Source organism: Halalkalibacter okhensis (assembly GCF_000787375.1).
Lineage (GTDB): Bacteria > Bacillota > Bacilli > Bacillales > Bacillaceae_D > Halalkalibacter > Halalkalibacter okhensis.
Genome location: NZ_JRJU01000015.1, coordinates 1 through 57671, shown reverse-complemented (window position 1 = coordinate 57671; position 57671 = coordinate 1). Strand labels below are relative to the sequence as shown.

The window sequence follows — 57671 nt, the reverse complement described above, 5'->3', positions numbered from 1 at the left end:
AAAGAAATGGTTGTTTTTCCGGAAACAACCGTAATCGGAAGTATGGCGAATTATATTACGACTGCTAATAAGAAGAACTTTCAACCGATGAATGCAAACTTCGGACTGCTTCCACCATTAGATGAACGTATTCGTGATAAAAAAGAAAGATATGAGCAGCTTGCTAACCGAGCAATCGGCGCAATTCAGAATTTTGTGAAAAAAGTGTAAATATCGTTGTCAGAGCTACTAATTCATGATAGAATTTAGTAGCTCTGCGAGTGTTAGGTGGTGTCCCTTAATTGGAAGAACAGTCCTGGCTAGATTTGTTTATTACATATTTGCAACTAGAGAAGAATAGATCTGTACATACGATGAAGAATTATAAGAATGATATAACAGATTTTATGAGGTTTATGGAAGACTTACACATCCCTTCATTTACCGTTGTGACTGTTACTGATATTCACAAATATATAGCGAAATTGTATGAAAATGAATATTCGGGGAAAACCGTTGCTAGAAAGGTATCTGCATTAAGAAGCTTTTATAGTTTCATATGAAAGAGGGACGGGTAAAAGAGAATGTATTCGCTTCAGTTGCTCTCCCAAAAACTACTTTACGAATACCGATATTCCTAAATGATAAAGAAATGAGTAAGCTTTTTCATGAAATGATGGGAAATGAGCCACTCGATCAACGAGATCGTGCACTATTGGAATTGCTTTATGCTACTGGAATGAAAGTGAGTGAGTGTAGTAAGGTCCAAATACACGATATCGATTTTTTCATTGGTACGGTTTACATTCAAGGTCGAAAGGAACGGTATATCCCTCTGAGTACATTTGCAATCGAAGCATTGCAAACGTATATTAAAGATGGAAGAAAGGTTCTCATGCAAAAAGCCAAACATCAACATTCATCACTTTTTCTGAATTATCGTGGTGGAGAGCTTTCAGACAGAAGTGTCCGAACGATTATTCATAAACGGATAGAGAGTGAAGCTATTTGCAAAGGGTTTCGTCCTCAAGATATTAGGTATTCTTTTGCTGCAAACTTATTAAATAATGGAGCTGATATAGGAGTTGTTCAAGAACTATTAGGCCACAAGCATTTTTCGGCGACTCAATTTTTCGCGCATGTTACAAAAGACCGATTGAAAGATGTATACAAACATTCTCATCCTAGAGCATAAGTAGGGTGTAAGGAGGATAAATAGATGGATCAAACTTTTCACGCAACGACCATTTTTGCTGTCCAACATAATGGGGAGTGTGCAATGGCTGGTGATGGCCAAGTCACTTTTGGAAATGCTGTTGTGATGAAGCATACCGCAAAAAAAGTCCGTAAAATTTATCAAGGAAAAGTGATCGCAGGGTTTGCAGGGTCCGTTGCAGACGCCTTTACACTATTTGAAAAGTTCGAAGGGCGATTAGAGGAGTATAATGGCAACCTTCAGCGTGCTGCTGTTGAACTTGCAAAAGAGTGGAGAAGTGATAAAGTTCTTAGAAGGCTTGAGGCTATGCTGATTGTTATGAATAAAGAGCATTTATTACTTGTTTCAGGAACTGGCGAAGTGATCGAACCAGATGACGGAATATTAGCTATTGGTTCAGGTGGTAACTATGCGTTGTCTGCTGGTAGAGCGTTAAAAAAACATGCTCCAGATCTTTCTGCTAAAGACATTGCACGGGCTTCCTTAGAAACAGCAGGTGAAATTTGTGTTTACACGAACCTCAATATTATCGTTGAAGAACTAAAATAGTGAATCGATACAGGATTGGAGAGTGGTATTGTGAAATCGAACTTAACTCCTAGAGAAATTGTTAGCCGTTTGAATCAGTTTATTGTAGGACAACAAGAAGCAAAAAAGTCAGTCGCGATTGCATTGCGTAATCGTTATCGACGAAGTTTACTTGATAACAAGATGAAAGACGAGATTACTCCAAAAAACATTTTAATGATTGGTCCAACAGGTGTTGGTAAAACAGAAATAGCTAGAAGATTAGCGAAACTAGTTGGGGCCCCTTTTGTAAAAGTAGAGGCAACAAAGTTTACTGAGGTTGGATACGTTGGACGTGATGTTGAATCAATGATTAGGGATCTTGTTGAAACAAGCGTAAGGATTGTCAAAGAAGAAAAAACGCAACAAGTACGTGGGCAAGCAGAAACAAATGCAAATGAACGAATTGTAGAATTGCTTGTTCCGAAAGCGAAAAAGCAATCATCTTACAAAAATCCATTTGAAATGATTTTTGGTGGTCAACAAGGGGCTCAAGAAGTTGAGCCAGACCAAACAGAGGAAACCAATATAGCAGAGCGTCGTAAGAAAATGGCACATAAGCTTGCCTTAGGAGAATTAGAAGACCATATGGTGACAGTTGAGGTCGATGAACAATCCCAAGGGTTTATGGATATGTTCCAGGGCCAAGGCATGGAACAGATGGGTATGAACATGCAAGAGATGCTTGGTGGTATGCTTCCAAAGAAGAAGAAGAAAAGACGTTTACCAGTATCTGATGCAAGGAAAGTCTTGATAGAAGAAGAGGCTCAGAAATTAATTGATATGGATGAAGTCACCCAAGAAGCTGTTTTAAGAGCAGAACAACTTGGAATTATCTTTATTGATGAGATTGATAAAGTAGCTAGCAAAGGACAGCAGTCGGCTGACGTCTCGCGTGAAGGCGTACAACGTGATATTTTACCAATTGTAGAAGGGTCTACCGTTGTGACAAAACATGGTTCAGTGAAAACCGATCATATTCTATTTATCGGTGCAGGTGCATTTCATATGGCTAAACCTTCAGACTTAATCCCTGAATTACAGGGGAGATTTCCAATTCGAGTAGAACTGGCTAATTTAACCGTTGAGGACTTTGTACGAATTCTAATTGAACCAAATAATGCGTTGATCAAACAATATATAGCACTTCTTGAAACAGAAGGTATAAAAGTGTCGTTTTCGGACGAAGCTGTTCATAAGATTGCGACAATTGCAACGGAAGTCAATCAAGAAACGGAGAACATTGGTGCTAGACGATTACATACCATTCTTGAACGGTTATTAGAGGATCTTTCATTCGAAGCGCCAGATATTACTTTAGAAGAAATAGTCATTACGCCAGAGTATGTAGAAGAGAAGTTAGCTTCTATTGCAAAGAATCGAGATCTTAGCCAATTTATTTTGTAAAATTGCAGGAGGAGAAGTTATGGATTTATTAACAAGAACAAGAAAAATCAATGAAATGTTACAAAAAACAGGGGTACAACATGTCAATTTTAAAGATATGGCAGAAACATTGCGTGATACAATCAGCGCGAATATTTTTGTAGTTAGTCGTAGAGGAAAATTATTAGGTTTTGCGATTAAGCAAGAGATTGAAAACGAACGAATGAAGAAAATGTTAGAGGATCGTCGTTTTCCGGAAGAGTATACAGATGGACTGTTTAAAATCGAAGAAACTTCGGCGAATTTAGATATTGAAAGTGACTATACAGCGTTTCCAGTTGAGAATAAAGATTTATTTAAGAGTGGTCTTACTACGATTGTTCCTATTCAAGGTGGGGGACAGCGTCTTGGAACATTGATTTTAGCTCGTTTAAATGATTCATTTAAAGACGATGACTTAATTCTAGCTGAATATGGTGCTACTGTTGTTGGAATGGAAATCCTTCATGAAAAAACACAGGAAATTGAAGAGGAAGCTAGAAGCAAAGCGGTTGTACAAATGGCTATTAGTTCTCTTTCTTATAGTGAATTAGAAGCTGTTGAGCATATCTTCCATGAATTAGATGGAAAAGAAGGGCTTCTTGTAGCTAGTAAAATTGCTGATCGAGTTGGAATTACGCGTTCTGTTATTGTTAATGCTCTTCGTAAGCTTGAAAGTGCGGGTGTCATTGAATCTCGCTCTTTAGGAATGAAGGGAACATATATAAAAGTGTTGAATGATAAATTCCTCGTTGAATTAGATAAATTAAAAGCTAAATAAGTTTAATGGTAAAGAGCAAATGTTATGCAAAGGGCATTGAAAGGGAAACTTTCAGTGCCCTTTCCTTATGTATGCTCTTTTTTATGTTTTTTTGGAAACTTTTACTGTTTTTTCAGGAAGTATGATACAATTCTAAAGGATTATGTCGAATTATGTTGGTATTTACACTGTGAGCATAGGTTTATACGACAAAAGTCATCATTTTTCTCTAGTTCTTTTATCTTGATTCGGAAGATGGATAAAAACGGTGTTAGACTTTCTTTACAGGATTTAATACAATTCTCATAGAGACTGTGTGAAAAAATGTGAAGTTAACGGAAAATGACGAGAAAAGTCGAATTGTATAATTATGTCGGAAGGCGGTTTTTGTTTTGGATCTTTTTGGAAGTGCGAGTTTCAAATCATTAGAAAGAGGATTAGCGGGTGCACAAGTTAGACACAATGCAATCTCTCAAAACATAGCTAATGTTAACACTCCTAACTACAAGGCGAAGCAAGTTAGTTTTAAACATACATTGGATGATGCAATGAATCAGACTAATTTCAATGCAAATCGAACAAATGCCAAGCATCTTGAATTTAGTCGAACAAACAACCCGATCATGGTTGAAGAGGATCGTTCAACGATGTATAACCACAATGGAAATAATGTAGATATAGACTTAGAAATGGCTGAATTGGCGAAAAACCAAATTTATTATAACGCATTAATAGATCGCCTCAATGGTAGGTTTACTAGTTTACAATCCGTTATACGTGGAGGGAAATAATCATGACTATTTTTCATGGATTTAATACAAGTGCTTCTGCCTTAACTACTCAACGCCTGCGTATGGATGTGGTTTCGTCTAATATGGCCAATGCTGATACGACTAGAGCAGCATTGGTTGATGGCGAGTGGCAGCCTTATAGGCGTAAGATGGTAGTCACTCAACCGAATGACAAGTCTTCGTTTGCACACTTTTTAAATCAAGCTAAAACAGGTAAGGGTACCGACGTTGGTCATGGGGTTAAAGTCTCGCAAATCGTGGGAGACCAATCTCCGTTTAGGCAAGTTTATAACCCTGAACATCCTGATGCGAATGAACAGGGCTATGTCCAAATGCCTAATGTAGATCCGTTAAGAGAGATGGTCGATTTAATGAGTGCGACGCGTTCCTATGAAGCGAACGTGACAACGTTAAATGCATCAAAAAACATGTTGTTAAAAGCCTTAGAGATTGGAAGGTAGGGGAATAGGAAATGGATATGCGAATACAATCGCCTTTTTTACAAATAAATCCAGATGTAATGAAAACAAAACATTCACCAGCGACTGCGCAGGCGTCATTTAAAGATGCTTTAAGTCAAGCAATCAAAGATGTGAATGAACTTCAAAATGAATCTGCTAAGAAAACAGAACTATTAGCAAAAGGTGAGATAGACAACCTTCATGATGTGATGATCACGGGGCAAAAAGCTAGTATATCGCTCCAGGCAACGGTGGAAGTGCGTAATAAAGTGGTTGAAGCCTATCAAGAGATTATGAGAATGCAAGTATAAAAGTTGTAGTATTGAAGGAGAGGCCGCATGAACGAGAAATTACTTATGTACAAAGAGCGGATAACAGAATTTTGGAGCGGTCAGTCAAAGAAGCAAAAAATGATTCTTCTAAGTTCTGTAATTGCAATTATATTATTGCTCGCTCTTTTATTGTTTTTTGCAAACAGATCTAATTATGTTGCTCTTTATAGCAATTTAACATTACAAGAAACGGGACAGATTAAAGAAACTCTTGATGCTCGTGGAATCTCATCAACTATTTCTGATAATGGAACAGCGATCATGGTGCCTGAGCCTTTAGTTGATTCATTAAAAGTTGAATTAGCAGCAGAAGGACTCCCAAGAAGCGGAAGTATTGATTATAGCTTCTTCCAAGATCAAATGGGATTTGGAATGACTGATAATGAATTTTCTGTCATGGAGCGTGCTGCCATGCAGACGGAACTTGGTAGCTTAATTAGAAATATTAATGGTGTTAATCATGCTAATGTCATGATTACATTGCCAGAAGAAAGCGTTTGGTTGAACTCCTCAAATGAAACATCAACAGCCGCTGTTGTTCTCGATTTGGCAGCTGGCTATCAGCTTGAGCCTAGTCAAGTACAGGCTCTTTATCATTTAGTATCAAAGAGTGTACCAAACCTTCCTATTGAAAATATCGTCATTTCTGATCAGATGTTTAATGACTATTTATACGATAACGGAAATCATGCGAATTCAGCATTGTCAGCATACGAGCAACAACGATCCATTCAGAGAGAAATTGAACGAGATCTAACTCGTAATCTACAACAAATGCTAGGGACAGTTGTTGGCAGAGATAAAGTATTGGTTTCCGTTTCAACAGATATCGATTTTACCCAAGAAAACCGAACAGAAGCTTTAATTGAACCAGTCGACCCTGAAAATATGGAAGGCATTGCTGTTAGTATTGAGCGCATTGCTGAAACGTATAGCGGCGAAGGTACTGTAGAAGGCGGGGTTGAAGGGACTGGTGAGGGAATTGTCAACTATCCTGGTGCGATGGGACAAGGACCCTCTGAGTGGGAACGTACCGAGGATCGAATCAATAATGAAGTTAACCGAATCAATCGAGATATTGTAGAAAGTCCCTATAAAATCCGTGATATTGGAATTCAAGTGATGGTTGAGCCACCGGAAGGTCTTGATGCTCTGCCTCAAGATCGAATGAATGATATACAACAAATTTTAGGAACGATCGTACGAACAAGTATCTCTGGTGTATATGCAGAGGAACTGACACAAGATGCGATTAATGAAAAGATTTATGTTTCCTCTCAGCCATTTGATGGGAAGTTAGAATTTGAACAACAGCCTATTCAAGCCATACCAACATGGATGTATATTGTTGGTGGAATACTTGTTGCTGTAATTCTCCTTCTATTATTCTTACTTGTTAAAAAGAGAAAAGAAGTAGAAGAAGAGGTTGTCGAGCAAGAAGAGATTCGTTATGAAGTACCAGATTTACCAAACGAAGACCAGAGCTTAAGTGCTACCAAAAGAAAACAGTTAGAAAAAATGGCAAAAGATAAACCTGAAGAGTTCTCAAAATTACTACGTACATGGTTGTCAGAAGATTAGGAGGGATGATTGGTGGTTGGTTCATCTAATAAAGGAATTACAGGTAAGCAAAAGGCAGCTATCCTTCTCATATCTCTTGGACCTGATGTATCTGCGCAAGTATATAAGCATTTGTCGGAAGAAGAAATTGAACAATTAACACTTGAAATTGCAAATGTTCGAAAAGTCGACAGTGGCATGAAAGAGGAGATTCTCGAGCAATTTCATTCACTAGTATTAGCACAAGACTACATTGCTCAAGGCGGAATTGGATATGCAAAAAGCATCCTAGAAAAAGCGTTAGGTGAAGATAGCGCAATGGACATTATTAATCGATTAACTTCGACATTGCAAGTACGTCCATTTGATTTTGCTCGTAAAGCAGATTCTTCACAAATATTGAATTTTATTCAAAATGAACACCCTCAGACAATTGCATTAATTTTGTCTTATTTAGAGTCGGTACAAGCCGGGCAGATCCTGTCCGAATTACCACAAGAGGTTCAAGCGGATGTGGCAAAACGAATTGCTTTAATGGATAGCACGTCCCCTGAAATAGTTAACGAAGTGGAATCAATTCTTGAACAAAAGCTATCGTCTACGGTTACACAAGATTATACAGACGCTGGTGGAATAGAAGCTGTAGTTGAAGTATTGAATAGCGTTGATCGAAGTACAGAACGGACAATCCTTGATGCTTTAGAAATTCAAGATCCAGAGCTAGCTGAAGAAATTAAGAAACGAATGTTTGTCTTTGAAGACATTGTTACCCTTGATAATCGTTCCATTCAACGAGTCATTCGAGATGTTGAAAATGAAGATTTACAATTGTCATTAAAAGTAGCTAGCGAAGAAGTAAAAGACATTGTCTTTAGCAATATGTCACAAAGGATGGCAGAAACGTTTAAAGATGAAATGGAATTTATGGGGCCAGTTCGATTACGTGATGTGGAAGAAGCGCAATCACGTATCGTGGCAATCATCCGACGTTTAGAAGAAGCTGGTGAGATTGTGATTGCTCGTGGTGGAGGAGACGATATTATTGTCTAAAATCATTAAGTCACACTATAGCTCTAATGATCGTGAATCGAAGAAGATTACAATACGTAACTTATTTGAGGAAGGACAGTTTCAAAAAAATGACATGTTGAGCAGCTCTGACCAGGTGAATAAAGTTGAAACAGCAAAAGAGACACTCAAACAACTGCAATTAGATATACAAATAGCTGAAGAAAAAGCTACTCAACTTATCATGCAAGCTGAAGATCAAGTGAAAAAGATTCAAGAAAATATTCAAAATGAGCAAGAGCAAGCAGCTAATGAAATAGAGCTGCTAAAACAGTCTGCCCATGAACAAGGGTATCAAGACGGTTATGCGCAGGGACAGGCTGAGGGTTTTTCCTCCTATTCTAGTTTAATTGAACAAGCTCATCAATTAATCAATCAATCTGAACTAGAGTATGAAAAAACAATCGAATCAGCTCAGCCTGTGATTGTTGAACTGGCTTCGGCATTAGCTCAGAAAATGGTGAATCAACAGTTAGCGGATGATCCCGGCATGTGGTCTAGTCTCCTTATGCAAGTGATGACAGAAGTAAGAGAACACGAAAATGTTAGAATTTATGTTCATCCAGACTGGTATGAGAGAACGAATCAACAAAAAGAAGAACTTGAGCAACTGCTTAGCCATACTGAAAAGTTATTTATATATCCCGATGCAGGACTAATGAAGAATGGTTGTGTGATTGAATCGAAATATGGACGAATTGATGCAACGGTGGATGAGCAACTTAGTGAACTGAAAGTACAGTTACTTGAAAAGCTTAAGGAGGCAGGCGATGAACGCGCAGGAACTAATTAACATTGTCCCATCTCTTACTCCTTATAAATGGTACGGGAAAGTTACAAGAGTTGTTGGATTAACGATTGAATCCAAAGGTCCGCAAGCTTCGATTGGCGATCTATGTTACATAGTCGTCGGTAAATCACAAACGAAAGTGAAAGCGGAGGTTGTCGGTTTTCGAGATGAGAACGTATTGCTCATGCCGTTAAATGGAACAACAGATATCTCACCAGGTAGCTTAGTGGAAGCTACCGGAAAACCTTTAGAGATAAAAGTCGGTGCTGGTCTAATTGGGAATGTTATTGATGGATGCGGTGAGTTAATGTCAAAAGCTCCATTGCCAAAAGGCCTTACGTCGTTTCCTACCGATAATGCGCCACCTAATCCTTTATCAAGGCCAAGAATTCATGAAAAGATGTCACTTGGTGTCCGGGCAATTGACTCGTTGTTCACGGTCGGGAAAGGACAGAGAATAGGAATTTTTGCTGGAAGTGGTGTAGGGAAAAGTACACTATTATCGATGCTTGCAAAAAATTCAGCAGCAGATGTAAATGTCATTGCATTAATAGGAGAGCGTGGAAGAGAAGTAAAAGATTTTATTGAGCGAGACCTTGGTGAAGAAGGTTTGCGCAAATCAGTATTGGTTGTAGCTACATCAGACCAGCCGGCTTTAATGCGAATAAAAGGGGCGATGACAGCTACTGCTGTGGCTGAGTATTTCCGTAATCAGGGGCTACACGTAAATTTAATGATGGACTCTGTGACAAGGTTTGCCATGGCTCAACGTGAAATTGGCTTAGCTATTGGGGAGCCCCCTACTTCAAAAGGGTATACTCCATCAGTATTTGCGATGTTACCTAAATTATTAGAGCGTTCGGGTACAGATGTTAAAGGAAGCATTACAGCATTTTACACTGTATTAGTGGATGGGGATGATATGAATGAACCAATTGCTGATGCGGTGAGGGGTATATTGGATGGTCACCTCGTTCTTGATAGGAAATTAGCAAATAAAGGACAATTTCCAGCAATAAATGTGTTAAGAAGTGTGAGTCGAGTTATGGCGGATATCGTAGATGATGTTCATAAAACCAGTGCGGATCAAGTTCGTTCGTATTTATCTATATATAATGATAATGAAGATTTAATTAACATCGGAGCGTACAAAAGAGGTGCATCAAAAGACATTGACGAAGCGATTTTGATGTATCCGAAAGTGATAAATTTTTTAAAGCAGTCTACAACTGAAGTGACAACCATTGACCAATCTGTTGAAAGGTTGATCAACGAATTTGCGAAAGGCGGACGTACCTAATGTCATTCCAATTCACTCTTCAAAAAGTTATGCAAGTTAGGGAAAGAGAAAAAAATAAAGTACAAGCTGAATACCAAGAAGCGATTGGGCATTTCGAAAAGGTTGCTACACAGTTGTACGAATTACTTAAAAGTAAGGAAGACTTGGAAGAACTCTCAAGAAACCAAATCGCCACAGGGACGTCTATTTATAAATTGCAACAAAATCAAACAAAAATTATGCGATTGCAACAAGAAATTTTGGAAAAACAGCGTGCAACTCAATTAGCTAGAGAAAAAATGACTGTTAAAGAGCAGCACCTTGTTACAAAGACGATAGAAGTGAAAAAATACGAAAAAATAAAACAATTGAAACAAGAACAATACAAAGAAGAAGAGAAACGAAAGGATCTCATGCAAATGGACGAGTTATCGGTTCAATTATTTGCAAAACGTTAAAGGTGAAACTATGAGTGGAAACGAAAGATCGTATAGCAAATTTCAGTGGTTTTTTCTTGTCATTTGTATACCGGTTCTGTTTGCCATCATTTTATTTCTTGTCATTCTCTCATTTGTAGGGGTTGACGTTGTAGGTGAAGCGAAGCAAGTGGCAACTAATGTTCCGATCCTTTCAACGCTAGTCGATGGGGAAGAGGAACTAGAACAGGTGGATGTTAGTTTGTTAGAACAACGGATCGAAGAGCAGGATGTTGAAATTGTCCGTTTGCAGGAAACAATAACCCAACGTGAAGAAGCGATTGAACTGTTAGAAAGTGAAATAAGACAACTAGAGGAACAAAGTGATTTAGAAGCTGAATTGCAGGTTGAAGTAAAGCAAGATTTAAAAGATATCGCGAAGATATATGAATCGATGTCATCAAAAAATGCCGCATCAATCATTGCGGAACTACCAATGGAGGAAGCTCTTTTGCATTTATCGCAAGTATCACTAGATGCGAGAGCTGCAATCCTTTCAAAAATGGAAAGTGAAGTTGCGGCAGATCTAATGAGCAGATTTGCAAATGAATAATGTAGCTACTTTTGAAAGGAGGTGAAATAATATGAACACGATGGTAGCGAGTGCATTATTAATGAATTCGACGGCTCTTACCAGTCATTCTCTACCCAAAAATGCATTAAAAGATGGAGAAGGAAAGCGGACGTTCTCTCAAATGTTAGGCAGATTAAATGAATCCAATGAGCAGTCTTCAAAGGGAAAAAAGGAACCGATACCTTTGAACTTTCTATTAGAATCGCTTGAAGTAGCTATCCAAACAGATTCGATTATAGACTCAAACATAGATTATTTACCAAACGTTTGGAAAGAAGACTTCACGACAGCGTGGATGCAATCAACTGAAGATGAACTGCCTTCTATAACCGATTGGTCTGAAGGGAAACAACTTGCATTTTTAGCGGTATCATATGCTTTAGGAGATACACAGATTAAAGAATCAATTAGGCAAAAGGTTCCTTCAGAAGTTATTGAAAATGTACTAAGAGAATTAGAGCTATTAGCATCCGTGTCAAAGATAAGTGAAGAAAAAGAAATAATGCGAGATGATTTAGGTAATCAATCCATTCAAACAACCCTTTTACCAATGGAATGGACAGAGCAGGATGTTGAGCAAGCAATCATTAACGTATTTGGTAGAAAAGAGATGGAACAAATAAATAGCCCTTCACTTAAAAATAGGAATACTGAGATCCTTTTTAATGAAACAGGTTATCTTTCACGCTTAAGTGTAAAAGAAAATATGTTTAAGTCATTCGGTAGTCAAATGTCTCAAGCTGAAAAAGAGCCAGTTATTTTAAAGCAGATTGCAATAGCTATTTCTGAATTAAGTGCTACAAATCTATCTGATAAGGTAGATGTAGAAGAGAACTTTCAAGAAAAAGTAATGAAACTGCCAAAAGAATGGCGAGAGGATTTTATTACAGTTTTGTCGGTACCTGATGAAAATATTTCTCGTTTGCTTTCGAATTGGTCTGAACCGAAACAAATAGTCTTTCTTGCACTAACAAACGAGGTTCTTGAACAGAGTACAGACCATTCATTAGTGGATAACCATAACATGGATAATCAGAAAATCAATTTCCATCATTCCAATCCGCAGAATCGGGAGAATATGGACAATACTGGCACAAAGGAACATCAGTTAGTCTTCTCACTCATTGAAGAAGTACTACCTGGATTAATGGACCATCATGATCATCGTGAGAAAGAACAAGAAGTAGAAATTGGTTCAGAGAGACTTGCTCAAATACCAATGGAATGGAAAGATGAGTTTCTTACTTTATGGTCAAAACCTGTTGAAAGTGCTCTTTCAATAGTTGCGAGCTGGCGTGGAGAAAAACAACTAGCTTTCCTTGCGACTCTTTATAGTGATGGCAGAGAGGCAGTGCAAGATTCTATTAGACGTAACTTCCCAACTCAGCTGATTTCTAATGAAGGCATCGATCAACTGATGAGTTTAGTTTCAGAGAACACGACTGATTCGCAAAATAAACTAACGATTTTCACAACGATACTAACCTTTTTGCAAAAGGAACAGCATGACTTAGAGGGAAAGAATCTAAATGTGCCTTCCAAAAACTTTACTATCGTAAACGAAAATAGGATCAATCATTCTCAGATAAATACAGTTCAACCAAGCGAAGTTGTTGAGGTGAAAGAAGGTTCAACAATAGGAGCAGAATCGCAAAACAATCAGGTGGTGCCAGAACGTTTAGCAAAGCCTGAAATGGTACAAATGTACATTGGAGATCGACTTCCAAAAGAAATGCAGCAACAACAATTTTTAAGGCAGCTGCATTCAATCTTAAAGCGTGGGACGTTTATCCAGTCACCTCAAGGAGCTCAAACGTTATCGATCAAATTATACCCTGAACATTTAGGACGTCTTACTATTCAAATTACTCAGCAAGAAGGATTAATTACAGCTCGTATTATGAGTAGTTCTTCTGCAACAAGAGAATTGGTTGAAAGTCAGCTTCCTCAATTACGACAGGCATTTGTTCAACAACAGCTCCACGTTGATCGGATTGAAGTAAGTGATGAAACGTTCGAACAACAACAAGATGGTGAATCGGCAAAGGATGATCATGCTACAAACGAGCGCGAAGATGAGCGTGAAGAAGGGGATTCTGTCTCATTTCAAAACATCTTAAATGAAGTTACTATTAACGAACAGATATAGGTGATCTCATGACAAGTATCCATGAAGGGTTAATGTTAAACAACCAACCAAAGCAAACACAGCAAACGGGACAAGGGATATTAGGAAAAGATGATTTTTTGAAGATTTTAATTACACAACTTCAAAATCAAGATCCTGCAAATCCGATGGATGACAGAGAGTTTATTGCACAAATGGCCCAATTTTCTTCGCTTGAACAAATGACAAATATGAATCAAGCTATGCAGAAGTTTGTAACGATGCAAACCACTCAAAATTTAGTCCAACATAGTGAATTAATAGGTAAAAAAGTCCAATGGAAACGTGAAGTAGATATTGATGAGTACCGGTCAAAGACGGATTATGTGGAAAACATCGTAACATCTGTCAAACTAGAGAGCGACGGGCAACTTCGTATCCAACTGGACGACGGTCGATGGATTAGCAATGAGCAACTTGTTCAAGTAAGTAAAGCGGACGAGCAGAAATGAGCTCCGATCATTTTAAATAATTAGCTAATAGGAGTGTGACGTATGGATCCAAGGATTTATACACAATCGTTGCATACACTTCCAAAGCTAACTCGTAAGACGGTCAACCAACCACAAACGACTCAATTTCATAAATTGTTACAAAACGAGCTGTTAACTGAAACTGAATTGAAAGTAAGCAAACACGCAAAGCAGCGTATGGATGTAAGAGGAATCGAATTTTCAGAAGAAAAATGGTTGACCATCCAAGAAAAAGTGAAGGAAGCAAAACAAAAAGGGATAACCGATTCATTAGTCGTTACGGATCATGCTGCATTAGTTGTTAGCGCCAAGAATGATACCGTGATTACAGTGATGGATCGTGAAGAAGCACAATCTCAAATATTTACCAATATCAATGGAACCATTATCATTGACTAAAAATGAAAATAAGACTGGACCCGAGCAGGGAGGTCTTAAGACTGTGGACTGATAGAAGCAGTCAATAAGAGGAGGAAATTAATATGTTACGTTCAATGTACTCAGGGATTTCAGGAATGAATAATATGCAAACAAAATTAGATACGATCGGAAATAATATCGCCAATGTGAATACGTTTGGCTTTAAAAAAGGTCGTACAACATTTAAAGATATGGTTAGTCAACAAATTGCTGGTGCTTCAGGTCCCGGAGGAGGTCTTGGTGGTACTAACCCAAGACAAGTTGGACTAGGTTCACAGCTAGCTACTATTGATACGATTCATACGCAAGGAAGTCTTCAAAATACAAACCGTGAATTAGATTTAGGGATTTCTGGCGATGGATATTTTCGATTAGGTGAAGGAGATAACACTTTTTATAGTAGAGCGGGTAACTTTTACTTAGATTCCGAGGGGAATATTGTTAACTCTGATGGATTGTATTTATTGGATGACGCTGGTGACATTATTAACATCCCTCCTAATTCACAAAGCTTTAGTATTAGCCAAACTGGTAATGTTAACGTCATTGATGATGAGGGTGTATTAGATACAGTAGCTACCATTTCACTTGCTTTTTTTGCCAATCCAGAAGGGTTACAAAAGGAAGGGAGTAATCTTTATCAAGTGTCAGCTAACTCTGGTGAACCAGTAGTTACAACACCGGGAATGGATGGAACAGGGACACTAGTTGCTGGAACTCTAGAAATGTCTAATGTCGATCTCTCAGCAGAATTTACTGAAATGATCGTAGCCCAACGTGCGTTCCAAGCAAATACTCGTATTATTACTACTTCTGATGAGATCTTGCAAGAACTTGTTAATCTAAAACGATAATATTAACTATAACTATATTTTAGGAGGATTGGGCTAGGCCAAGTCTAGCCCATTCATTTATCTATGATTGAACTTATCCGTTTAAATGGTCAACCATTTTTACTCAATGCCTTGTTAATTGAGCAAATTGAAGCTTTTCCAGATACTACTATCACTTTACTAAGTGGGAAGAAAATCGTTGTGCAAAATAGCATAGAAGAGATCCAAACAATCATTAATGCAAGATTTACTCAAATTGGCCTTATAGGAATATATAAAGATGCGGAGGGGTCTTAATTGTTTAAAAATAGGCTTGTAAACATCATGCTTATCATTTTAGTGGCACTTACACTTGTTGGCGTGGTGGCATTTGTGCTTATTAATCAGTATTTATATGAACCAGACCCAGACGCTGAACCAACAATAGATGAAATCATCGCTCAGTCATTTGAAACGAAAGAAATAACAACAAACCTCCTATCCAATGATTATGTTCGTGCATCTTTTCGAATACATGTTGATAGCAAATCGGCATTAACTGAGGTACAAAAACGTGATTTTCAAGTGAACAATATTATTTTGCGGGCTCTTTCAGGAAAAAAAGCGTCTGATTTAGCTGGACCAAAAGGCATTGAAGCGTTTGAAAATGACATTAAAGTACAAATAAATGAGTTAATGCAAGAAGGAGAGGTTATTCAAGTTTATACAACAACTTGGGTAATCCAGTAGAGGTATTAGATAAAGAGGTGAGGGTCTTGGCTGACGTTTTATCACAGGGTGAAATAGATGCCCTGTTATCAGCACTTTCTACTGGAGAGATGAATGCTGACGAGTTAAAAAAGGAAGAAAGTGAATCAAAAGTCAAAGTATATGATTTTAAGCGAGCATTGCGGTTTTCAAAGGACCAAATTCGAAGTTTATCTCGAATACATGAGAACTTTGCTCGATTGTTAACGACTTATTTTTCTGCACAACTACGCACCTATGTCCAGATTTCGGTTGCATCAGTCGATCAACTTCCTTATGAAGAATTTATACGCTCTATTCCAAAAATGACCATTTTAAATGTGTTTGAGCCTTATCCATTAGAAGGTAGACTTTTGATGGAGATCAATCCAAATATTGCTTATGCGATGTTGGATCGATTGTTAGGTGGAAAAGGAGTTAGTGTAAATAAGGTAGATAACTTAACGGAAATTGAGACGAGAATTATGTCCCAGCTTTTTCAACGGACAATTGATAGTTTCCAAGAAGCATGGAGTTCAGTTATTGAACTTGATCCTGTAATGGAAGAGATTGAAGTTAACCCGCAGTTTTTACAGATGGTTTCTCCAAATGAAACAGTTGTTGTTATTTCGCTTTCAACAACGATTGCAGAAACTTCAGGTATGATTAATATTTGCTTGCCGCATGTTGTATTAGAGGAAGTCTTACCAAAGCTTTCTGTTCATTACTGGATGCAAGAGAAGAAAAAGCAAAGGCAGCCTGGAGAAATTGAGAATATTGAGAAAAATATTCAAAAGGCTCCATTGCTCATACAAGCTGAGCTTGGACGTTCAGAAATCTCGGTACATGAGTTTTTGCATCTTGGAGTTGGAGATGTCATTGAGTTAGATCAATTAATTAATCAGCCGCTATCTGTAACTGTAGGTGGAGAAAGAAAATATTTAGCACAACCAGGGAAAACAAAGAACCAAATTGCTGTCCAAGTGACAGAATTAATTGAGGAGGCAGAAGAAAATGAATGATGATATGCTTTCCCAAGATGAGATTAATGAGCTCCTAAAAGGAGTGACTGGAGATTTCGAAGAGACAACTGAAGACGATAAAAATGAGTTAACGTTATCCGATTATTTGTCAGAAATTGAAAAGGATGCTTTAGGGGAAATTGGGAATATTTCTTTTGGGAGCGCAGCGACGGCTTTATCAACATTATTGAATCAAAAAGTTGATATTACAACTCCAACGCTTGCTATTATTTCCAGAACACAGCTAGAAAAGGAATTCCCCCAACCTCATGTTGCGGTTCATGTTGAATATACAGAAGGGTTTCAAGGCTTAAATTTGCTTGTAATCCAAACACAAGATGCAGCCATTATTGCCGATTTAATGCTAGGTGGTGATGGGGCTGAACCATCTTTAGAGCTGACGGATATGCATGTAAGTGCCGTTCAAGAAGCAATGAATCAGATGATGGGCTCTGCTTCCACGTCTATGTCAACCATTTTCAATAAAAAAGTTGATATTTCACCTCCTGGAATCGATTTATTGGATGTTAAGAAGGATAAGGGAACGTCCAATGTACCGGAAGGAGAAATTCTTGTGAAAACTTCTTTTCGATTAAAAGTAGGAGATCTAATCGATTCAAATATTATGCAATTGGTTACTGTTCCATTTGCTAAAAACTTAGTAGATGAATTGATGAATCCAAGTGAACCTGTAACAAATGACTCAGGAGTAACGGCAGAGGAACCGTCACTTTCTGTAGATCAGCTAGAAAAAGAAGAAGCCCAGCCGGAGAACAAACAACCATTAGAGTCTAGACAAGAAAAAGTGGTAACAGAGCCAATGGCCCAAAACCATCATTCTGGACAGGCCCCTTACGAACAAAGAGCTCAACAGCATTTAGGTGGGTATCATGAACGTGATGTTGATGTACAACCAGCAGCATTTTCTACATTTGATTCACCACGACTGTCACAAAGTGAATCAAATAATTTAAATATGCTGTTAGACATTCCACTTCAGGTAACCGTTGAGTTAGGGAGAACAAAGCGATCAATCAAAGAAATTCTTGAATTTACACAAGGTTCAATTATTGAACTTGATAAATTAGCTGGTGAACCAGTCGATATTCTTGTTAATCAAAAATTGATTGCTAAAGGTGAAGTTGTCGTAATAGACGAAAACTTCGGAGTAAGAGTGACGGATATTGTAAGTCAAGAAGATCGAATTCGAAATTTAAAATAAGGTAGGGGAATGATTCATGGCAGCAAAGGTGTTAATTGTTGATGATGCAGCATTTATGCGAATGATGATTAAGGATATCTTAACCAAAAATGGGTTTGACGTAGTTGGAGAAGCCAATGATGGGGCGGAAGCGATTGAAAAGTTTAAGGAAGTATCTCCAGATCTTGTCACAATGGATATCACAATGCCTGAAATGGATGGAATCACAGCATTAAAGGAAATCAGAGCCATTGACCCTAGTGCTAAGATTATTATGTGTTCAGCGATGGGGCAGCAATCAATGGTAATTGATGCGATTCAAGCTGGAGCAAAAGATTTTATCGTGAAGCCTTTTCAAGCGGATCGCGTGATAGAGGCAATTAACAAAACACTAGGTTAGATATGAGTTAAAGGAAATGGGGGAGCGACAATTAATATGAGCAATAAGGTATTGGTATTAGCTCTAATTTTAATTTTTTCTGTTTTTGGCACACCATTTCAAGTGGGAGCTAATACGACGACTGATGAGAATCGGAGAGTTTCAGAAACGTTAAATGGAAATGAATCAACAGAGGAATCAGTTAAGGAAGAAAATGCTCCTCCGAATACACCAGTTAGTGAACCTGAGGCAGAACCAGTTGAGGAAGTTCTACCAGAACAAAATACATTTTTAATTTTTGCGCAAATGATTAGCGCTTTGGCACTTGTTGTGATCCTTATCTATGTTCTTTTGAGATTTCTCAGCAAACGGTCCCGGTCGTTTCGCTCTTCAAAAATGCTTGAAAATATAGGTGGCGTCCCTCTTGGTGCGAATAAATCAGTTCAATTAGTTAAGATTGGAGATCGTGTTTTAGTTGTTGGTGTTGGTGACTCGATTCAACTTTTGAAAGAAATTGAGGATGTGAAAGAAGTGGAGTCGATTTTACACAATCAACAAGATCAAATAGAGCAATTCGATCAGCCAATACAGAAAGTATTCAATTGGGTTAACAATAAAGTCAGTTCGAAGAAGAATTCACAAAGTCAAGTTAGCAAGACATCAAAATCAAATCATGATGCATTTAAAAGCTTACTGGAAAGTCAGCTAAAAGATGTGTCAAATTCTCAAAAGCAAATACATGATGCGATAAAGGGGCGTGACAAATAATGTTAGATCCCTTAATAATTTCTGCTGTCACAACAGTTCCTGGAATAGACTTTGACTTTTTAACCGATGAGCCAGCTAATGTTGCCACAACGATTCAACTTTTATTAGTGCTTACGGTTTTGTCATTAGCCCCTTCTATTCTTATATTAATGACTAGTTTTACAAGGATCGTCATTGTGTTATCGTTTGTTCGTCAGGGGTTAGCAACACAATCTATGCCCCCAAATCAAGTTTTAATTGGAATCGCACTATTTCTTACTTTTTTTATTATGGCTCCGGTATTTGCCGAAGTAAATGAAACAGCACTAACTCCTCTTTTCGAAGGGGAAATTGATCAAGAGGAAGCTTTTTATTTAGCTGCTCTTCCGATGAAGGAGTTTATGGCTAATCATACGAGGGAAAAAGATTTGGCATTATTTATGGGCTATGCTGGTCTAGATCGACCTGAAACACTCGATGACATTCCACTAACTGCATTGGTACCAGCTTTTGCGATTAGTGAATTGAAAACCGCGTTTCAAATAGGCTTCTTAATATTTGTCCCATTCTTAGTAATTGATATGATTGTTGCAAGTGTATTGATGTCTATGGGGATGATGATGTTGCCACCAGTTATGATTGCTTTGCCATTTAAGATATTGTTGTTTGTTTTAGTTGATGGTTGGTATTTAATTGTTCAATCATTACTTCTTAGCTTTAGTTAGGGTGGTGGATATATGAGTCCTGAATTCGTTATAAGTATGGCAGAAAATGGGGTATGGACGGTTCTTCTTGTTGCTGGTCCGCTATTGCTTGTTGCGCTTGGACTTGGGTTAATAGTCAGTATCTTTCAGGCTACGACACAAATACAAGAGCAAACACTGGCCTTTATTCCAAAAATAGTTGGAGTTTTTGCAGCATTAATCATTTTTGGTCCATGGATGTTATCTAATGTTACTAATTTCACATACCAAATTTTTAACAACCTTCATAGGTTCATTGGCTAATGCTTGAATATATCAATATACTACCTGCCTTCTTGCTTGTATTTATGAGAGTTCTTGCGTTTTTAGCTGTGCTACCAATTTATTCTCATAGATCGATTCCTAATACGATGAAAATAGGGTTGTCCCTATTTTTGGCTTGGACTATGGTCTTTACATTAGAGTCACCAATCATTGTAATAGATACAATGTATTATTTCATTTTAATTAAAGAAGTATTAGTTGGATTATTTGTCGGGTTAATAGCGGCCATTCTCTTGTATGCGATTCAAGTGGCAGGTGGGTTTATCGACTATAGTATGGGTTTTATGATTGCTAATGTTGTCGATCCGCAAACAGGAGCACAAACACCGTTGACTGGTAGCTACCTATATACATTTGCCTTGCTGTTTTTACTTCTTGTTAATGGGCACCACTTGTTATTAGATGGGATTTATTATAGTTATCAATTTGTTCCGATGGATCAGGTGACACTACCGTTTGGACAAGAAAACATCATTCAGTATATAGCAACAACCTTTAATGCCATGTTTATCATTGCCTTTCAGATGGCTTTTCCCATTGTTGGTTCGCTTTTCTTAGTTGATGTTGGACTTGGAATGGTATCAAGAGCGGTACCGCAGATGAATGTGTTTGTTGTAGGGATGCCGCTAAAAATAATTGTTGGTCTATTGTTGTTAACTGTATTTATGGGTGTGTTCTTTATGGTCGTCCAACGATTGTTTGATCAAACATTAATTGCGATGCGAACGCTGTTACAATTACTCGGGGGGGCATAAGATGAATAGATTACGACTTAATCTTCAGTTTTTTGCAGAGGAAAAAACTGAAAAGGCAACCCCGAAAAAACGACAAGATACAAGGAAAAAGGGTCAAGTAGCCAAAAGTACAGATGTAAATACAGCTATAATCTTGCTATTGGTTTTCTTATTTTTATGGCTGTTTGGCGGCCTACTTGGTGAAACGCTTTTTAACCTGTTGAAACATACCTTTCAAACCTACCTTCTTATGGAAATGACAGAAGCCAATATTGCTGCATTATTTTGGGAATTAGTAATGGAGTCAGCCATTGTATTGCTCCCAATCATGATGATCGCATTAATTGCCGGAGTTGCAGCGAGTTATATCCAAGTGGGAGTGTTATTTGCCCCAGAGGCTATTAAAATGAAGCTGTCAAATTTCGATCCGATAAAAGGAGCAAAACGGATTTTCTCTATCCGGGCGCTTGTAGAGCTATTGAAATCGCTACTGAAGATTTCGTTAGCTGGTGTAGTGGTATTTATCATTATATGGATGAATCTAGAAAATGTAATGATTCTTTCGCAAAAAAGTGTGGGAGATGGTTTTGCTTTTATTGCACAATTAACGGCAATCCTTGGTATATCTGTTGCAATTCTCCTTCTCATCCTTTCGATTCCTGATTATCTTTATCAAAAATATGATCATGAAAAGCAAATCAAAATGTCGAAAAAGGATGTAAAAGATGAACACAAAAACATGGAAGGGGATCCGAGAATTAAATCAAAACGCAAGCAGAAACAAATGGAAATGGCAATGCAAAGGATGATGCAAGAAGTACCAAAAGCGGATGTTGTTATTACAAATCCAACGCATTTTGCCGTTGCACTGCGTTATGACGAAGAAAAAGCGGATGCACCATTTGTAGTTGCAAAAGGTGTTGATTTTATGGCTCAGAAAATAAAAGGCGTTGCGGCTGAACACAAGGTCGTAACCGTTGAAAATAGACCACTTGCTAGAGCTTTGTATCACCAGGCTGAGATCGGGGATCAAGTCCCAGAAGAATTGTTTAAGGCGGTAGCAGAAGTGCTCGCATATGTTTATCGTTTGAAAGATAAACAAATAAACTAGTTACAGTAGTTAGGGGAGAAGTATCTTGAAAGCAAGAGATCTTTCAGTTTTACTTGGTGTTATTCTAATAGTCATCATGCTCATCATTCCGTTACCTACGGCGATGTTGGACTTTTTAATCATTATTAATATATCTCTTGCCCTTATTATCATTCTCGTAGCAATGAATACGCAAGAACCATTGCAATTTTCAATTTTTCCTACATTGCTCTTACTTGTAACATTGTTTCGGTTAGGATTAAATGTATCAACAACACGTTCGATCCTAGGTGAAGCCAATGCAGGAAATGTTATCGATACGTTTGGAAACTTTGTTGTTGGAGGTAATGCATTAGTAGGTTTTGTAGTGTTCTTGATTCTAATTGTGATTCAGTTTCTTGTTATTACAAAAGGGGCTGAACGTGTATCAGAAGTAGGTGCTCGTTTTACCTTAGATGCGATGCCGGGAAAACAAATGAGTATTGATGCTGATTTGAATGCAGGGATGATCTCGGATAGTGAAGCGAAACAGCGCCGAGAAAAAATTGAACGGGAAGCTGATTTTTACGGTTCGATGGATGGTGCGAGTAAGTTTGTTAAAGGAGATGCCATTGCTGGAATTGTTATAGTGATCATTAATTTATTATTTGGTCTAATTATTGGTATGACTCAAATGGGAATGGACTTATCTACATCAGCAGCAACCTATACGCTATTAACCGTTGGGGATGGTCTAGTCAGTCAAATTCCTGCCTTGTTAATCTCAACAGCAACAGGCATAGTTGTCACTCGGGCTGCTTCAGAAGGAAATTTGGGGCATGATATTACAAAGCAAATTTTTGCCTATCCAAAAATGCTATATATTGCAGGAGGGACTATTTTTTTATTAGGAGTGATTACTCCAATTAGCCCCATATTCACATTTCCGATTGCCTTTTTGCTTATACTAGGTGGCTATTTCCTTTCAAAGAATGAAAAAATCTCACAAATGGAAGAAGACCAAGTGGAGGATGAGGTCGAACCTGACGAGATGAAATCTCCTGAAAGTGTCGTAAATTTATTGCAAATTGATCCAATTGAATTTGAATTCGGTTATGGATTAATTCCTCTTGCTGATGCAAATCAAGGTGGAGATTTATTAGATCGTGTTGTTATGATCCGGCGTCAAATGGCCCTAGAGCTAGGAATGATCGTCCCAGTTATTAGAATCCGCGATAATATTCAACTTCAACCGAATGAATATACAATTAAGATTAAAGGCAATGAAATCGCAAAAGGAGACTTATTACTTGATCATTATATGGCCATGAGTCCCGGCTTTGATGATGAAAGTATTATAGGAATTGATACAATTGAGCCTGCTTTTGGGCTACCAGCGCTTTGGATTGGGGAAGAGATGAAAGAGCAGGCGGAGCTGTCAGGGTATACAGTTGTTGATCCTCCTTCTGTTGTATCCACACATTTAACAGAGGTAATAAAACGTCATGCTCATGAATTGTTAGGTCGACAAGAAACAAAACAACTTATCGATCACTTAAAAGAAACGTATCCGGCTCTTGTTGAAGAAGTAACTCCTAATTCACTATCTACGGGTGAAGTTCAAAAGGTGTTAACAAACTTATTGAAAGAAAATGTTTCGATTAGAAATTTACCGATTATATTTGAGACGCTTGCTGATTATGGTCATATGACAAAGGATATGGATTTGGTGACAGAGTATGTAAGACAATCCCTTTCTCGCCAAATTTCCAAGCAAATGACCACACCTGGTGAGCCTTTATATGTCATCACATTAAGTGGGCAAGTGGAGAAAAAAGTAGCAGATTCTGTTCAACAAACGGAACACGGTAATTTTATTTCAATGGATCCAAACGATTCTCAGGCTATCTTGGAAGCTGCAGCCTCTGAAACAGATCGACTTAGTCAGATGGGGCAACAAGCGGTAATTTTATGCTCTCCAGCTGTGAGGATGTATGTCAGACAACTGCTTGAGAGGTATTTGCCTCATGTTCCTATTCTGTCTTACAATGAACTTGAAGCAAATGTTGAAGTGCAAAGTGTAGGAGTGGTGAACATAGAATGAAGGTAAAGAAATATACTGCAAATTCAATGCATGAAGCTATGAAGGTTATTCGTTCGGAACTCGGTGATGATGCAGTTATCTTAAATTCAAAAGAGATTGATACAGGTGGATTTCTTGGTTTTTTTACAAAGAAAAAGATGGAAGTTATTGCCGCTATTGATCCTACATTACCTAGAGTACAGGTTCAAAAAACGAACGATAGTCAGAGTAGACAAACTAATGTTGGTTCACCAGTCCCTCCTCAAAAAGGAGGGCCGACACAAGCGCAGTTAATGAAAGAAATTAATCAGTTAAAGGAACTTGTTCAAGGGCTAAATCACCATAATAGATCTGAAAACAAAGAATATCCAGAACCATTCCAACAAATTGATGATCAATTACGAGTGCAAGGTGTAACTGAAACGATTCGATTATCCATTATGAAGCATTTATTGAAGCAATGGTATGACGAATCCTCATCTAAACGAAATCAACAGGAAATAAAAAGTGAACTTAATAGTTACTTACATGCTCTTTTAGGAGAGGTTTCGATGGGTGGACTTTCCTTTCATAAGAAAATCATAAACTTAGTTGGACCTACAGGTGTTGGAAAAACAACAACGATTGCTAAACTTGCTGCTCATTCTGTCTTAAAAAAGCAAAAAAAAGTAGCTTTAATTACAACAGATACGTATCGGATTGCTGCTGTTGAGCAATTAAAAACGTATGCCAAAATTTTAAATATTCCGTTAGAGGTTGCTTATTCTATTGATGATTTTAAAAAAGCAATTGAGCAGTTTACCCATTACGATCTTATTTTAGTTGATTCTGCCGGGCGTAATTTTCGTAACAAGCTGTATGTAGACGAATTATCAAAAGTGATTGACTTTAAACAAGATGCGGATACGTACCTTGTTTTGTCATTAACATCAAAGTATGAAGATATGAAAAAGATAATTGGGCAATTTAATTTAATCCCTTTAGAACAAGTGATATTAACCAAATTTGATGAAACAAGTACGTACGGAGCCATGTTGAATATTCCTATAGATCTAAAAAAAGGAATTGCCTATGTGACGACTGGGCAGAATGTTCCTGATGATATTGTTGAAGCGTCATGTCAACATTTACTTGATTGTGTGCTTGAGGTGGACAGTGGAGATGAATGATCAAGCAGAAAATCTAAGAAGACTTATCGAAATGAATGATAACAACAAGGAAGCAAAAGTAATTGCTGTTGTTAGCGGAAAAGGTGGAGTCGGAAAGTCCAATGTTTGTTTAAATTTCGCTATCTCTTTATCAGAGTTAAATAAAAAAGTAGCTATTATTGATTTGGATATTGGAATGGGAAATTTGGATATATTAATGGGACTGTCCCCTCGCTATCATCTTCTTGATATGCTTGAAAATCAATTATCAATTTGGGACATTATTGAAGAGTCAAAGGTTGGAATTTCGTATATTGCAGGAGGGTCAGGTCTTTCTAAGTTTGTTCAATTAAACGATAAAAAGAGACAACGTTTTTTCTCGCAATTAGAACAAATGGGTCATGCATTTGATTATATTTTTTTAGACATGGGAGCAGGCGCAACAGAAGAAAGCATCGAATTTGTTCTGGCTGCTCATGAAGTATTTATAGTGACGACACCAGAACCACCTGCAATTACGGATGCTTACTCCATGTTGAAATATATATATTTGCAGGAGAAGGAAAAACCTTTGTTTTTAATCGTTAATCGTGCTGATTCAGAAAAAGAAGGAAATCGGACTTTAAATAATTTTAAACATGTAGCTTTACAGTTTCTAGATAAAGAGATAGGCATTCTTGGATTTATTCCTGATGATGCTACTGTTTCAAAAGCAGTAAAAGCTCAAACTCCATTTGTCATCTGGAGTAAACAGGCTAAAGCGAGTATGGCTGTTAGTCGTCTAGCCTCCTCTTATTTAGGTGTGGACAAACAGAGTTCAACCAAATTTAGTCAGTTTCTTTTTAAAGTGAAAAGAATGATGAAGTATGAATAATATCATTCCCATGATAGAAAGTGGGGGATAGTTTTGATAGATAACATAAAAGTACTTGTTGTGGATGATTCAGCTTTTATGAGGAAGGTACTTTCAGAAATGTTGAATCAACACCCTAGGATTCACGTTGTTGGGACTGCAAGAAATGGAGAAGATGCCCTGAAAAAGCATATAACTCTGCGTCCTGATGTTATTACATTAGATGTTGAAATGCCGATTATGGATGGATTACAAACATTAAAATATATTATGGAGAAAGATCCATGTCCGGTTGTAATGGTGAGTAGTACAACAAAAGTAGGTGCTGAAAATACACTGCTTGCGATTGAGTATGGTGCGGTTGATTTTGTAACCAAACCCTCTGGAGCGATTTCATTAGATATGGATAAAGTTCGACATCTGATTATTGAAAAGGTGTTACAAGCTTCTAAAGCTAATATTAGAAAACCTACTTTATTCAAAAAAGAAATCGAGCAAGAGCATAAGAATAGAGCAATGGAGATAAAAAAGCATTCAGAAATGAAAAAAATAATCGCCATTGGGACATCAACAGGAGGCCCGCGTGCATTAAAAGATGTGATTACTAACTTACCACCTAAGCTTCCTGCACCGGTTTTAGTCGTACAGCATATGCCCCCAGGATTTACATTGTCTTTGGCCAAGAGATTAGATTCACTTTCTGAAGTAGATGTAAAAGAGGCAGAGGACGGAGAAATTTTAAAGAATGGCACAGTTTATATAGCACCTGGCGGGTATCACCTAACGGTAAAAAAAATAGGGGCTGTTTATGCTGTGCATACACATCAGGAAGAAGCAAGGCGTGGACACCGGCCATCTGTTGATGTCATGTTTGAATCGTTAGCTTACTTTCCGGAAGTGGAAACGATTGCTGTCATTATGACAGGAATGGGTGCAGATGGAACAGAAGGGTTAATTAAGTTAAAACAGTCTACACCTAATTGTTATGCCATTACAGAAACAGAAGAGTCTTGCACGGTTTTTGGAATGCCAAGAGCTGCTATCCAAACAAAGCTAGTGGATGAAAGTGCTCACGTTCAGTTAATAAGTGAACGGATTTTGAAGCGTTTTTAAAGGGGAGGACTATATGGGGGAGTTTATTCAGAAATTGAAGCCGCATCATTTAGATGTGTTAAAAGAAATTGGTAATATTGGCGCGAGACATGCTGCCACAGCTTTATCACAATTGGTGAATAAAACCATCGATATGAGTGTACCGGCGGTTCGAGTTGTTTCATTTCAGGATCTTCCTGAGCAAGTTGGTGGAGCGGAAACGAAAGTAGCCGCTATCTTTTTAAGAATTGATGGAGAAGCTCCTGGCAGTATGTTCTTTATTTCTACGATTGAGAACACAGAAAAAATGATCCGACATATAACAAGTATCAATTCATTTCAATTAGATGAACCACCTTTTGAGGAAATGGGCGTATCTGCACTTTTAGAAGTGGGCAATATTTTGGCGGGATCATATCTTTCGTCTCTTGCTGACTTTACACGTTTATCCTTACAGCCTTCTGTTCCTGAGTTTAGTGTAGACATGGCAGGAGCGATAGTAAGCTATGGGCTGATTCCCCTTTCACAAGTAGCAGATTATGCTATCGTTGTTGATACACATATGACGGAGCTAGGAGAAGTTGAGCATCCGATATCTGGTCATTTCTTTTTATTACCTGATCCAGATTCTTTTGAAAAAATCTTTACAGCATTAGGAGTGAATGTGAATGAGTGATGTCATTAAAGTCGGAATGGCAGACTTAAATGTTGTCACTCCTCCTAATATCATCCGTACTTCGGGGCTTGGATCCTGCGTTGGAATTGTTATTTACGACGAATTCAAACTAGTGGCAGGAATGGCGCATATCATGCTACCCAATTCTTCACTGAGTAGGCAAGAGAAGACAAATGTTGCCAAATATGCAGATACAGCGATTCCTGCTTTATTAATTGAACTACAGAAAATGGGTGCGAAAAACTATGCACTGAAAGCAAAAATTGCAGGCGGAGCACAGATGTTCACCTTTTCTACAGGCAGTACTGATTTAATGAGGATTGGACCACGTAATGTGGAAGCTGTTAAAGAAACATTAAAAGATTTAAGAATTCCCTTGCTCTCCGAAGATGTTGGTGGGAAAAGTGGAAGAACAATTGAGTTTGATCCGCAGTCGAAACGGTTACAAATACGTACAGTGAATCAAGGAATAAAGGAAATATAATCCAAAGCAATACATAACTTTAATAACGCGTTAAATGGAGGTACATTATGGGACATGTAACAGAAGATCAAGTACTCTGGGATAAATGGATTTTAGAGAGAAGCCATACTGCTTGTGATGAATTGATTCGTCGTTACATGCCCCTTGTAGATTATCATGTAAAACGAATATCTGTCGGGTTGCCCAAGAATGTTCGATCCGAAGACCTGAAAAGTCATGGTCTAATAGGATTGTATGATGCATTAGAAAAGTTTGATCCAACAAGAGAATTAAAATTTGATACATACGCTTCTTTTAGAGTTAGAGGTGCCATTATAGATGGACTTCGAAAAGAAGACTGGCTTCCTAGGTCGACAAGAGATAAAATTAAGAAAATTGAGTTGACAACAGAAAAGTTAGAGCAACAAAAAGGTCGATATGTTACTAGCGATGAAATAGCGTCTGAACTAAATATGCAAGCGCAAGAAGTCGAACAAGTGATGTCGGAATATGTCACTTCCAATGTTCTGTCCATTGATGAAGAAGGGCAGGAATCATCTAATAATGAAACATATGCATCCATTATAGAGGACAAGGATGCAAAAACCCCTGAACAATATTCAACTGATGAAGAGACGAAGAAAGAATTAGCAAAGGTCATAAATGAGCTTCCTGAAAAGGAGAGACTAGTTATTAGTTTATTTTATTTTGAGGAATTGACATTGACGGAAATAGGGCAAATTCTTGAACTTTCAACATCTCGGATTTCACAAATACATTCAAAAACTTTGTTTAAACTTCAACAGGTGATGAGGAAATCTTATTAATAACTGATAAGGACTTGATCAAGATGAATGATTTGGAACAATTTTATGAGGTCACTGTATCAAGAGATAAAATGAAAGCATTCATTATTGAACATACAAAAATGCCAAAACATATGGAACTCACAAGTGCTGCCTTTGTTCAATTTCTAACTGAAAAAGGGGTGACTTCTGGAATCGATTATACGAAAATCGAGAACCTCACAACGAGGAACGAGAATGTTACCAAAAGGGTTGTAATTGCTTCTGGAAAGCAAGCAATAGCTGGTAGTAATGCTTATTTACAACCATTACTACCACATAAAAAAGATTGTCTGATTGAGTCGGTAAGTCAAATGAACTTAAAGGACTTCCTTACAATTCCTTCTGTTTCAGATGGCGATATAATTGGCAAGAAAGTGAAGGCAACAATAGGAGAAAGAGGGTTTAATGTATGTGGTGAAGCGATTGAACCGATACCGGGCAGAGATTTCACTTTATATGAAGGGAAAAATACACGAATTGAAGAGAATGAGCAAGCCCTATATTCACTGATAGATGGACAAATAAGTATAGATCGCAATACGATCCATGTTCACCCTACATTTGAAGTGAATGGGGACCTTTCGATGAAGACTGGAAATATTTCATTTGTTGGGAATGTGAATATTCGTGGGAACGTACCTTCTGGATTTGCAGTTGAAGCTGGTGGGGACATCCGAGTTTCCGGAACCGTTGAATCAGCAACGTTAAGAGCGGGAGGCTCTGTCTTTATTGGTGCTGGTATTGTTGGTCAAAATCATTCACTTATTGAAGCAGCAGGTATGGTACAGACTACATTTATCAATGAAGGGACGGTAAGAGCTAACGGCCAGATTGAAGTAAATCAAGCAATTTTACATAGTGATTGTACGACGGATGAACAAATCATTTGTGTTGGCGGAAAAGGGTTAATCGTTGGGGGGAGCCTTTCTGCAAAAAAGCATATCATCGCAAATGAAATAGGAAATGAAATGCAAACGAAGACAGAATTATTTATCGGACTACACGAACAAGAGATTAATGATAGAAGAGAAAAAGAAAATGAACTCACTCGAATAAAAGACGAATTTATGAAATTAGGAAAGCTGTTAAAACTTTACATAGAAAAAGAAAAGCAATCAGGTGAATTAACTAACAAAGAAAAGCTAATGAAATTAAGGGTGCTTAATTCGCTTCAGTTAGTCAAAAAACAAATGAGAGAGTTAGAACAGCTTCAACAGGGGCAACTGGAACAACAAGAACTTCTTGGATTTGTAAAAAGCAACAGAATGATCTATCCCAATGTTAACGTCCAATTTGGAAAGTACCGCCGTAACTTAATATCGACTTATCACCAACCCTGTATCTCACTTGTTGATAACGAAATTGTCATAAAAGGAGTGTGATTTCATGAGTTTACGTCCGATTGAGGTGCAAGGCTCATTTCCTATGTCTCAGAAATCTGGAAAGATTCAAGAACAGTTACAGCAGCGCGGACAGGTAAGTCATAATGTATTGACTCAGCAACAAAAAGAAGAAGACCTACGGAAAAGAAAGCAAGTAAATGAATCAGGCGCTAATGAAAAAACGAGACTCAAAAAAGAAGGAAACAACAAACATCAACAGCATAGAAAGCGTCAGCATCAAGAGGATGAGAGTTGTGAGGAACAAAAAAAACATCCTTTTAAAGGGAATTATATTGATTTTTCTGGTTGAGAAAGGATGAAGTTATGACGACACTACTCATTACCATTAGTTTGCTCCTTCATGCATTTACTTTTTTATGGATTCTAACTCTTATGAGACAACAGTCACATCATTCGAAAGAAGACTACGATCATTTAAAAAGTGAAATTGAGGATTTACTTGTTTCCTATACTATAGAAATGAAAGAAGAAAATGAGCAATTACTAAAGCGAATAAACGAATATAAAGATTCAACGGCAAATGAAGCTAAATTAGTCTCTCCTTCAAGTGTAACTAAACAAAAACACGAAACAATCGAACAATTTGAAGAGGAAACGGATAAATATAAAGCCTACCATCCTCCAATTCCAAATCTAGAAGAAGAGGATGAGGATATGTACCAACAATCTGATACAACAAAAGTTATTATCCTATCGAAACAAGGGTTAAGTCCAGAGCAAATAGCCAAAAAATTAAATTTAGGAAAAGGAGAAGTAGAATTAATGTTGAAATTTTATCGTTAATGTCTAATTCTGCTTGCAACAAGGCTTCTCATATGATATATTAATCAACGGTGTTAATCACACACGCGCTCTAATTTATGTGATGGTGCTGATTTATCAGTGTCGCATAGAGATGATGAGAGCGGAGGATAAAAAAAACCAATTTTAAAGGAGGTGTTTGATGTGGCAGTAATCTCCATGAAGCAATTACTAGAAGCTGGGGTACACTTCGGTCACCAAACTCGTCGTTGGAACCCTAAGATGGATCGCTACATCTTCACAGAACGTAACGGTATTTACATTATTGACTTACAAAAGACAGTCAAAAAGGTTGAGGAAGCGTATAACTTTGTACGTGACTTAGCAGCTGACGGAGGAAAAATCCTTTTCGTTGGTACGAAAAAGCAAGCTCAAGATTCAGTTAAAGAAGAAGCTGAGCGTTGTGGTATGTACTTCATTAACCAACGTTGGTTAGGTGGTACATTAACGAACTTTGAAACAATCCAAAAGCGTATTACTCGTCTTAAGAATCTTGAAAAGATGCAAGAAGACGGTACATTCGATGTTCTTCCTAAGAAAGAAGTTATTCTTCTTAAAAAGGAAATGGATCGTTTAGAGAAGTTCTTAGGCGGTATCAAGGATATGCAAGGAATTCCTGATGCACTTTTTGTTATTGATCCTCGTAAAGAGCGCATTGCAATTGCGGAAGCTCACAAGTTGAACATTCCAATTGTTGCAATTGTAGATACAAACTGTGACCCTGATGAAATTGATTATGTAATTCCAGGAAACGATGATGCAATCCGTGCTGTTAAACTTTTAACAGGTAAAATGGCAGATGCAGTAATCGAAGCTACTTCTGGTGAAGAAGAAGCAACTGAAGTTGAAGAAACAACAACAGCTTAATTTCATTTACTAAAAAAGGGTGGTAAAGGGGGATTACCCTTTTGCCATCTTTTTTTGTAAATTTGATTACTTTTCAAAAGTAATTTTTGTTTATACGTTTGTGTACGTGTACATACTGACACTATTAAGGAGGCGTTTTGAATGGCTGTAACAGCAAGTATGGTAAAAGAGTTGCGCGAAAAAACTGGCGCAGGAATGATGGATTGTAAGAAGGCATTAACTGAAACGAATGGTGATATGGAGAAAGCGGTAGATTTCCTTCGTGAAAAAGGAATTGCAAGTGCTGCAAAGAAAGCTGATCGTGTAGCGGCTGAAGGTCTTGCTCTTGTAAAGTCTGAAGGAAACAAAGCAGTTATCGTTGAAGTTAACTCTGAAACAGACTTCGTAGCTAAAAACGAGAACTTCCAAAAACTAGTTGGAGACCTAGCTTCACACCTTATCTCTAACACTCCTGCATCTGTAGAAGAAGCTCTAGAGCAACCATTTGCAGATGGACAATCTGTTCAAGAATACATCAATGCTTCTATTGCAAAAATTGGAGAAAAAATTTCTTTGCGTCGTTTTGAAGTAGTAGAAAAAGAAGATGGCGATGCATTCGGTGAATATCTACATATGGGAGGACGTATTGGTGTCCTTTCAGTAGTAGGTGGATCAACTGATGCTGAGCTTGCAAAAGACGTTGCAATGCATGTGGCTGCAATTAACCCAACATATGTATCTCGTGATGAAGTGTCACAAGAAGAAGTTGAGCGTGAGCGTGAAGTTTTAACTCAACAAGCATTAAACGAAGGCAAGCCTGCAAATATCGTTGAAAAAATGGTAGAAGGCCGTCTTTCTAAATATTTTGAGCAAGTATGTCTACTAGATCAACCATTTGTTAAAGATGGCGATCAAAAAGTAGGTAAATACGTTCAAAATAAAGGTGCTTCTGTGAAAAGCTTTATCCGTTATGAAGTTGGAGAAGGCATGGAAAAGCGCGAAGATAACTTTGCTGAAGAAGTAATGTCTCAAGTTAAGAAGTAAATTTTTTGCGAGTAGGGGCACAGTGTGTCCCTTTTTTCAAAGAGGATACAACAACTTCAACTCATGCCGGAGGGTTTTCATGCAAACATATAAACGAGTAATATTAAAGCTAAGTGGTGAAGCGTTAGCGGGAGAACAAGGGTATGGAATTGACCCGATTGTTATTCAATCTGTAGCGAAACAAATTAAAGAAATTGTGGAGCTTCAAGTAGAGGTAGCTGTTGTAGTTGGCGGTGGCAACATTTGGCGTGGAATGGCTGGAAGTGCTAAAGGTATGGATCGTGCAACGGCTGACTATATGGGCATGTTAGCAACAGTTATGAATTCTTTAGCTCTACAAGATAGTCTAGAGGATATTGGGTGTGAAACGAGAGTTCAAACATCGATTGAGATGCGTCAAGTTGCAGAACCGTACATCCGACGTAAGGCGATCCGCCATTTAGAAAAGAAACGTGTAGTTATTTTTGCTGCTGGAACTGGAAATCCTTATTTCTCAACAGATACGACAGCTGCATTAAGAGCAGCTGAAATTGAAGCAGAAGTAATCTTAATGGCGAAAAATAAAGTAGATGGTGTTTATAGTGCGGATCCGTCGGTCGATGCGAATGCGAAAAAATACACGAAAATCTCTTACATGGATGTTCTTAAAGAGGGGCTAGCGGTAATGGATTCGACGGCTTCTTCTTTATGTATGGATAATGACATTCCATTAATCGTTTTCTCTATTATGGAAGAAGGCAATATTAAACGAGCAGTATTAGGTGAAGAAATTGGTACATTAGTAAGGGGGAACTCATAATGTCAGCTGAAGTAAAAAAAGATGCCGAACAACGTATGGCAAAAGCAATTGAAGCTTTAAACCGCGAATTAGCTAAATTAAGAGCAGGACGTGCGAATCCAGCGCTACTTGATCGTGTAACAGTTGAGTACTATGGTGCTGAAACACCATTAAATCAACTAGCAACGATTTCAGTACCTGAAGCAAGATTACTTACGATCCAACCATTTGATAAGTCATCGATTGCCAATATCGAACGAGCGATTCAAATGGCTGACCTTGGCTTAACACCATCAAATGATGGAACGGTTATCCGTATTCAGATTCCGCCATTAACGGAAGAACGCCGTAAGGACCTTGTTAAGTTAGTTAAAAAAGCAGCTGAAGATGCGAAGGTAGCGGTACGTAATGTGCGTCGTGATGCCAATGATGACTTAAAGAAGCGTCAAAAAGATGGCGAAATGACAGAAGACGAGCTTCGTCGTAGTACTGATGACGTTCAAAAATTGACAGATAAAAGCATTGCGCAAGTAGATGAGGTAGCAGAAAAGAAAGAAAAAGAAATCATGGAAGTGTAAGCTAGTTCCATGTAAAATAGACATAGTAAAAGACCCTCTTTTATTCTAGGGGGTTTTTTACACTTTCTTAGTGGTTATGAGTCTTCGAAAAAAAGGCAATGCTAAATGAAGATGAACCTGCTGCTTACATAGATGGAGGGCGCGAACATGCTTGAAAAGTTATCAAAATGGAAATCAACTATGTCATCGCAAGAGAAAAGCAAAGATATAGATGATATAAATGTCCCTAAGCACATAGCTATAATAATGGATGGAAATGGACGCTGGGCAAAACAGAAAGGTTTGCCACGGATTGCTGGACATCGAGAAGGTATGAAAGTCATTAACAAAATCGTTCGCAAAGCGGATGATCTTGGAGTTGAAATCTTAACATTATACGCATTTTCAACAGAAAACTGGAAACGTCCAAAGACGGAAGTGGACTATTTATTAAAGTTGCCTGAACGTTTTCTTAATAAGGAATTACCAACATTGATTGAAAAAAATGTGAAGGTGCGTTTAATGGGGAGTATTGAAAAATTACCAGAACATACGAAAAAGGCTGTTTCAAAAGCAGTAAGAGAGACAGAAAACAACACGGGACTTGTATTAAATTTTGCTCTTAATTATGGAAGTCGTTTTGAATTAATAAATGCAGTCAAAGAGATTGCCCAGCAAGTAGAAAGCGGAACATTACACCCTGCTGAAATTGATGAATCGGTTCTTACAGAGCATTTGATGACTGCAGAGTTGCGAGATCCAGATCTTCTTATTCGAACGAGCGGAGAACTACGACTGAGTAATTTTATGCTTTGGCAAGTGGCGTATAGTGAATTTTGGTTTACAGATGTTCTATGGCCTGATTTTAACGAAAAGCACCTAGTAGAAGCCATTGCCGTCTATCAAAAAAGAGCGCGGAGATACGGTGGCGTTTAAAAGGGGCGAAGGAATATGAAACAAAGAATTGTTACCGGGATCGTAGGTGGAGCTGTTTTCGTTACAATGGTCTGGCTTGGAGGTTGGGTATTCTCCTTGTTTATATCAGTTTTGGCTTCACTAGCTATGGTGGAACTTCTAAAAATGAAGAGAATAGCACCTATTTCGGTTATGGGAATTATAAGTCTATTATCGATGTGGTTACTTCTTGTTCCAACAAACTGGTTTGAACAAGTTGTTCCGTTTCATTTTACCAAAGTAGAAATATTTATTTTTGTTATTTTAGTATTGCTCATGTTTACAGTCATAACGAAAAACACTTTTACATTTGATCAAGTTGGTTTTGTCATCCTTTCATCTGTATATGTGGGTTTTGGGTTTCATTACTTAATTATGACAAGAGAAATACCTGACTATGGATTGTATCTTGTATTTTTTGTTTTGCTTTTAATTTGGACAACGGATTCAGGTGCTTACTTTGTCGGACGTAAATGGGGGAAAAATAAGCTGTGGCCTGATATAAGTCCGAAAAAAACCATTGAAGGCTCAATAGGCGGCATAATAGCTGCTGTGATTGTAGGATTAGTCTTTTATGCTTATTTTCCTATATTCCCTAGTTATATAACGGCAATAATGGTAATTCTAGTTGCTTCCGTATTTGGGCAGTTAGGTGATTTGGTTGAATCTGCGTTAAAAAGACATTACTCTGTTAAGGATTCCGGGAATGTTCTACCTGGGCATGGGGGAATTTTAGATCGGTTTGACAGTTTAATATATGTTATGCCAATCTTACATTTGCTTCAGCTAATCTAACAGAGATAAAAAGGAATTGACTTTAATATTAGTAGGTGAAAATGTGAAGCATATAAGTTTGTTAGGGGCTACGGGTTCAATCGGAACACAAACGCTAGATGTGATTCGTAAACATCCAGAACATTTTACATTAGAATCGATGTCAGTTGGAAAAAATATTGAACTTGCATTACAGCAAGTTCATGAATTTATTCCAGCACTTTTATCAGTACAAACGAAAGAAGATTATGATAAACTAATTCATAAAGTTCCTAACAAAACAAGAGTTGTTTTTGGAACGGAGGGGTTAGAAGAGGTGGCTACAGCACCTAAATCTGATATACTCGTCAATGCTGTTCTTGGAAGTGTGGGCTTGTCACCTACTCTAGCCGCAATTAAGGCAGGGAAGACGATAGCTATTGCTAATAAAGAAACATTAGTTACGGCTGGTCATATTGTTACAGAAGAAGCGAGGCGTTATAATGTTTCTCTGATTCCAGTGGATAGTGAGCATTCTGCTATTTTTCAAGCATTAAATGGGGAAAACATAAAAGAAGTAGATCGGTTAATTTTAACAGCTTCAGGAGGAAGTTTTCGTGAGAGATCACGTGATGAATTAGAAGGCGTTACCGTCCGTGAAGCCCTAAATCACCCAAATTGGTCAATGGGTGCAAAGATTACGATTGATTCAGCAACGATGATGAATAAAGGCTTGGAAGTCATTGAAGCTCACTGGTTATTTAATATTCCGTATGAACAAATTGATGTCGTATTACATAAGGAAAGTATAATTCACTCAATGGTAGAGTACATAGACGGAAGTGTCATTGCACAATTAGGAACCCCGGATATGCGCGTACCGATTCAATATGCGCTCACATATCCAAAGCGATTTGAATCGATTACAAATGAACGATTACATTTATGGGAAATTGGCTTATTACACTTCACAAAGCTTGATATGGAGAGATTTCGCTGCATAAAGTTTGCGTATGAAGCAGGTAAGGTTGGAGGAACCATGCCTACGGTCTTAAACGCAGCAAATGAAATAGCCGTGGCTTGCTTCTTAGAAGGAAGACTCTCTTTCCTAGAAATTGAGCATGTCATTGAACAAGCTCTTGAAAGCCATACCGTAATTAAAAAGCCGACATTAGAAGAAATTATAAAAGTTGATGCCGAGACGAGGGCTTTTATCCACTCTACCATCAAATAAGAAAGGTGGACGATTAACTGATGAATACGTTAATATCAGTCATAATTATTTTTGGACTACTTGTTTTCATTCACGAATGGGGGCATTTATACTTTGCTAAAAGGGCAGGTATTTTATGTCGGGAATTTGCAATTGGGTTTGGACCTAAGATTTTTTCATTTAAACGTAATGAAACAGTGTATACCATTCGTCTACTTCCAATAGGTGGTTTTGTTCGAATGGCTGGCGAAGATCCTGAAATGATTGATATTAAGCCAGGTTATGAGATTGGTCTTGTCTTTAATGCTGCAAGAAAAGTAAGTAAAGTTATTGTTAACAACAAGTCGAAACATCCTGAAGCACTTGTCGTACAAGTTGAAAAAATAGATTTAGAGCATAAGCTTATAATTGAAGCGTATAACGACGAAGGTGAACGAATTCAATATCAAGTTGACGAACAAGCGGTGCTTGTACAAGATGAGCAAGAAACCCAAATCGCTCCTTGGAATCGTCAATTTGGCTCTAAGACAGTTGGTCAACGAGCTCTAGCAATTTTCGCGGGACCAATGATGAATTTTATTTTAGCTGTTGTGATTTTGATCGCGTTCGCTTTGTTCCAAGGAATGCCTGTAGATGAAGCACGTATTGGTGATGTCACACCAGATAGTGCTGCTTTAGAAGCAGGTTTACAAGAAGGAGATCAAGTTTTTTCAATAGATGGTCAACCAATTGATAACTGGGAAGAAATGACGGCTATTATTCAGCAACATCCTAACGAGTCAATTGTTTTCGAGGTCGAGCGTAGTGGTCAAACCTTGACAATCCCTGTCACGCCAGATGAGAGAGTGGGACAATTTGGTGAACCAGAAGGGTTTGTAGGAATTGCTCGTCCAACAGAATTTTCCTTAATGGGTTCCATTATTTTTGGATTTACACAAACCTATATGTTCATGACGATGATTTTTGAAGTGCTAGGCATGATTGTAACGGGGAACTTCTCTTTAGATTATGTTGCGGGTCCTGTTGGAATTTATAATTACACAGGAGAAGCTGCGGCGATGGGAATCTTTGTTTTAATGCAATGGGCAGCAGCGCTTAGTGTCAACTTAGGAATAATAAATTTACTACCTATTCCAGCAATGGATGGTGGACGACTAATCTTTATTGGTCTAGAAGCAGTAAGGGGTAAGCCGATGGACCCGCAAAAAGAAGGGCTTGTCCACTTTATTGGATTTGCTTTGCTTATGCTCTTAATGATCGTTGTTACTTGGAACGATATTAATAAATTTTTCATGTAGTTTAAAAGATGAGTTGGAAAGGACTTAAACAATGAGACAAAGGAATTATTTAACACCTACATTACGGGACGTACCGGCTGATGCAGAAATTAAAAGTCATCAACTTATGCTTAGATCAGGACTCATTCGCCAAACAGCTTCTGGAATCTATTCCTACTTACCTTTAGGGAAAAAGGTACTAAGAAAAGTTGAAGAGATCATTCGTAGTGAAATGGATGAAGCTGGAGGGCAAGAAGTACTTATGCCAGCTATTCAGCCTGCTGAACTTTGGGAAGAATCAGGTCGTTTAGGTGACTATGGTCCAGAGCTAATGAGGTTAAAAGATCGACATGATCGTGACTTCGTACTTGGTGCGACCCATGAAGAAGTGATTACGACTCTTGTTCGTGATGACGTGAAGTCTTATAAAAAGCTTCCGATGAATTTGTATCAAATTCAAACGAAATATCGTGATGAAAGAAGACCTAGATTTGGGGTTCTACGTTCACGTGAATTCATAATGAAGGATGCATATTCGTTTGATACTTCACAAGAAGGGCTCGATAAAAGCTATCAAGATATGTACTCCGCTTACCAAAATATTTTCTCGCGATGTGAGCTTGACTTCCGGGCAGTGGAGGCTGATTCAGGAGCCATTGGTGGTACGGACACACATGAATTTATGGTTTTAAGTGAAATTGGTGAAGATACGATTGCTTATTCTGATCAATCCGATTTTGCAGCAAATATTGAAATTGCTCCTGTCCACGCGAAGTATGAAAAAGCATCTGCAGATCCTTTAGAACTTGAAAAGGTTGACACACCAAACACGAAGACGATTGCTGACCTTACATCATTTTTACAGGTGAATTCAAATGAAACGATTAAATCGCTTCTTTTTATTGTGAACGAAGAGCCTGTGCTTGTTCTTGTACGTGGAGATCATGAAGTAAATGAGGTTAAAGTAGGCAATGTTCTTGGAAAAGCAGTTGTTGAATTAGCTACTCCAGAACAAACAGCTCGTATTTTGGGTTGTGAAACAGGCTATATTGGACCAATTGATGTACCTAATTCTGTAAAGATCATTGCTGATCACGCTGTTGAATTTGTTACAAACGGTGTATGCGGTGCAAATGAAAAGGATAAGCATTATAAAAATGTGAATCCAGGTCGAGATTTTGCTGTAGCTGGTTATGAAGATCTTCGTCTAATTCAAGAAGGGGATCCGTCTCCAGATGGAAAGGGAACGATTCAATTTGCCAAGGGAATAGAAGTGGGGCATGTATTTAAACTGGGTACAAAATACAGTGAAGCTCTTGGGGCAACTTTCTTAGATGAAAATGGTAAAACGCAATCGTTGATAATGGGTTGTTACGGTATCGGTGTTTCTAGAACGGTTGCTGCGATTGTTGAACAGCACCATGATGAGAATGGAATTGTATGGCCTGCCTCTGTTGCACCATTTGATTTACATCTTGTTACGATTAATGTGAAAGATGAAGGTCAAAGAAATCTTGGAGAAGAGTTGTATCAAACATTAAAACAAGAGCGATATGATGTTTTGTTTGATGATCGCCCTGAACGTGCAGGGGTGAAATTTAAGGATTCCGACTTGTTAGGTTTACCAATTCGTATAGGAGTTGGGAAAAAAGCCGCTGAAGGAATTGTCGAGTTGAAAATAAGAAAAACTGGGGAAATGATTGAAGTCCATATCTCTGACTTACTTGATACGTTAAAAAAGCTGAGTAAGTAACCTACAGTTTTATATTTATGTTAAAATGGTATCTCATGTCAATGAGGTACCATCTCTTTTCATGTAGAAAAAAATCAATTATAATAGAGGATAGATTGAATAGTGGGGAGGTTGTTTGGATGTCACAAGATGAACAAATACGTAAGGAACGACTACAGTTGCTTCTCCAACAGTTACAAATGCCCGATCAAATAGTGGAGACACATTTTCAAGGGGCGCTAATTAGAAAATTAGTGATCTCAAAAGAAAAAAAAGCGTGGCATTTTCATATAGAATTACCTGTTGTTGTACCAGCTCAAGTGTACGAATTATTTACTGAGAGATTAAGAGGAACGTTTGAGCATATTGCTGCTGCTTCGTTTACTTTTCATTATCAACGCCTTCAGCTAGAGGAGTCGGAGTGGATTGATTACTGGCCACTAATTATTTCAAAGTTATCTCAGATCTCAGACGGTATTCGTGATTTATTAAAGAAACAAACACCAAAATACGATGGGAAAAGACTTGTTATTCAAGTGAGGAATGAAACAGAAGCGGTTGCTTTAAAAAGGAAGTTATCTGAACCTTTTCAGTCAACACTCGTTCAACTTAGTTTGCCGCCTGTCCATTTTGATACGCATATTCATGAATCAAAACAGGAGTTTGAGAAGTTTGTTGAGAAGCGAGAACAAGAAGACCATTCGAAAGTGGTCGAGGCTATTTTAGAGAAGAAGAAAAACGAACAACAAGCAGAAAAAGAGCTTAGTGGCAAACCTTTGGTTATTGGGTATCCAATAAAAGATGAGCCTATGCCACTTGAAGCGATCGTTGACGAGGAACGTCGTGTCACTGTCCAGGGTTACGTATTTGACGCAGAAACAAGAGAGTTAAGAAGTGGAAGAACGTTATTAACTTTTAAAATTACTGATTACACGGATTCGATCCTTATAAAAATGTTTTCAAGAGACAAGGAAGATGTCCCGCTTCTTCAAGCTATTAAAAAAGGAATGTGGGTGAAAGTTCGCGGCGGGATTCAAAATGATACATTTGTACGTGATCTAGTGATGATCGGAAATGATGTCAATCAACTAAATCCTGTTGAACGAAGTGATGCTGCAGCAGAAGAAGAAAAACGGGTGGAACTACACTTGCATACAACGATGAGTCAAATGGATGGCATTGTTTCTGCAGGTAGATATGTTGAACAAGCTGCCAAATGGGGTCACCCAGCAGTAGCCATTACGGATCATGGGGTTGTTCAATCGTTTCCTGAAGCCTACTCATCTGGAAAGAAACACGGAATCAAGATATTATATGGAATTGAAGCCAACCTGGTCGATGATGGTGTGCCAATTGCCTACAACGAAGCTCACCGTTTATTAATGGAAGATGAATATATTGTCTTTGACGTTGAAACAACAGGTTTGTCAGCTGTGTATAACACCATTATCGAACTTGCCGCTGTCAAAATCAAAGGCGGGGAAATCATTGATCGCTTTGAATCATTTGCAGATCCACATGAACCGTTAACGAATACCATTATTGAATTAACTGGAATCACAGATGACATGGTTAAAGGTCAGCCAGAAGTTGCTGATGTTCTTCGTGATTTTAAAGAGTTTGTTGGGGATGGCATTTTGGTAGCGCATAACGCTAGCTTTGATATGGGGTTTTTAAACGTCGGCTATCAGAAAATTGGTCTAGGGGAAGCGAAGAACCCAGTTATTGACACGTTAGAGTTAGGTCGTTTCCTATACCCAGAGTTGAAAAACCATCGACTTAATACACTCTGTAAAAAGTTTGATATTGAGCTAGTCAGTCATCACCGAGCTATTTATGATGCTGAAGCAACGGGTTACTTGCTATGGAAAATGGTGAAAGATGCCAATGAGCGTGATATAACGTATCATAATCAATTAAATGAACATATGGGACAAGGAAATTTCCATCGCCAGCGCCCCGCGCATTGTACCATTTTAGCGCAAACACAAGAGGGTTTGAAAAATCTTTATCAACTTGTGTCAATGTCACATTTAGAATATTTCTTCCGAACGCCAAGAATTCCAAGGTCACAGCTCCAAAAGCATCGCAATGGTTTATTAATTGGTTCTGCCTGTGATAAAGGCGAGGTTTTTGAAGGTATGATGCAAAAGTCAGCGGATGAAGTCGAAGAAATTGCGAAATTCTATGATTACATCGAAATTCAGCCATTGGCAACATATCAACATTTAATAGAAAAAGAGTTAGTGAAAAGTGATGCGGCATTAGAGGAAATTGTCTCAAATATTGTTAAGCTCGGAGAAAAGCTAAATAAGCCAGTTGTTGCAACTGGAAATGCTCATTATTTACACAAAGAAGATTATATTTACCGAAAAATATTAATTGCATCACAAGGTGGAGCTAATCCACTTAATAAACAAACATTGCCTGAGGTCCATTTCCGTACAACAGATGAAATGTTGGACGCTTTTGCATTTTTAGGTGAGGAGAAGGCGAAAGAAGTTGTCGTCACGAATACTCAGAAGGTTGCGAATCTCATTGACGAAATACATCCAATTCCAGATGATTTATATACTCCTAAAATTGAAGGTGCGGATGATGAAATTAGGGAAATGAGTTATAGCATGGCAAAAAGTATTTATGGAGAAGAATTGCCAGAAATTGTTGAAGCTCGAATTGAGAAAGAGCTAAAGAGTATTATTGGACACGGATTTGCTGTTATATATTTAATTTCTCATAAACTCGTGAAGAAGTCTTTAATTGATGGCTACCTAGTTGGTTCACGGGGGTCGGTTGGTTCATCATTAGTAGCAACATTAACTGAAATTACGGAGGTTAACCCGCTTCCGCCGCATTATGTATGTCCTAACTGCCATCACTCTCATTTTTTTGATGATGGATCTGTCGGTTCAGGATTTGATTTACCGGATAAAGATTGCCCTGAATGTGGGGCAGCTTATATAAAAGATGGACAAGATATCCCGTTTGAAACGTTTTTAGGCTTTAAAGGAGACAAAGTTCCCGATATCGATTTAAACTTCTCTGGGGAGTATCAACCACGTGCCCATCATTATACAAAGGAATTGTTCGGTGAAGAGTATGTATATCGTGCAGGTACAATTGGTACGGTTGCTGAAAAAACAGCCTACGGTTATGTCAAAGGGTATCAAGGCGATCATGACCTTCATATGAGAGGGGCAGAAATTGATCGACTTGTCTCGGGTTGTACTGGAGTGAAACGAACGACGGGGCAACACCCTGGCGGAATTATTGTTGTTCCTGATTATATGGACATTCATGATTTTAGCCCCATCCAGTTTCCTGCAGATGATAAAAATTCAGAGTGGAAGACCACCCATTTTGATTTCCATTCGATTCATGACAATTTGTTAAAATTAGACATACTGGGGCATGATGACCCGACCGTTATTCGTATGCTTCAAGATTTAAGTGGAATAGATCCGAAAACCATTCCAACTGATGATCCTGAAGTGATGAAGATCTTTGGAGGACCAGATGTATTAGGAGTAACAGAAGAACAAATCATGTGTAAGACAGGAACACTCGGTATCCCTGAATTTGGAACAAGATTTGTTCGACAAATGCTTGAAGAGACAAAACCGAGTACATTCTCTGAATTAGTTCAGATTTCTGGATTATCTCATGGTACGGATGTTTGGCTGAATAATGCGAATGAGCTTATTTATAACGGCACATGTGAATTAAAAGACGTAATTGGTTGTCGTGATGATATAATGGTTTATTTGATTTACAAAGGGCTTGAGCCTTCTTTAGCTTTTAAAATTATGGAGTTTGTTCGAAAAGGGAAAGGCCTTCAACCTGAGTGGATTGATGAAATGAAAAATCATGATGTTCCAGATTGGTATATTGGTTCATGCTTAAAAATTAAGTACATGTTCCCGAAGGCCCACGCGGCTGCTTATGTTTTAATGGCTGTTCGAATTGCCTATTTTAAAGTGCACCATCCAATACTCTATTATGCTTCCTATTTTACTGTTCGTGCAGACGATTTTGATTTAGATACAATGATTAAAGGACCTGCTGCTATTAAAGCAAAAGTACAGGAAATTAACGCAAAGGGATTGGATGCATCTCCTAAGGAAAAGTCTGTACTTACCGTTCTTGAACTTTCATTAGAGATGTGCGAAAGAGGATTCTCATTTCAAAAAGTGGATCTGTATCGTTCAAGTGCAACAGAGTTTATTGTAGAAGACAATTCACTCTTACCACCATTTAATGCCATGACAGGGGTAGGAACGAATGCAGCACTTAATATAGTGAAAGCAAGAGAAAATGGCGAATTTCTTTCGAAAGAAGATTTGCAGCAACGAAGCAAGTTAACGAAGACCGTTTTAGAACATTTAGATGAGCATGGATGTTTAGAGGGAATGCCCGATTCCAATCAGCTTTCACTGTTCTAGTCCGCTCTAGTGCTGTTGCAATGCGTTGTATAGTATGGTATTGTGTTATATGGTAATACTTAGAATATGTTACGCAAAAGAGTGGGGAAACCCACTCTTTCGTTGTTCGATCTACTTTTTTCTAGTAAAACAAGCGGCGTAACTGAAGATACTATCATTAATCATTATTCGGTTCGCTATCCATACATGAAATAGTAGAACAGCGAGGAGGGTACTATGAGTAAGAAAGTCACTGAAATAACAAGTGAATTAGTAACGCCCATTTTAGATGAGCTTAATCTTGAACTTGTAGAGGTGGAATTTAAAAAAGAAGGACCAAATTGGTTTTTACGAATTTTTATCGACTCAGATACAGGAGTAGACCTTGAAGACTGTGGTGTTGTAAGTGAGAAGTTGAGCGAAAAACTCGATGAGCTTGATCCAATTCAACAAGCTTACTTTCTTGAAGTATCGTCACCAGGAGCAGAAAGGCCACTAAAAAAGGAAAAAGATATAACGAAAGCGGTCGGGAAAAATGTCCACGTCACAACATATGAGCCGGTTGACGGAGTAAAGACATTTGAGGGCAAGCTTGTTCATTTTGATGGTGAACATTTAGAAGTTGAAGTGAAAGTCAAAACTCGTAAAAAAGTGTATACAATCCCATACGTAAAAGTAGCAAACGCAAGGTTAGCTATTATATTCTAAAAAAAGCTTACCTTGACCATCGAAAGGGGGAAATAGATTCCATGAACAGTGATTTTATGGATGCATTGGCAACGTTAGAAAGAGAAAAAGGAATAAAAAAAGAAGTAATCATTGAGGCGATTGAAGCCGCACTTATCTCCGGATATAAACGTAACTTTAATCAAGTTCAAAATGTGCGAGTGGATGTCAATCGAGATAATGGAAGAATTCGTGTTTTTGCAAGGAAAACAGTTGTAGAAGAAGTGTTTGATGCACGTCTTGAAATCTCCCTTGATGAAGCACAAAAAATAAATCCAAGTTATGAAGTGGACGATGTTGTTGAAATTGAAGTAACGCCAAAAGATTTTGGGCGTATTGCTGCACAAACGGCGAAACAAGTTGTGACACAACGAGTTCGTGAAGCGGAAAGAGGAATTATTTATTCCGACTTCATCGATCGTGAAGAGGATATTATGACAGGGATTGTACAACGTCAAGATCACCGCTTTATTTATGTTGACCTTGGAAAAGTGGAGGCCCTTCTACCTTTGAGTGAACAAATGCCAAATGAAAGCTACAAACATAATGATCGTATTAAAGCGTACATTACAAAAGTAGAAAAAACAACAAAGGGACCACAAATTTTAATTTCACGTACTCATCCAGGTCTTTTAAAGAGGTTATTTGAACTTGAAGTACCGGAAATTTATGATGGTACGGTCGAAATTAAATCTGTCTCTCGTGAAGCCGGTGACCGGTCGAAGATTGCTGTACATGTTGATAATCCTGAAGTTGATCCTGTAGGCGCATGTGTTGGCCCTAGGGGACAAAGAGTTCAAACCATTGTTAATGAGCTAAAAGGTGAAAAAATTGACATCGTTCGATGGTCAGAAGATCCCGTAGAATATGTCGCAAACGCTCTTAGCCCTTCTAAAGTGTTAAAAGTAAATGTCAATGAAGAAGAAAAAATGACTCAAGTCATTGTACCTGATTATCAACTTTCTCTTGCGATAGGTAAACGAGGACAAAATGCAAGGCTAGCAGCAAAGCTAACAGGGTGGAAAATTGACATTAAAAGTGAGTCAGACGCGAGAGAGCTTGGTTTACTAGATGATGAAGAAGAACTTGTTCCTGTAGGAAATGAAGAAGATGCATTTGTTCCAGATATGGACGAACTTGAATAAAGAAGGAGATGGAGCCGATGAAACAGCGTAAAGTTCCTCTTCGAAAATGTATTGTGACAAATGAAATGAAGCCTAAGCAAGAGTTAATTCGAATTGTTCGTTCGCCAGAAGGTGATGTGTCGGTAGATGTAACCGGAAAAAAGAACGGACGTGGAGCCTATATTAGTAACAACGATGAAAGCTTTGAATTAGCTAAGAAAAAAGATGTATTATCAAGGCATTTGCAAGTCAAGGTCGACCCTGACATTTATGATGAACTTCAAGAAGCAAGTAAACGGAATCGTAAATGATGGTGAAATGGATCTCATTACTCGGATTAGCAGCTCGAGCAAGAAAGCTTGTCACAGGGGAAGAGCTCGTGTTAAAAGAAGTGAGAAGAAAAACGGTTAAGTTAGTCATCTTATCTTCTGATGCTGCAGAACAAACAAAGAAAAAGGTATTGGACAAATGCGGCCATTACAACATTCCGGTACGAATTACGTCCGATCGCACAACGCTTGGGCAAGCTATCGGAAAAGCGGAGAGAGTCGTCATTGGAGTAATGGATGATGGATTTGCAAAAAAGATGACCGCATTACTCGACCAATGATTCTGGAGGTAAGTATATGAAAAAAATGCGAATATATGAATATGCAAAAGAAAAGGACGTAGCAAGCAAAGTCATCATTGATAAATTAAAGGAATCGGGATTTTCAGTTACGAATCACATGTCGGTTTTAGATGAAAAAATGATGGAAACATTAACAGGCGGTAGCAGCAACTCTACGACAACAGCTACAAAAAGCAAAGAAAAAAGTGATCATCGTCCTAAGCAACAAAAAAACGATGGGAAACGTAATCAAGCTAAGCCATCTAATAACAAAAATCAGCAAAACCGCGGAAACAAACAGCAAAATAAACGTGGAGGTGGCGGGCACAAGCAAGAGCCACCGAAGCCAAAACCATTACCAGAAAAAATTACGTATGTTGGTTCGCTAACAGTTGGAGAAATTGCGAAGGAACTACATAAAGAGCCTTCTGAAATTATTAAAAAATTAATGGCACTTGGGGTAATGGCAACCATTAACCAAGAATTAGACACAGACACTATTGAACTAATTGCTGGTGATTATGGTGTCGAGGTTGAGGAAGAAATTGTAATTGATGAAATGGACTTTGAGAGTTATGTGGATGAAGATTCCGAGGAAGACTTACAAGAGAGACCACCAGTTGTAACGATTATGGGACACGTAGACCACGGGAAAACGACATTGCTTGACTCCATTCGTCATACAAAAGTAACTGAAGGAGAAGCTGGTGGAATTACGCAACATATTGGGGCGTACCAAATTGAGTCAGGTGGGAAGAAAATCACATTCCTTGATACACCTGGGCACGCAGCATTCACAACGATGCGAGCACGTGGAGCTCAAGTCACCGACATTACCATTCTGGTTGTTGCAGCAGATGATGGTGTTATGCCTCAAACAAAAGAAGCGATTAGTCATGCAAAAGCAGCTGGTGTACCTATTATTGTAGCTGTGAATAAAATTGATAAAGAAGCAGCGAACCCTGACCGTGTAATGCAAGAGTTAACAGAATTTGAACTTGTCCCTGAAGCGTGGGGAGGAGATACGATTTTTGTTAACGTGTCAGCCCTTGCAGGAACTGGAATTGATGAGTTATTAGAGATGATTCTTCTTGTGTCAGAAGTAGAGGAATTAAAAGCAAATCCTAATAAGTTAGGAAAAGGAACAGTTATTGAAGCGGAGCTTGATAAAGGTCGTGGAGCTGTAGCTACCCTTCTTGTACAAAGTGGAACGTTAAAAGTCGGAGATCCGATTGTTGTAGGATCTGCGTTTGGACGTGTTCGTGCGATGGTGAATGATCTAGGTCGTCGCGTAAAAGAAGTCGGCCCTTCTACACCGGTTGAGATTACAGGTCTTAATGAAGTACCGCTAGCAGGAGATCAATTCCAAGCGTTTGCTGATGAAAAGAAAGCTCGTCAAATTGGTGAAGCTCGTATGTCTCGTCAGCGCGAGGAAAATCTTGCTGAAAACTCAAAAGTTAGCTTGGATGACTTGTTTAATCAAATTCAACAAGGTGAAGTTAAGGACATTAACATTATCATTAAAGCGGACGTTCAAGGTTCTGTTGAAGCCATGCGTGGGTCATTAGAAAAAATTGACGTAGAAGGTGTGAAAGTTAATATCATTCATACAGGTGTGGGTGCTATTACTGAGTATGATGTAATGCTTGCATCAGCTTCGAATGCGATTATTATTGGTTTCAATGTGCGTCCAGATGTAAATGCTAAGCGTACAGCAGAAGCTGAAAAAGTAGATGTTCGACTTCATCGCGTTATTTATAATGCTATCGATGAAATTGAAGCAGCGATGAAAGGAATGCTTGATCCTGAATTCGAAGAAAAAGTTATCGGTCAAGTGGAAGTTCGTACAACTTTTAAAGTTTCAAAAGTAGGTACAATTGCTGGAGCTTATGTTACTGAAGGAAAAATAACTAGAGATTCCACTGTGCGCCTTATTCGTGATGGAATTGTTATTTATGAGGGTTCAATCGATGCATTGAAACGATTTAAAGATGATGCCAAAGAAGTAGCTGCTGGATATGAGTGTGGGATCACACTTGAGAAGTACAATGATATTAAAGAAGGCGACATCATTGAAGCGTATGTTATGGAGGAAATTGAGCGTAAATGATTATAGGGTTCATACGTGTTGAACTCCTCATTTATGATGCTCAATCCCTGAAAGAAAAACGCTCTGTTTTAAAAAGTATTCAAACAAGATTGAAGCAACGGTTTAACGTTTCTGTTGCTGAAACAGATCATCATGATGTTTGGCAGCGAGCTGAATTATCGTTAGTAACAGTTTCCAATGATCGCGCAGTTTGTGAGCGTGAATTGCAAAAGACACTTTCTCTTATAGATGGTGATCCCAAAATAGAAAGAACCGTTACTGATTACGAATGGCTCTAATGTAAAGGACAGAGGTGAATAGTATGAGTAATGTTCGTGCACACCGTGTCGGTGAACAAATGAAGAAAGAACTAAGTGATATTATTATGCGAGAGCTTAAGGACCCACGCGTTAGTTTTGTAACAGTTACAGGAGTAGATGTTACAGGGGATCTTCAGCAAGCAAAAGTATTTATTACAGTTCTTGGAAGTGACGAACAAAAAGAAGCAACTCTTCAAGCATTATCTAAAGCAAAAGGATTTATTCGTTCCGAAATCGGAAAACGAATTCGTCTTCGCAAAACACCAGATATTTTCTTTGAGTTTGATGAGTCGATTGAATACGGAAATCGTATTGAAACGCTTCTTCAAGATATAAATAAAAATGAACGATAGATAATAAGAGGGTAGGAGGGCAAATGCTCTTCTACCCTTTTGTCTTAATGTGGTAAGAATAAATTTTTGTGAATTATGAAAAAGCGGGGGGACAGCAATGAATCCAAATGGAATCTTAATTTTACATAAACCAAGAGGAATGACTTCTCACGATTGTGTGATGAAGGTTAGACGCCTATTTCAAACGAGGAAAGTTGGACATACAGGCACACTAGATCCAGATGTCAATGGAGTCCTGCCTATTTGCATTGGAAAAGCAACAAAAGTAGTGGAATACATGTCTGGTTATTCAAAAGAGTACGAGGGTGAAGTGGCGCTTGGATTTTCAACAACAACTGAAGATGCAAGTGGTGAAGTTGTTGAAAAAAAGTTGATAACGGATAAATGGACAACAGAGGAATTAGATGATGTCCTTAATGACTTTAAAGGTGAAATTATTCAAGTTCCTCCCATGTATTCTGCAGTGAAAGTGAATGGCAGGAAATTATATGAGTATGCCCGTGCTGGGAAAGAAGTGGAAAGACCTCAGAGAAATGTTACAATTCATTCTCTAAACCGATTAACTGATATATCTTATAAGGAAGGCACAGCATCATTTCGATTTAGAGTTTATTGTAGCAAAGGGACTTATGTTCGCACTTTGGCCGTTGATATAGGGCAAAAGCTCGGATATCCTGCTTATATGTCCGATCTCATTCGTACATCCTCAGGACCATATTCACTTGAGGATAGTATAACGTTTGAACAATTAGAAGAATGCAAGGAAAACGGGCAATTGTTTTCTCAACTTATTCCATTTGAGACTGCGGTTGATTATTTACCAAAGACTATTGTAGATGAAGCAACCGAACAACAAATAAAGAATGGATCAGTTCTACCTATAAAGAAAGGGTTAGAACAATTGAGATTTACCGTATATAATAAGAAAGGGGAGTGTTTAGCTGTTTATAAGCGCCACCCTACAAAAGACGGTTTTGTGAAACCAGAAAAAATGTTTTGGACAAACGAGTCGTCTTAATAATTTAGGAGTGAAAAGGGGATTCTTAATGGATACCATTTATTTAGAACATCCTATAGATCGAAATACGTTAAAGCCTGAAAAGACCGTGATGGCTTTGGGTTATTTTGATGGAGTACATACGGGGCACCAAGCAGTTATGAAAAAGGCAAAAGAGGTTGCTATTAGGCTTAATACTACTACCTCTGTTATGACTTTTCATCCTCACCCAAAAGAAGTCTTGAGAAAGACAGAGATGAATTACATAACGCCATTACCAGATAAGATAAACAAAATAGAAAAATTGGGGATTGATACATTATATGTTGTTAGATTTACACCTTTGTTTGCAAGCCTAACCCCTCAAGAGTTTGTGGATGAGTATTTGATTGGTTTACATGTTGTACATGCTGTAGCTGGGTTTGACTTTACTTATGGATCACTTGGGAAAGGATCCATGGAAACTCTCCCATTTCACGCACGTAATCGATTAGAAGCCACGATTGTTGAAAAGTATGAAAATAATAATGAGAAGGTAAGTTCCACTAAAATACGAAAGCTGCTAGAACAAGGTGATGTATCTAGTGTTGCGATTCTCTTAGGAGAAGACTATGTCATTAAAGGAACAGTTGTTGATGGAGAAAAAAGGGGAAGGACAATTGGGTTTCCAACAGCAAATGTTGAACCAAGAGAACGATATATCATTCCAAGAACAGGTGTTTATGCAGTTCGTTTAACGATTTCCGGAGTTGAATATGATGGGGTCTGTAATGTTGGCTATAAACCAACCTTTCACGCAGAACAAGTAGCTACTCCTACAATTGAGGTCCACCTTTTTTCATTTGATAAAGATATTTATGGAGCAGAAGTAGAGATTCAGTGGATTTCCCGCATTAGATCAGAGCAGAAATTTGATGGGATTGATCAGCTGATAAAACAAATTACTCTCGATAAAGAGACAGCACACTCTATCCTTAATTCAAAAGTCTATGAATAAACAGGAAGACTTGCAATTCATTCAAAAAAAAGGTATAGTATTGTTTGTACTACGGTACGAATCCGTTTCTTGGCAGATCGAGTCACCGACGTTTGCTAGGGAATTGGAGATTAGAATAAAGGGAGGTGAATAGGATGGCTTTAACACAAGAGCGTAAGAATGAGTTAATCTCTGAATTCAAAACGCATGACACGGACACTGGTTCTCCAGAGGTTCAAGTTGCTATCCTAACAGAGCAAATCAACACATTAAATGAGCACTTACGTACTCATAAGAAGGATCACCATTCACGTCGTGGTCTTCTTAAAATGGTAGGGCAACGTCGTAACCTGCTAACATACCTACGTAATAAGGATGTTACGCGTTACCGTAACCTAGTTGATAAGCTTGGTTTACGCCGATAATCGTGATGAAAGCGGGATAAAATTCCCGCTTTTTTCTTGATCTAATAACATTGGTAATTTCACTAAAAATAACCAATATTATATATTCTTTTAGTTTTCAACAGAATTGGCAATAATAAATGAAGCTGGATTACTAAATGGTGTACGAGAGGAGTACGCGTAATGGAACAAACGAAACAAGTATTTAAGATGGAGTGGGCTGGTCGAGAACTAACTGTAGAAACTGGCCAATTAGCTAAACAAGCTAATGGTGCAGTGCTCGTTAGATATGGTGACACAGCTGTGTTATCAACAGCTACTGCTTCTAAGGAACCAAAAGATTTAAACTTTTTTCCTCTAACTGTGAATTATGAGGAGCGTCTCTATGCTGCAGGGAAAATTCCTGGAGGATTCATTAAAAGAGAGGGAAGGCCAAGTGAGAGAGCGATATTAACAAGTCGTTTAATTGATCGTCCGATTAGACCATTATTTCCTGATGGCTTCAGAAATGAAGTGCAAGTAATTAGCATTGTAATGAGTTCAGATCCAAATGCTTCATCTGAAATGGCAGCGATGATTGGTTCGTCACTTGCTCTTTGTGTATCTGATATTCCATTTGATGGTCCAATTGCGGGTGTAACCGTTGGCCGTATGGATGGGAAATTCGTTATCAACCCAACAACAGAGCAGTTAGAGCAAAGCGATATTGATCTTGTTGTTGCAGGTACGAAGGAAGCTATCAACATGGTTGAAGCTGGTGCATCTGAGGTAACGGAAGAAGCAATGTTAGAAGCAATAATGTTTGGTCATGATGAGATTAAGAAATTGATTGCTTTTCAAGAGGAGATTGCTCAAGCTGTCGGAAAAGAAAAAGCAGAAGTTCAGTTAAAGATGGTTGACAGTGATTTAGAGCAAGAAGTACGACAGCTTTCTGAAGCTGAACTGAAAGAAGCTGTTCAAGTGCAAGAGAAGCATGCTCGTGCAGAAGCAATTGATGCAGTTAAAGAAAAAACGGTTGCATCTTTTGAAGAGCGGGAAGACATAAATTTAGGTGATGTCAAAGAAGTTCTACATAAGATTGTCAAAGAAGAAGTACGTCGTCTAATCACGATTGATAAAATTCGCCCAGATGGACGTAAGGTTGATGAAATTCGTCCACTTGCTTCACAAGTAGATCTTCTTCCACGTACTCACGGGTCAGGTCTCTTTACACGAGGACAAACTCAAGCATTAAGTATTTGTACACTCGGTGCATTAGGTGATGTTCAAATATTAGATGGACTTGGAATTGAAGAATCTAAGAGATTCATGCATCATTATAATTTCCCACAATTTAGTGTAGGAGAAACTGGACCAATTCGCGGACCGGGTCGTCGTGAAATTGGACATGGTGCATTAGGTGAGAGAGCGCTTGAGCCAGTTATACCTAATGAAAATGATTTTCCATATACGATTCGACTAGTTTCTGAAGTACTTGAATCTAACGGTTCAACGTCTCAAGCTAGTATTTGTGCAAGTACTCTTGCAATGATGGATGCAGGAGTACCGATTAAAGCTCCTGTAGCAGGTATTGCGATGGGGCTTGTGAAACAAGAAGAGCATGTCTCTGTTCTTACAGACATTCAAGGTATGGAAGATGCATTAGGGGATATGGACTTTAAAGTAGCCGGTACACGCGAAGGTATTACGGCTCTACAGATGGATATTAAAATTTCTGGTATTAATCGAGAAATTCTAGAAGAAGCGTTAGCGCAAGCCAAACGAGGCCGTATGGTTATTTTAGACAATATGCTTGCTGCTATTGGAGAATACCGTACTGAATTATCAACGTATGCTCCAAAAATTATGACAATGAAGATTAACCCTGATAAAATTCGTGATGTAATTGGACCAAGTGGGAAGATGATTAACAAAATCATTGAAGAAACAGGGGTTAAAATTGATATTGAACAGGATGGAACAGTCTATATTTCTTCTGTAGAGATGTCGATGAATGAAAAGGCACGTACTATTATTGAGGATATCGTACGTGAAGTCGAAGTTGGACAAACTTACTTAGGCAAAGTCAAACGCATTGAAAAGTTTGGTGCATTTGTTGAACTGTTTAAAGGGAAAGATGGGTTGGTTCATATTTCTCAATTAGCAGAAGAACGCGTTGAAAAAGTAGAGGATGTTGTAAAACTTGGAGATGAAATCCTTGTTCGAGTAACTGAGATCGATAACCAAGGAAGAGTAAATCTGTCACGTAAAGTCATTCTAAAAGAAGAGAAAGAGCGCAAACAACAAGCACAAAAGTAACAGGTAAAAAGGGGACTGGGGAGTGATCCTAGTCTCCTTTTGCGTTCTAACCTGTCCAACTCTAGCATACAATCGCACTAGAGGAGGAGGGACTGGTGATGAAGAAAAATGTGATTCATATAGGTGTGTTCTGTATCATTGTCATCCTATCGATTGGAGCTGTCCAAAATCCATTTGCAATGAACTATATAAGTGAATTGAAGCATGACAGTCAAATGGTCTTAAAGGAACAGAACTCTTTATACGAGGAAATAGTAGCACGATCAGAGTCATATTCAGAACCTGCGATTGATGCAAGAGTAGATAGAGTATGGAAAGCAGTACCTGGGTATAATGGGTTAGAGGTTGACGTTGAAGCTTCATATGATAAGATGAAGAAGCTCAATGAATTTGATGAGAATAGACTCGTTTTTAAAGAAACAAGTCCAAACGTTCATCTCGATGATCTTCCCCCTTCCCCTATCTATAAAGGAAATGAAAATAAACCTGTTGTCACGTTTTTAGTTAATGTGGCTTGGGGAAATGAATATCTACCAGAAATGTTGAAAACATTAAAAAAACATGAACTACATACAACTTTTTTTCTAGATGGTTCATGGGTTAAGAATAATCCAAATCTAGCTAAGATGCTTGTTGAAGAAGGCCACGAGATAGGAAATCACGCCTACTCCCATCCAGATATGAATACATTAACAGTAGGCAGGATTGACGAAGAGCTACAAAAAACAAATTCAGTTATAGAAGCAACAATTGAAGTTACACCTAATTGGTTTGCCCCGCCAAGTGGAAGCTACAATCAAACGGTGGTTGACCAGGCTCACAAACAAGGAATGAAAACGGTCTTATGGTCAGTTGATACAGTAGATTGGAGAAAACCTAATCCAACTGAAATGGTGAATCGTGTCCTGTCAAAAGTACACAATGGGGCTATGATCTTAATGCATCCAACTGAACCGACAGCGAAGGGGTTAGAAGATTTAATTATCGGAATACAAGAAAAAGGGTATAGGATTGGGACAGTTTCTGAGGTACTCTCTGAAGAAAGAGTTATGTTAGGTGTAACCCTTGATGATAATAAGGGGGATTAAGAGTGGTTAAAAGAATAGAACTAGACAACGGTGTTCGTATTTTAGCTGAACATATTTCATCAGTACGTTCGGTTTCGATTGGTGTGTGGATTGGAACAGGCTCGCGCTTTGAAACAAAAGAAGAAAACGGCATTTCCCATTTTTTAGAGCACATGTTTTTTAAAGGGACAAAAACGAGAACAGCTGCTGAGATTGCTGAATCATTTGATAGCATTGGTGGGCAAGTAAATGCTTTTACATCAAAAGAATATACGTGCTATTACGCAAAAGTGTTAGATGATCATGCGGGCTATGCTGTTGATGTATTAGCAGATATGTTCTTCAATTCTGTTTTTGATGAGGTAGAGCTTCAAAAAGAGAAGAATGTTGTATTTGAAGAAATAAAAATGGTAGATGATACGCCAGATGACATTGTGCATGATTTGTTAAGTGAGGCGAGTTATAAAAGTCACTCACTTGGGTATCCGATATTAGGTACAGTCGATACTCTAGAAACGTTTAATGGGGATTCCTTAAGGGAATATATGTCTAGGTTCTATACAGGTGATCATGTTGTTATCTCTGTGGCAGGGAATATTACGGATGAAGTGATAGAGCAATTAAAAGAAACCTTTTCGAATGTGAGTCCGACAACGTATCAACATCAAGATGAGAAACCTGTATTTTCTCCTACCTCCATTGTTCGCAAAAAAGAGACAGAACAAGCCCATCTTTGTCTCGGGTATCCAGGTTTAGCGATTGGTGAAAAAAATGTATATGCTCTTGTCTTACTGAATAATTTACTAGGTGGAAGCATGAGTAGCCGATTGTTTCAAGAAATTCGCGAAAGAAGAGGGTTATGCTACTCGGTTTTTTCTTATCACTCATCCTATCAAGATAGTGGAATGTTAACGATTTATGCTGCTACAGCCCATAGCCAATTAGATGATTTAACTAAGGCTTTACAAGAGACAGCTTTCACTCTTGCAGATGTAGGAATGACAGAAAAAGAACTCAAAAATGGCAAAGAACAGTTAAAAGGAAGTTTAATGTTAAGTTTAGAAAGTACAAATAGCCGAATGAGTCGTAATGGGAAAAATGAATTGCTTTTAAAAAAACATCGGTCGCTTGATGAAATTGTAGATGAGATTGACAACGTCTCACTTACACAGGTAAATCAATTAGCAGCAACCATTTTGAAAGAAAAGCCTTCTGTTTCTTTGATTAACTCAACAGGTATGTTGCCACAATCCTTAGTTCAATAAAGGTACTATCCTAAAAGATCAGATTTTTCAATAGTCTGGTCTTTTTTTTGTTATTTGCTCATAGTTTACTACTAATGAGGGACGAGGAGGTAATCTGATGAGACTAAGTGAAATAAGCAGCAAAGAGATTATCGATTATCAAAAAGGAGAACGGCTAGGCATTTTAGGACAAACGGATTTGCTAGTCAATGAAGAAACGGGTGAAATTGAAGCATTTATCATTCCAACAATGAAATGGTTTGGGTTTGGAAAAAAAGATAAAGAAGTAACGGTACATTGGAATCAAGTAAAAAAAATAGGAGAGGATATGATCATAATTAATTTAGACCAGTTCGAGTGATGGTAAATACTCGTAATATTCATTTAATATATGAATTTATAATCATCGAAAAAAAACAGCTTTTTCATTTAATGAAAAGGCTG

The 57671-nt window shown here is 38.1% G+C and carries 63 protein-coding genes (1 of these 63 running past the window's edge); all 63 read left to right on the top strand.

What is annotated here, in order from left to right; genetic code table 11:
* A protein-coding gene (gene trmFO, locus LQ50_RS12325) for an FADH(2)-oxidizing methylenetetrahydrofolate--tRNA-(uracil(54)-C(5))-methyltransferase TrmFO (RefSeq protein WP_034629665.1) crosses the window boundary here: on the top strand, positions 1 to 210 show its end. It extends 1098 nt beyond the left edge of the window; only the last 210 of its 1308 coding nucleotides appear in the window; its start codon lies off the left edge, out of view; it ends in the stop codon at positions 208 to 210.
* Positions 211 to 281: 71 nt separating this feature from the next.
* Positions 282 to 542 carry a site-specific integrase gene (locus LQ50_RS26010; protein ID WP_237563701.1) on the top strand — a complete coding sequence of 87 codons (261 nt, stop codon included), beginning with the start codon at positions 282 to 284 and terminating at the stop codon, positions 540 to 542.
* Between the two features lie 89 nt (positions 543 to 631).
* Positions 632 to 1174, top strand: coding sequence for a tyrosine-type recombinase/integrase (locus LQ50_RS12320; RefSeq protein ID WP_237563700.1), 543 nt, complete (start codon positions 632 to 634; stop codon positions 1172 to 1174).
* Between the two features lie 24 nt (positions 1175 to 1198).
* The gene (gene hslV, locus LQ50_RS12315; RefSeq protein WP_034629663.1) at positions 1199 to 1744 is read left to right on the top strand and encodes an ATP-dependent protease subunit HslV; all 546 of its coding nucleotides are present in this window, start codon (positions 1199 to 1201) and stop codon (positions 1742 to 1744) included.
* A 27-nt stretch (positions 1745 to 1771) separates the two neighbouring features.
* Positions 1772 to 3169, top strand: a complete 1398-nt coding sequence (gene hslU / locus LQ50_RS12310) for an ATP-dependent protease ATPase subunit HslU (protein ID WP_034629775.1) — start codon at positions 1772 to 1774, stop codon at positions 3167 to 3169.
* A 19-nt stretch (positions 3170 to 3188) separates the two neighbouring features.
* Entirely contained in the window at positions 3189 to 3968 is a 780-nt protein-coding gene (codY, locus tag LQ50_RS12305) for a GTP-sensing pleiotropic transcriptional regulator CodY (RefSeq protein WP_034629662.1), read from the top strand.
* 371 nt (positions 3969 to 4339) lie between these two features.
* Complete coding sequence (gene flgB, locus LQ50_RS12300) at positions 4340 to 4738, top strand: flagellar basal body rod protein FlgB (RefSeq protein WP_034629659.1); 399 nt, start codon at positions 4340 to 4342, stop codon at positions 4736 to 4738.
* Positions 4739 to 4740: 2 nt separating this feature from the next.
* On the top strand, positions 4741 to 5199 hold the full coding sequence (gene flgC / locus LQ50_RS12295) for a flagellar basal body rod protein FlgC (protein WP_202595377.1): 459 nt from the start codon (positions 4741 to 4743) through the stop codon (positions 5197 to 5199).
* Positions 5200 to 5210: 11 nt separating this feature from the next.
* Positions 5211 to 5510 carry a flagellar hook-basal body complex protein FliE gene (gene fliE, locus LQ50_RS12290; protein WP_034629655.1) on the top strand — a complete coding sequence of 100 codons (300 nt, stop codon included), beginning with the start codon at positions 5211 to 5213 and terminating at the stop codon, positions 5508 to 5510.
* 27 nt (positions 5511 to 5537) lie between these two features.
* The gene (gene fliF, locus LQ50_RS12285; protein WP_034629652.1) at positions 5538 to 7112 is read left to right on the top strand and encodes a flagellar basal-body MS-ring/collar protein FliF; all 1575 of its coding nucleotides are present in this window, start codon (positions 5538 to 5540) and stop codon (positions 7110 to 7112) included.
* Between the two features lie 12 nt (positions 7113 to 7124).
* Positions 7125 to 8141, top strand: a complete 1017-nt coding sequence (gene fliG / locus LQ50_RS12280) for a flagellar motor switch protein FliG (protein WP_161784683.1) — start codon at positions 7125 to 7127, stop codon at positions 8139 to 8141.
* Positions 8134 to 8952, top strand: coding sequence for a flagellar assembly protein FliH (gene fliH, locus LQ50_RS12275; RefSeq protein WP_034629647.1), 819 nt, complete (start codon positions 8134 to 8136; stop codon positions 8950 to 8952). Before fliG ends, fliH begins: the two co-directional genes overlap by 8 nt.
* Positions 8930 to 10249: a flagellar protein export ATPase FliI gene (gene fliI / locus LQ50_RS12270; protein ID WP_034629645.1), complete on the top strand. Its 1320-nt coding sequence runs from the start codon at positions 8930 to 8932 to the stop codon at positions 10247 to 10249. The genes fliH and fliI overlap by 23 nt, the downstream gene beginning before the upstream one ends.
* Complete coding sequence (gene fliJ / locus LQ50_RS12265; protein WP_034629643.1) at positions 10249 to 10686, top strand: flagellar export protein FliJ; 438 nt, start codon at positions 10249 to 10251, stop codon at positions 10684 to 10686. Before fliI ends, fliJ begins: the two co-directional genes overlap by 1 nt.
* Positions 10687 to 10696: 10 nt before the next feature.
* Positions 10697 to 11257, top strand: a complete 561-nt coding sequence (locus tag LQ50_RS12260) for a MotE family protein (protein ID WP_034629641.1) — start codon at positions 10697 to 10699, stop codon at positions 11255 to 11257.
* A gap of 31 nt (positions 11258 to 11288) precedes the next feature.
* Positions 11289 to 13427: a flagellar hook-length control protein FliK gene (locus LQ50_RS12255; RefSeq protein WP_034629639.1), complete on the top strand. Its 2139-nt coding sequence runs from the start codon at positions 11289 to 11291 to the stop codon at positions 13425 to 13427.
* An 8-nt stretch (positions 13428 to 13435) separates the two neighbouring features.
* Positions 13436 to 13897 carry a flagellar hook assembly protein FlgD gene (gene flgD / locus LQ50_RS12250; RefSeq protein WP_034629637.1) on the top strand — a complete coding sequence of 154 codons (462 nt, stop codon included), beginning with the start codon at positions 13436 to 13438 and terminating at the stop codon, positions 13895 to 13897.
* Between the two features lie 42 nt (positions 13898 to 13939).
* Complete coding sequence (locus LQ50_RS12245; protein WP_034629634.1) at positions 13940 to 14317, top strand: TIGR02530 family flagellar biosynthesis protein; 378 nt, start codon at positions 13940 to 13942, stop codon at positions 14315 to 14317.
* An 83-nt stretch (positions 14318 to 14400) separates the two neighbouring features.
* Positions 14401 to 15192 (top strand): flagellar basal body rod protein FlgG, encoded by a 792-nt coding sequence (gene flgG / locus LQ50_RS12240; protein ID WP_034629631.1) that lies wholly within the window; start codon positions 14401 to 14403, stop codon positions 15190 to 15192.
* Positions 15193 to 15255: 63 nt separating this feature from the next.
* Positions 15256 to 15468 carry a flagellar FlbD family protein gene (locus tag LQ50_RS12235; protein WP_034629630.1) on the top strand — a complete coding sequence of 71 codons (213 nt, stop codon included), beginning with the start codon at positions 15256 to 15258 and terminating at the stop codon, positions 15466 to 15468.
* Entirely contained in the window at positions 15469 to 15900 is a 432-nt protein-coding gene (gene fliL, locus LQ50_RS12230) for a flagellar basal body-associated protein FliL (RefSeq protein WP_052144725.1), read from the top strand. It begins immediately after the preceding gene.
* A 26-nt stretch (positions 15901 to 15926) separates the two neighbouring features.
* Positions 15927 to 16919 carry a flagellar motor switch protein FliM gene (gene fliM / locus LQ50_RS12225; protein WP_034629767.1) on the top strand — a complete coding sequence of 331 codons (993 nt, stop codon included), beginning with the start codon at positions 15927 to 15929 and terminating at the stop codon, positions 16917 to 16919.
* Positions 16912 to 18141 carry a flagellar motor switch phosphatase FliY gene (gene fliY / locus LQ50_RS12220; RefSeq protein ID WP_034629627.1) on the top strand — a complete coding sequence of 410 codons (1230 nt, stop codon included), beginning with the start codon at positions 16912 to 16914 and terminating at the stop codon, positions 18139 to 18141. The genes fliM and fliY overlap by 8 nt, the downstream gene beginning before the upstream one ends.
* A 16-nt stretch (positions 18142 to 18157) precedes the next feature.
* Positions 18158 to 18520, top strand: a complete 363-nt coding sequence (locus LQ50_RS12215; protein ID WP_034629625.1) for a response regulator — start codon at positions 18158 to 18160, stop codon at positions 18518 to 18520.
* A 36-nt stretch (positions 18521 to 18556) separates the two neighbouring features.
* Entirely contained in the window at positions 18557 to 19267 is a 711-nt protein-coding gene (gene fliO / locus LQ50_RS12210; RefSeq protein ID WP_034629623.1) for a flagellar biosynthetic protein FliO, read from the top strand.
* Positions 19267 to 19971: a flagellar type III secretion system pore protein FliP gene (gene fliP, locus LQ50_RS12205; protein ID WP_034629620.1), complete on the top strand. Its 705-nt coding sequence runs from the start codon at positions 19267 to 19269 to the stop codon at positions 19969 to 19971. Before fliO ends, fliP begins: the two co-directional genes overlap by 1 nt.
* 12 nt (positions 19972 to 19983) lie before the next feature.
* Complete coding sequence (fliQ, locus tag LQ50_RS12200) at positions 19984 to 20253, top strand: flagellar biosynthesis protein FliQ (protein ID WP_034629617.1); 270 nt, start codon at positions 19984 to 19986, stop codon at positions 20251 to 20253.
* Positions 20253 to 21029, top strand: a complete 777-nt coding sequence (fliR, locus tag LQ50_RS12195; RefSeq protein WP_034629615.1) for a flagellar biosynthetic protein FliR — start codon at positions 20253 to 20255, stop codon at positions 21027 to 21029. Before fliQ ends, fliR begins: the two co-directional genes overlap by 1 nt.
* A gap of 1 nt (position 21030) precedes the next feature.
* Complete coding sequence (gene flhB, locus LQ50_RS12190) at positions 21031 to 22119, top strand: flagellar biosynthesis protein FlhB (protein WP_034629612.1); 1089 nt, start codon at positions 21031 to 21033, stop codon at positions 22117 to 22119.
* A 25-nt stretch (positions 22120 to 22144) separates the two neighbouring features.
* Positions 22145 to 24181, top strand: coding sequence for a flagellar biosynthesis protein FlhA (gene flhA, locus LQ50_RS12185; RefSeq protein WP_034629610.1), 2037 nt, complete (start codon positions 22145 to 22147; stop codon positions 24179 to 24181).
* Positions 24178 to 25329, top strand: coding sequence for a flagellar biosynthesis GTPase FlhF (flhF, locus tag LQ50_RS12180; RefSeq protein ID WP_034629609.1), 1152 nt, complete (start codon positions 24178 to 24180; stop codon positions 25327 to 25329). Before flhA ends, flhF begins: the two co-directional genes overlap by 4 nt.
* Complete coding sequence (locus LQ50_RS12175) at positions 25322 to 26182, top strand: MinD/ParA family protein (protein WP_034629608.1); 861 nt, start codon at positions 25322 to 25324, stop codon at positions 26180 to 26182. Before flhF ends, LQ50_RS12175 begins: the two co-directional genes overlap by 8 nt.
* 36 nt (positions 26183 to 26218) lie before the next feature.
* Positions 26219 to 27274: a protein-glutamate methylesterase/protein-glutamine glutaminase gene (locus tag LQ50_RS12170; protein ID WP_034629764.1), complete on the top strand. Its 1056-nt coding sequence runs from the start codon at positions 26219 to 26221 to the stop codon at positions 27272 to 27274.
* A 13-nt stretch (positions 27275 to 27287) separates the two neighbouring features.
* Entirely contained in the window at positions 27288 to 27929 is a 642-nt protein-coding gene (locus tag LQ50_RS12165; protein ID WP_034629606.1) for a chemotaxis protein CheC, read from the top strand.
* Positions 27922 to 28413: a chemotaxis protein CheD gene (locus tag LQ50_RS12160; protein ID WP_034629605.1), complete on the top strand. Its 492-nt coding sequence runs from the start codon at positions 27922 to 27924 to the stop codon at positions 28411 to 28413. The genes LQ50_RS12165 and LQ50_RS12160 overlap by 8 nt, the downstream gene beginning before the upstream one ends.
* 47 nt (positions 28414 to 28460) lie before the next feature.
* Positions 28461 to 29219 (top strand): FliA/WhiG family RNA polymerase sigma factor, encoded by a 759-nt coding sequence (locus LQ50_RS12155; RefSeq protein WP_034629604.1) that lies wholly within the window; start codon positions 28461 to 28463, stop codon positions 29217 to 29219.
* 23 nt (positions 29220 to 29242) lie between these two features.
* On the top strand, positions 29243 to 30622 hold the full coding sequence (locus LQ50_RS12150; RefSeq protein ID WP_034629602.1) for a flagellar assembly protein A: 1380 nt from the start codon (positions 29243 to 29245) through the stop codon (positions 30620 to 30622).
* 4 nt (positions 30623 to 30626) lie between these two features.
* Positions 30627 to 30932 carry a hypothetical protein gene (locus LQ50_RS12145; protein ID WP_034629601.1) on the top strand — a complete coding sequence of 102 codons (306 nt, stop codon included), beginning with the start codon at positions 30627 to 30629 and terminating at the stop codon, positions 30930 to 30932.
* A 14-nt stretch (positions 30933 to 30946) separates the two neighbouring features.
* Positions 30947 to 31426 carry a DUF6115 domain-containing protein gene (locus LQ50_RS12140; protein WP_034629598.1) on the top strand — a complete coding sequence of 160 codons (480 nt, stop codon included), beginning with the start codon at positions 30947 to 30949 and terminating at the stop codon, positions 31424 to 31426.
* Positions 31427 to 31588: 162 nt separating this feature from the next.
* Entirely contained in the window at positions 31589 to 32311 is a 723-nt protein-coding gene (rpsB, locus tag LQ50_RS12135; protein ID WP_034629596.1) for a 30S ribosomal protein S2, read from the top strand.
* Between the two features lie 141 nt (positions 32312 to 32452).
* Positions 32453 to 33334 carry a translation elongation factor Ts gene (tsf, locus tag LQ50_RS12130; protein WP_034629593.1) on the top strand — a complete coding sequence of 294 codons (882 nt, stop codon included), beginning with the start codon at positions 32453 to 32455 and terminating at the stop codon, positions 33332 to 33334.
* A gap of 79 nt (positions 33335 to 33413) precedes the next feature.
* Positions 33414 to 34133, top strand: a complete 720-nt coding sequence (gene pyrH / locus LQ50_RS12125; RefSeq protein WP_034629591.1) for a UMP kinase — start codon at positions 33414 to 33416, stop codon at positions 34131 to 34133.
* A complete protein-coding gene (frr, locus tag LQ50_RS12120) occupies positions 34133 to 34690 on the top strand; it encodes a ribosome recycling factor (RefSeq protein WP_034629588.1) in 558 nt (185 codons plus the stop codon). The genes pyrH and frr overlap by 1 nt, the downstream gene beginning before the upstream one ends.
* Positions 34691 to 34837: 147 nt before the next feature.
* The gene (gene uppS / locus LQ50_RS12115; protein ID WP_034629586.1) at positions 34838 to 35605 is read left to right on the top strand and encodes an undecaprenyl pyrophosphate synthase; all 768 of its coding nucleotides are present in this window, start codon (positions 34838 to 34840) and stop codon (positions 35603 to 35605) included.
* Positions 35606 to 35620: 15 nt separating this feature from the next.
* Positions 35621 to 36418, top strand: a complete 798-nt coding sequence (locus LQ50_RS12110) for a phosphatidate cytidylyltransferase (protein ID WP_034629584.1) — start codon at positions 35621 to 35623, stop codon at positions 36416 to 36418.
* Positions 36419 to 36461: 43 nt separating this feature from the next.
* Positions 36462 to 37610 carry a 1-deoxy-D-xylulose-5-phosphate reductoisomerase gene (locus tag LQ50_RS12105; RefSeq protein WP_034629581.1) on the top strand — a complete coding sequence of 383 codons (1149 nt, stop codon included), beginning with the start codon at positions 36462 to 36464 and terminating at the stop codon, positions 37608 to 37610.
* A gap of 20 nt (positions 37611 to 37630) precedes the next feature.
* Entirely contained in the window at positions 37631 to 38887 is a 1257-nt protein-coding gene (gene rseP, locus LQ50_RS12100) for an RIP metalloprotease RseP (protein WP_034629579.1), read from the top strand.
* 31 nt (positions 38888 to 38918) lie between these two features.
* Complete coding sequence (locus LQ50_RS12095) at positions 38919 to 40619, top strand: proline--tRNA ligase (protein WP_034629577.1); 1701 nt, start codon at positions 38919 to 38921, stop codon at positions 40617 to 40619.
* A 119-nt stretch (positions 40620 to 40738) separates the two neighbouring features.
* The gene (locus tag LQ50_RS12090; RefSeq protein WP_034629575.1) at positions 40739 to 45040 is read left to right on the top strand and encodes a PolC-type DNA polymerase III; all 4302 of its coding nucleotides are present in this window, start codon (positions 40739 to 40741) and stop codon (positions 45038 to 45040) included.
* A 216-nt stretch (positions 45041 to 45256) separates the two neighbouring features.
* Positions 45257 to 45727, top strand: coding sequence for a ribosome maturation factor RimP (rimP, locus tag LQ50_RS12085; protein WP_034629573.1), 471 nt, complete (start codon positions 45257 to 45259; stop codon positions 45725 to 45727).
* A 41-nt stretch (positions 45728 to 45768) separates the two neighbouring features.
* Positions 45769 to 46890: a transcription termination factor NusA gene (gene nusA / locus LQ50_RS12080; RefSeq protein WP_034629570.1), complete on the top strand. Its 1122-nt coding sequence runs from the start codon at positions 45769 to 45771 to the stop codon at positions 46888 to 46890.
* A 17-nt stretch (positions 46891 to 46907) separates the two neighbouring features.
* Positions 46908 to 47180: an RNase P modulator RnpM gene (gene rnpM / locus LQ50_RS12075; RefSeq protein ID WP_034629568.1), complete on the top strand. Its 273-nt coding sequence runs from the start codon at positions 46908 to 46910 to the stop codon at positions 47178 to 47180.
* A complete protein-coding gene (locus LQ50_RS12070) occupies positions 47177 to 47479 on the top strand; it encodes a YlxQ family RNA-binding protein (protein ID WP_034629565.1) in 303 nt (100 codons plus the stop codon). Before rnpM ends, LQ50_RS12070 begins: the two co-directional genes overlap by 4 nt.
* Before the next feature lie 16 nt (positions 47480 to 47495).
* A complete protein-coding gene (infB, locus tag LQ50_RS12065; protein ID WP_034629562.1) occupies positions 47496 to 49589 on the top strand; it encodes a translation initiation factor IF-2 in 2094 nt (697 codons plus the stop codon).
* The gene (locus LQ50_RS12060; protein ID WP_202595376.1) at positions 49586 to 49867 is read left to right on the top strand and encodes a DUF503 domain-containing protein; all 282 of its coding nucleotides are present in this window, start codon (positions 49586 to 49588) and stop codon (positions 49865 to 49867) included. The genes infB and LQ50_RS12060 overlap by 4 nt, the downstream gene beginning before the upstream one ends.
* Positions 49868 to 49890: 23 nt before the next feature.
* On the top strand, positions 49891 to 50241 hold the full coding sequence (rbfA, locus tag LQ50_RS12055) for a 30S ribosome-binding factor RbfA (RefSeq protein WP_034629559.1): 351 nt from the start codon (positions 49891 to 49893) through the stop codon (positions 50239 to 50241).
* A gap of 97 nt (positions 50242 to 50338) precedes the next feature.
* Positions 50339 to 51259 carry a tRNA pseudouridine(55) synthase TruB gene (truB, locus tag LQ50_RS12050; RefSeq protein WP_034629556.1) on the top strand — a complete coding sequence of 307 codons (921 nt, stop codon included), beginning with the start codon at positions 50339 to 50341 and terminating at the stop codon, positions 51257 to 51259.
* Positions 51260 to 51287: 28 nt separating this feature from the next.
* Positions 51288 to 52235, top strand: a complete 948-nt coding sequence (gene ribF, locus LQ50_RS12045; RefSeq protein WP_034629553.1) for a bifunctional riboflavin kinase/FAD synthetase — start codon at positions 51288 to 51290, stop codon at positions 52233 to 52235.
* Between the two features lie 134 nt (positions 52236 to 52369).
* Positions 52370 to 52639: a 30S ribosomal protein S15 gene (gene rpsO / locus LQ50_RS12040; protein ID WP_034629550.1), complete on the top strand. Its 270-nt coding sequence runs from the start codon at positions 52370 to 52372 to the stop codon at positions 52637 to 52639.
* A gap of 162 nt (positions 52640 to 52801) precedes the next feature.
* The gene (gene pnp, locus LQ50_RS12035; protein ID WP_034629547.1) at positions 52802 to 54916 is read left to right on the top strand and encodes a polyribonucleotide nucleotidyltransferase; all 2115 of its coding nucleotides are present in this window, start codon (positions 52802 to 52804) and stop codon (positions 54914 to 54916) included.
* Between the two features lie 98 nt (positions 54917 to 55014).
* Positions 55015 to 56004, top strand: coding sequence for a polysaccharide deacetylase family protein (locus LQ50_RS12030; RefSeq protein WP_034629544.1), 990 nt, complete (start codon positions 55015 to 55017; stop codon positions 56002 to 56004).
* Between the two features lie 2 nt (positions 56005 to 56006).
* Positions 56007 to 57248 carry a M16 family metallopeptidase gene (locus LQ50_RS12025; protein ID WP_034629542.1) on the top strand — a complete coding sequence of 414 codons (1242 nt, stop codon included), beginning with the start codon at positions 56007 to 56009 and terminating at the stop codon, positions 57246 to 57248.
* Between the two features lie 97 nt (positions 57249 to 57345).
* Positions 57346 to 57588, top strand: coding sequence for a YlmC/YmxH family sporulation protein (locus LQ50_RS12020; RefSeq protein ID WP_034629539.1), 243 nt, complete (start codon positions 57346 to 57348; stop codon positions 57586 to 57588).
* The last annotated feature ends 83 nt before the right edge of the window (positions 57589 to 57671 follow it).

Excerpts from the sequence above, each read along its gene's own strand:
- LQ50_RS12320 (WP_237563700.1), top strand. The coding sequence starts at position 632 with ATGAGTAAGCTTTTTCATGAAATGATGGGAAATGAGCCACTCGATCAA.
- hslV (WP_034629663.1), top strand. The coding sequence starts at position 1,199 with ATGGATCAAACTTTTCACGCAACGACCATTTTTGCTGTCCAACATAAT.
- codY (WP_034629662.1), top strand. The coding sequence starts at position 3,189 with ATGGATTTATTAACAAGAACAAGAAAAATCAATGAAATGTTACAAAAA.
- flgC (WP_202595377.1), top strand. The coding sequence starts at position 4,741 with ATGACTATTTTTCATGGATTTAATACAAGTGCTTCTGCCTTAACTACT.
- fliE (WP_034629655.1), top strand. The coding sequence starts at position 5,211 with ATGGATATGCGAATACAATCGCCTTTTTTACAAATAAATCCAGATGTA.
- fliF (WP_034629652.1), top strand. The coding sequence starts at position 5,538 with ATGAACGAGAAATTACTTATGTACAAAGAGCGGATAACAGAATTTTGG.
- fliI (WP_034629645.1), top strand. The coding sequence starts at position 8,930 with ATGAACGCGCAGGAACTAATTAACATTGTCCCATCTCTTACTCCTTAT.
- fliJ (WP_034629643.1), top strand. The coding sequence starts at position 10,249 with ATGTCATTCCAATTCACTCTTCAAAAAGTTATGCAAGTTAGGGAAAGA.
- LQ50_RS12260 (WP_034629641.1), top strand. The coding sequence starts at position 10,697 with ATGAGTGGAAACGAAAGATCGTATAGCAAATTTCAGTGGTTTTTTCTT.
- LQ50_RS12255 (WP_034629639.1), top strand. The coding sequence starts at position 11,289 with ATGAACACGATGGTAGCGAGTGCATTATTAATGAATTCGACGGCTCTT.
- flgD (WP_034629637.1), top strand. The coding sequence starts at position 13,436 with ATGACAAGTATCCATGAAGGGTTAATGTTAAACAACCAACCAAAGCAA.
- LQ50_RS12245 (WP_034629634.1), top strand. The coding sequence starts at position 13,940 with ATGGATCCAAGGATTTATACACAATCGTTGCATACACTTCCAAAGCTA.
- flgG (WP_034629631.1), top strand. The coding sequence starts at position 14,401 with ATGTTACGTTCAATGTACTCAGGGATTTCAGGAATGAATAATATGCAA.
- LQ50_RS12235 (WP_034629630.1), top strand. The coding sequence starts at position 15,256 with ATGATTGAACTTATCCGTTTAAATGGTCAACCATTTTTACTCAATGCC.
- fliY (WP_034629627.1), top strand. The coding sequence starts at position 16,912 with ATGAATGATGATATGCTTTCCCAAGATGAGATTAATGAGCTCCTAAAA.
- LQ50_RS12215 (WP_034629625.1), top strand. The coding sequence starts at position 18,158 with ATGGCAGCAAAGGTGTTAATTGTTGATGATGCAGCATTTATGCGAATG.
- fliO (WP_034629623.1), top strand. The coding sequence starts at position 18,557 with ATGAGCAATAAGGTATTGGTATTAGCTCTAATTTTAATTTTTTCTGTT.
- fliP (WP_034629620.1), top strand. The coding sequence starts at position 19,267 with ATGTTAGATCCCTTAATAATTTCTGCTGTCACAACAGTTCCTGGAATA.
- fliQ (WP_034629617.1), top strand. The coding sequence starts at position 19,984 with ATGAGTCCTGAATTCGTTATAAGTATGGCAGAAAATGGGGTATGGACG.
- fliR (WP_034629615.1), top strand. The coding sequence starts at position 20,253 with ATGCTTGAATATATCAATATACTACCTGCCTTCTTGCTTGTATTTATG.
- flhB (WP_034629612.1), top strand. The coding sequence starts at position 21,031 with ATGAATAGATTACGACTTAATCTTCAGTTTTTTGCAGAGGAAAAAACT.
- flhF (WP_034629609.1), top strand. The coding sequence starts at position 24,178 with ATGAAGGTAAAGAAATATACTGCAAATTCAATGCATGAAGCTATGAAG.
- LQ50_RS12175 (WP_034629608.1), top strand. The coding sequence starts at position 25,322 with ATGAATGATCAAGCAGAAAATCTAAGAAGACTTATCGAAATGAATGAT.
- LQ50_RS12165 (WP_034629606.1), top strand. The coding sequence starts at position 27,288 with ATGGGGGAGTTTATTCAGAAATTGAAGCCGCATCATTTAGATGTGTTA.
- LQ50_RS12160 (WP_034629605.1), top strand. The coding sequence starts at position 27,922 with ATGAGTGATGTCATTAAAGTCGGAATGGCAGACTTAAATGTTGTCACT.
- LQ50_RS12155 (WP_034629604.1), top strand. The coding sequence starts at position 28,461 with ATGGGACATGTAACAGAAGATCAAGTACTCTGGGATAAATGGATTTTA.
- LQ50_RS12150 (WP_034629602.1), top strand. The coding sequence starts at position 29,243 with ATGAATGATTTGGAACAATTTTATGAGGTCACTGTATCAAGAGATAAA.
- LQ50_RS12145 (WP_034629601.1), top strand. The coding sequence starts at position 30,627 with ATGAGTTTACGTCCGATTGAGGTGCAAGGCTCATTTCCTATGTCTCAG.
- LQ50_RS12140 (WP_034629598.1), top strand. The coding sequence starts at position 30,947 with ATGACGACACTACTCATTACCATTAGTTTGCTCCTTCATGCATTTACT.
- tsf (WP_034629593.1), top strand. The coding sequence starts at position 32,453 with ATGGCTGTAACAGCAAGTATGGTAAAAGAGTTGCGCGAAAAAACTGGC.
- pyrH (WP_034629591.1), top strand. The coding sequence starts at position 33,414 with ATGCAAACATATAAACGAGTAATATTAAAGCTAAGTGGTGAAGCGTTA.
- frr (WP_034629588.1), top strand. The coding sequence starts at position 34,133 with ATGTCAGCTGAAGTAAAAAAAGATGCCGAACAACGTATGGCAAAAGCA.
- uppS (WP_034629586.1), top strand. The coding sequence starts at position 34,838 with ATGCTTGAAAAGTTATCAAAATGGAAATCAACTATGTCATCGCAAGAG.
- LQ50_RS12110 (WP_034629584.1), top strand. The coding sequence starts at position 35,621 with ATGAAACAAAGAATTGTTACCGGGATCGTAGGTGGAGCTGTTTTCGTT.
- rseP (WP_034629579.1), top strand. The coding sequence starts at position 37,631 with ATGAATACGTTAATATCAGTCATAATTATTTTTGGACTACTTGTTTTC.
- LQ50_RS12095 (WP_034629577.1), top strand. The coding sequence starts at position 38,919 with ATGAGACAAAGGAATTATTTAACACCTACATTACGGGACGTACCGGCT.
- LQ50_RS12090 (WP_034629575.1), top strand. The coding sequence starts at position 40,739 with ATGTCACAAGATGAACAAATACGTAAGGAACGACTACAGTTGCTTCTC.
- rimP (WP_034629573.1), top strand. The coding sequence starts at position 45,257 with ATGAGTAAGAAAGTCACTGAAATAACAAGTGAATTAGTAACGCCCATT.
- nusA (WP_034629570.1), top strand. The coding sequence starts at position 45,769 with ATGAACAGTGATTTTATGGATGCATTGGCAACGTTAGAAAGAGAAAAA.
- rnpM (WP_034629568.1), top strand. The coding sequence starts at position 46,908 with ATGAAACAGCGTAAAGTTCCTCTTCGAAAATGTATTGTGACAAATGAA.
- LQ50_RS12070 (WP_034629565.1), top strand. The coding sequence starts at position 47,177 with ATGATGGTGAAATGGATCTCATTACTCGGATTAGCAGCTCGAGCAAGA.
- infB (WP_034629562.1), top strand. The coding sequence starts at position 47,496 with ATGAAAAAAATGCGAATATATGAATATGCAAAAGAAAAGGACGTAGCA.
- LQ50_RS12060 (WP_202595376.1), top strand. The coding sequence starts at position 49,586 with ATGATTATAGGGTTCATACGTGTTGAACTCCTCATTTATGATGCTCAA.
- rbfA (WP_034629559.1), top strand. The coding sequence starts at position 49,891 with ATGAGTAATGTTCGTGCACACCGTGTCGGTGAACAAATGAAGAAAGAA.
- truB (WP_034629556.1), top strand. The coding sequence starts at position 50,339 with ATGAATCCAAATGGAATCTTAATTTTACATAAACCAAGAGGAATGACT.
- ribF (WP_034629553.1), top strand. The coding sequence starts at position 51,288 with ATGGATACCATTTATTTAGAACATCCTATAGATCGAAATACGTTAAAG.
- rpsO (WP_034629550.1), top strand. The coding sequence starts at position 52,370 with ATGGCTTTAACACAAGAGCGTAAGAATGAGTTAATCTCTGAATTCAAA.
- pnp (WP_034629547.1), top strand. The coding sequence starts at position 52,802 with ATGGAACAAACGAAACAAGTATTTAAGATGGAGTGGGCTGGTCGAGAA.
- LQ50_RS12030 (WP_034629544.1), top strand. The coding sequence starts at position 55,015 with ATGAAGAAAAATGTGATTCATATAGGTGTGTTCTGTATCATTGTCATC.
- LQ50_RS12020 (WP_034629539.1), top strand. The coding sequence starts at position 57,346 with ATGAGACTAAGTGAAATAAGCAGCAAAGAGATTATCGATTATCAAAAA.